54 protein-coding genes and 3 tRNA genes (1 of these 57 only partly in view) are annotated in these 57,142 nt (G+C 63.3%); 16 read left to right on the top strand and 41 right to left on the bottom strand.

The genetic code is table 11. The features are described 5' to 3' along the window. The first annotated feature begins 439 nt into the window (after positions 1-439). A complete protein-coding gene (locus RI103_RS05355; protein WP_310814344.1) occupies positions 440-2,275 on the top strand; it encodes an ABC transporter ATP-binding protein in 1,836 nt (611 codons plus the stop codon). Between the two features lie 96 nt (positions 2,276-2,371). Here the strand turns inward: RI103_RS05355 and otsA are convergent, their stop codons facing one another. Further along, positions 2,372-3,832: an alpha,alpha-trehalose-phosphate synthase (UDP-forming) gene (gene otsA, locus RI103_RS05350; RefSeq protein WP_310814343.1), complete on the bottom strand. Its 1,461-nt coding sequence runs from the start codon at positions 3,830-3,832 to the stop codon at positions 2,372-2,374. 55 nt (positions 3,833-3,887) lie between these two features. Continuing rightward, on the bottom strand, positions 3,888-4,637 hold the full coding sequence (gene otsB, locus RI103_RS05345; RefSeq protein ID WP_310814342.1) for a trehalose-phosphatase: 750 nt from the start codon (positions 4,635-4,637) through the stop codon (positions 3,888-3,890). A gap of 372 nt (positions 4,638-5,009) precedes the next feature. On the opposite strand from otsB, the gene RI103_RS05340 reads away from it, so the two are divergent. Genes RI103_RS05340 through RI103_RS05330 form a run of 3 tightly spaced genes read left to right on the top strand, consistent with a single transcriptional unit; the run spans position 5,010 to position 7,051 of the window. Continuing rightward, entirely contained in the window at positions 5,010-5,669 is a 660-nt protein-coding gene (locus tag RI103_RS05340) for an SCO family protein (protein ID WP_409076964.1), read from the top strand. Positions 5,670-5,687: 18 nt separating this feature from the next. Then, positions 5,688-6,149: a copper chaperone PCu(A)C gene (locus RI103_RS05335; RefSeq protein ID WP_310814341.1), complete on the top strand. Its 462-nt coding sequence runs from the start codon at positions 5,688-5,690 to the stop codon at positions 6,147-6,149. A 17-nt stretch (positions 6,150-6,166) separates the two neighbouring features. After that, the gene (locus RI103_RS05330; protein ID WP_310814340.1) at positions 6,167-7,051 is read left to right on the top strand and encodes a cytochrome c oxidase assembly protein; all 885 of its coding nucleotides are present in this window, start codon (positions 6,167-6,169) and stop codon (positions 7,049-7,051) included. A 61-nt stretch (positions 7,052-7,112) separates the two neighbouring features. Here RI103_RS05330 and RI103_RS05325 read toward each other — a convergent pair whose 3' ends face one another. The 8 genes from RI103_RS05325 to uvrC all read right to left on the bottom strand — a co-directional run bounded on the left by RI103_RS05325 (position 7,113) and on the right by uvrC (position 13,480). After that, on the bottom strand, positions 7,113-7,607 hold the full coding sequence (locus RI103_RS05325) for a GNAT family N-acetyltransferase (protein ID WP_310814339.1): 495 nt from the start codon (positions 7,605-7,607) through the stop codon (positions 7,113-7,115). A 71-nt stretch (positions 7,608-7,678) separates the two neighbouring features. After that, positions 7,679-8,674, bottom strand: coding sequence for a sensor domain-containing diguanylate cyclase (locus RI103_RS05320; RefSeq protein WP_310814338.1), 996 nt, complete (start codon positions 8,672-8,674; stop codon positions 7,679-7,681). Between the two features lie 179 nt (positions 8,675-8,853). After that, the gene (locus RI103_RS05315) at positions 8,854-9,612 is read right to left on the bottom strand and encodes a TraB/GumN family protein (protein ID WP_310814337.1); all 759 of its coding nucleotides are present in this window, start codon (positions 9,610-9,612) and stop codon (positions 8,854-8,856) included. A gap of 309 nt (positions 9,613-9,921) precedes the next feature. Next, positions 9,922-9,995: transfer RNA gene (locus RI103_RS05310), tRNA-Cys, on the bottom strand. Positions 9,996-10,100: 105 nt separating this feature from the next. Then, positions 10,101-10,176 (bottom strand) — tRNA-Gly (locus RI103_RS05305). Positions 10,177-10,255: 79 nt separating this feature from the next. After that, positions 10,256-10,331 (bottom strand) — tRNA-Gly (locus RI103_RS05300). 215 nt (positions 10,332-10,546) lie between these two features. Then, positions 10,547-11,140 carry a CDP-diacylglycerol--glycerol-3-phosphate 3-phosphatidyltransferase gene (gene pgsA / locus RI103_RS05295; RefSeq protein ID WP_310814336.1) on the bottom strand — a complete coding sequence of 198 codons (594 nt, stop codon included), beginning with the start codon at positions 11,138-11,140 and terminating at the stop codon, positions 10,547-10,549. Between the two features lie 144 nt (positions 11,141-11,284). Next, positions 11,285-13,480: an excinuclease ABC subunit UvrC gene (gene uvrC / locus RI103_RS05290; protein WP_310814335.1), complete on the bottom strand. Its 2,196-nt coding sequence runs from the start codon at positions 13,478-13,480 to the stop codon at positions 11,285-11,287. 268 nt (positions 13,481-13,748) lie between these two features. Here uvrC and earP point away from each other — a divergent pair, with 268 nt between their 5' ends. The 4 genes from earP to RI103_RS05270 all read left to right on the top strand — a co-directional run bounded on the left by earP (position 13,749) and on the right by RI103_RS05270 (position 18,104). Continuing rightward, a complete protein-coding gene (earP, locus tag RI103_RS05285) occupies positions 13,749-14,942 on the top strand; it encodes an elongation factor P maturation arginine rhamnosyltransferase EarP (protein WP_310814334.1) in 1,194 nt (397 codons plus the stop codon). A 410-nt stretch (positions 14,943-15,352) separates the two neighbouring features. Continuing rightward, entirely contained in the window at positions 15,353-15,910 is a 558-nt protein-coding gene (gene efp, locus RI103_RS05280; protein ID WP_012433870.1) for an elongation factor P, read from the top strand. 283 nt (positions 15,911-16,193) lie between these two features. Continuing rightward, positions 16,194-16,400, top strand: coding sequence for a CsbD family protein (locus tag RI103_RS05275; protein ID WP_310814333.1), 207 nt, complete (start codon positions 16,194-16,196; stop codon positions 16,398-16,400). Positions 16,401-16,721: 321 nt separating this feature from the next. Further along, complete coding sequence (locus RI103_RS05270) at positions 16,722-18,104, top strand: sigma-54 dependent transcriptional regulator (protein ID WP_310814332.1); 1,383 nt, start codon at positions 16,722-16,724, stop codon at positions 18,102-18,104. Positions 18,105-18,206: 102 nt separating this feature from the next. On the opposite strand, the gene nagZ is transcribed toward RI103_RS05270, so the two are convergent. From nagZ to RI103_RS05160, 22 genes are all read right to left on the bottom strand, one after another. Next, the gene (gene nagZ, locus RI103_RS05265) at positions 18,207-19,235 is read right to left on the bottom strand and encodes a beta-N-acetylhexosaminidase (protein ID WP_310814331.1); all 1,029 of its coding nucleotides are present in this window, start codon (positions 19,233-19,235) and stop codon (positions 18,207-18,209) included. Positions 19,236-19,303: 68 nt separating this feature from the next. Further along, complete coding sequence (gene acpS, locus RI103_RS05260; protein WP_310815179.1) at positions 19,304-19,729, bottom strand: holo-ACP synthase; 426 nt, start codon at positions 19,727-19,729, stop codon at positions 19,304-19,306. A 26-nt stretch (positions 19,730-19,755) separates the two neighbouring features. Next, positions 19,756-20,520: a pyridoxine 5'-phosphate synthase gene (pdxJ, locus tag RI103_RS05255; RefSeq protein WP_168794802.1), complete on the bottom strand. Its 765-nt coding sequence runs from the start codon at positions 20,518-20,520 to the stop codon at positions 19,756-19,758. After that, positions 20,517-21,425, bottom strand: coding sequence for a DNA repair protein RecO (gene recO, locus RI103_RS05250; protein ID WP_310814330.1), 909 nt, complete (start codon positions 21,423-21,425; stop codon positions 20,517-20,519). The genes pdxJ and recO overlap by 4 nt, the downstream gene beginning before the upstream one ends. Next, positions 21,412-22,311: a GTPase Era gene (era, locus tag RI103_RS05245; protein WP_011489383.1), complete on the bottom strand. Its 900-nt coding sequence runs from the start codon at positions 22,309-22,311 to the stop codon at positions 21,412-21,414. Before era ends, recO begins: the two co-directional genes overlap by 14 nt. A 55-nt stretch (positions 22,312-22,366) precedes the next feature. Beyond that, entirely contained in the window at positions 22,367-23,611 is a 1,245-nt protein-coding gene (gene rnc / locus RI103_RS05240; RefSeq protein ID WP_310814329.1) for a ribonuclease III, read from the bottom strand. A gap of 174 nt (positions 23,612-23,785) precedes the next feature. Continuing rightward, complete coding sequence (gene lepB, locus RI103_RS05235; protein WP_310814328.1) at positions 23,786-24,679, bottom strand: signal peptidase I; 894 nt, start codon at positions 24,677-24,679, stop codon at positions 23,786-23,788. An 18-nt stretch (positions 24,680-24,697) separates the two neighbouring features. Beyond that, positions 24,698-26,491 carry a translation elongation factor 4 gene (lepA, locus tag RI103_RS05230; protein ID WP_310814326.1) on the bottom strand — a complete coding sequence of 598 codons (1,794 nt, stop codon included), beginning with the start codon at positions 26,489-26,491 and terminating at the stop codon, positions 24,698-24,700. A gap of 205 nt (positions 26,492-26,696) precedes the next feature. Beyond that, a complete protein-coding gene (locus RI103_RS05225) occupies positions 26,697-26,960 on the bottom strand; it encodes a glutaredoxin family protein (protein ID WP_310814324.1) in 264 nt (87 codons plus the stop codon). Further along, on the bottom strand, positions 26,957-28,465 hold the full coding sequence (locus tag RI103_RS05220) for a DegQ family serine endoprotease (protein WP_310814323.1): 1,509 nt from the start codon (positions 28,463-28,465) through the stop codon (positions 26,957-26,959). Before RI103_RS05220 ends, RI103_RS05225 begins: the two co-directional genes overlap by 4 nt. Positions 28,466-28,500: 35 nt before the next feature. Continuing rightward, complete coding sequence (locus RI103_RS05215; protein ID WP_310815178.1) at positions 28,501-29,544, bottom strand: MucB/RseB C-terminal domain-containing protein; 1,044 nt, start codon at positions 29,542-29,544, stop codon at positions 28,501-28,503. A gap of 4 nt (positions 29,545-29,548) precedes the next feature. Continuing rightward, entirely contained in the window at positions 29,549-30,178 is a 630-nt protein-coding gene (locus RI103_RS05210; RefSeq protein ID WP_310814322.1) for an RseA family anti-sigma factor, read from the bottom strand. An 83-nt stretch (positions 30,179-30,261) separates the two neighbouring features. Further along, positions 30,262-30,861 carry an RNA polymerase sigma factor RpoE gene (rpoE, locus tag RI103_RS05205; protein ID WP_006051939.1) on the bottom strand — a complete coding sequence of 200 codons (600 nt, stop codon included), beginning with the start codon at positions 30,859-30,861 and terminating at the stop codon, positions 30,262-30,264. Between the two features lie 101 nt (positions 30,862-30,962). Then, positions 30,963-31,448, bottom strand: a complete 486-nt coding sequence (locus RI103_RS05200; protein WP_310814321.1) for a protein YgfX — start codon at positions 31,446-31,448, stop codon at positions 30,963-30,965. Positions 31,449-31,462: 14 nt separating this feature from the next. Then, positions 31,463-32,701, bottom strand: coding sequence for a beta-ketoacyl-ACP synthase II (gene fabF / locus RI103_RS05195; protein ID WP_132373574.1), 1,239 nt, complete (start codon positions 32,699-32,701; stop codon positions 31,463-31,465). Positions 32,702-33,001: 300 nt separating this feature from the next. Continuing rightward, the gene (gene acpP / locus RI103_RS05190; protein WP_004197638.1) at positions 33,002-33,241 is read right to left on the bottom strand and encodes an acyl carrier protein; all 240 of its coding nucleotides are present in this window, start codon (positions 33,239-33,241) and stop codon (positions 33,002-33,004) included. 151 nt (positions 33,242-33,392) lie between these two features. Beyond that, on the bottom strand, positions 33,393-34,142 hold the full coding sequence (gene fabG / locus RI103_RS05185; RefSeq protein ID WP_310814320.1) for a 3-oxoacyl-ACP reductase FabG: 750 nt from the start codon (positions 34,140-34,142) through the stop codon (positions 33,393-33,395). 99 nt (positions 34,143-34,241) lie between these two features. Continuing rightward, complete coding sequence (fabD, locus tag RI103_RS05180; protein ID WP_310814319.1) at positions 34,242-35,177, bottom strand: ACP S-malonyltransferase; 936 nt, start codon at positions 35,175-35,177, stop codon at positions 34,242-34,244. A 111-nt stretch (positions 35,178-35,288) separates the two neighbouring features. Continuing rightward, positions 35,289-36,278, bottom strand: a complete 990-nt coding sequence (locus RI103_RS05175) for a beta-ketoacyl-ACP synthase III (protein ID WP_310814318.1) — start codon at positions 36,276-36,278, stop codon at positions 35,289-35,291. Next, on the bottom strand, positions 36,278-37,384 hold the full coding sequence (gene plsX / locus RI103_RS05170; protein WP_310814317.1) for a phosphate acyltransferase PlsX: 1,107 nt from the start codon (positions 37,382-37,384) through the stop codon (positions 36,278-36,280). The genes RI103_RS05175 and plsX overlap by 1 nt, the downstream gene beginning before the upstream one ends. 172 nt (positions 37,385-37,556) lie before the next feature. Further along, the gene (rpmF, locus tag RI103_RS05165; RefSeq protein WP_006051932.1) at positions 37,557-37,736 is read right to left on the bottom strand and encodes a 50S ribosomal protein L32; all 180 of its coding nucleotides are present in this window, start codon (positions 37,734-37,736) and stop codon (positions 37,557-37,559) included. A 101-nt stretch (positions 37,737-37,837) separates the two neighbouring features. Beyond that, entirely contained in the window at positions 37,838-38,482 is a 645-nt protein-coding gene (locus RI103_RS05160) for a DUF177 domain-containing protein (RefSeq protein ID WP_310814316.1), read from the bottom strand. 243 nt (positions 38,483-38,725) lie between these two features. Between RI103_RS05160 and RI103_RS05155 the strand changes: the two genes are divergently transcribed. Further along, positions 38,726-39,343: a Maf-like protein gene (locus RI103_RS05155; protein WP_310814315.1), complete on the top strand. Its 618-nt coding sequence runs from the start codon at positions 38,726-38,728 to the stop codon at positions 39,341-39,343. Beyond that, positions 39,340-40,059: an SAM-dependent methyltransferase gene (locus RI103_RS05150; RefSeq protein ID WP_310814314.1), complete on the top strand. Its 720-nt coding sequence runs from the start codon at positions 39,340-39,342 to the stop codon at positions 40,057-40,059. Before RI103_RS05155 ends, RI103_RS05150 begins: the two co-directional genes overlap by 4 nt. Positions 40,060-40,153: 94 nt before the next feature. Here RI103_RS05150 and RI103_RS05145 read toward each other — a convergent pair whose 3' ends face one another. From RI103_RS05145 to RI103_RS05130, 4 genes are read right to left on the bottom strand one after another with little or no spacing between them, the layout of a single operon-like run. Next, positions 40,154-41,158 (bottom strand): S49 family peptidase, encoded by a 1,005-nt coding sequence (locus tag RI103_RS05145; protein ID WP_310814313.1) that lies wholly within the window; start codon positions 41,156-41,158, stop codon positions 40,154-40,156. Between the two features lie 32 nt (positions 41,159-41,190). After that, positions 41,191-41,595: a Rieske 2Fe-2S domain-containing protein gene (locus tag RI103_RS05140; protein ID WP_132373564.1), complete on the bottom strand. Its 405-nt coding sequence runs from the start codon at positions 41,593-41,595 to the stop codon at positions 41,191-41,193. Further along, a complete protein-coding gene (locus RI103_RS05135) occupies positions 41,592-42,251 on the bottom strand; it encodes an HAD-IA family hydrolase (RefSeq protein ID WP_106309894.1) in 660 nt (219 codons plus the stop codon). Before RI103_RS05135 ends, RI103_RS05140 begins: the two co-directional genes overlap by 4 nt. Beyond that, the gene (locus RI103_RS05130; protein WP_310815177.1) at positions 42,244-43,269 is read right to left on the bottom strand and encodes an RluA family pseudouridine synthase; all 1,026 of its coding nucleotides are present in this window, start codon (positions 43,267-43,269) and stop codon (positions 42,244-42,246) included. Before RI103_RS05130 ends, RI103_RS05135 begins: the two co-directional genes overlap by 8 nt. A gap of 731 nt (positions 43,270-44,000) precedes the next feature. Between RI103_RS05130 and RI103_RS05125 the strand changes: the two genes are divergently transcribed. The 6 genes from RI103_RS05125 (at position 44,001) to RI103_RS05100 (ending at position 51,440) form a co-directional block, all read left to right on the top strand. After that, positions 44,001-47,285, top strand: a complete 3,285-nt coding sequence (locus RI103_RS05125) for an Rne/Rng family ribonuclease (RefSeq protein ID WP_310814312.1) — start codon at positions 44,001-44,003, stop codon at positions 47,283-47,285. Between the two features lie 198 nt (positions 47,286-47,483). Further along, positions 47,484-48,593 (top strand): GTP 3',8-cyclase MoaA, encoded by a 1,110-nt coding sequence (gene moaA, locus RI103_RS05120; RefSeq protein ID WP_310814311.1) that lies wholly within the window; start codon positions 47,484-47,486, stop codon positions 48,591-48,593. Between the two features lie 9 nt (positions 48,594-48,602). Continuing rightward, positions 48,603-49,217: a molybdenum cofactor guanylyltransferase MobA gene (gene mobA, locus RI103_RS05115; RefSeq protein ID WP_310814310.1), complete on the top strand. Its 615-nt coding sequence runs from the start codon at positions 48,603-48,605 to the stop codon at positions 49,215-49,217. Between the two features lie 74 nt (positions 49,218-49,291). Beyond that, the gene (gene glp / locus RI103_RS05110) at positions 49,292-50,593 is read left to right on the top strand and encodes a gephyrin-like molybdotransferase Glp (RefSeq protein ID WP_310815176.1); all 1,302 of its coding nucleotides are present in this window, start codon (positions 49,292-49,294) and stop codon (positions 50,591-50,593) included. Positions 50,594-50,679: 86 nt separating this feature from the next. Next, positions 50,680-50,955 (top strand): hypothetical protein, encoded by a 276-nt coding sequence (locus RI103_RS05105; RefSeq protein WP_054036190.1) that lies wholly within the window; start codon positions 50,680-50,682, stop codon positions 50,953-50,955. Next, complete coding sequence (locus tag RI103_RS05100) at positions 50,955-51,440, top strand: GNAT family N-acetyltransferase (RefSeq protein ID WP_310814309.1); 486 nt, start codon at positions 50,955-50,957, stop codon at positions 51,438-51,440. The genes RI103_RS05105 and RI103_RS05100 overlap by 1 nt, the downstream gene beginning before the upstream one ends. A 31-nt stretch (positions 51,441-51,471) precedes the next feature. Here the strand turns inward: RI103_RS05100 and RI103_RS05095 are convergent, their stop codons facing one another. From RI103_RS05095 to pncB, 5 genes are all read right to left on the bottom strand, one after another. Further along, positions 51,472-52,920, bottom strand: a complete 1,449-nt coding sequence (locus tag RI103_RS05095; protein WP_310814308.1) for a DNA recombination protein RmuC — start codon at positions 52,918-52,920, stop codon at positions 51,472-51,474. Beyond that, positions 52,917-53,906 (bottom strand): D-glycerate dehydrogenase, encoded by a 990-nt coding sequence (locus RI103_RS05090; protein WP_310814307.1) that lies wholly within the window; start codon positions 53,904-53,906, stop codon positions 52,917-52,919. Before RI103_RS05090 ends, RI103_RS05095 begins: the two co-directional genes overlap by 4 nt. A gap of 42 nt (positions 53,907-53,948) precedes the next feature. Then, the gene (locus RI103_RS05085; RefSeq protein WP_310814306.1) at positions 53,949-55,379 is read right to left on the bottom strand and encodes a sodium:proton antiporter; all 1,431 of its coding nucleotides are present in this window, start codon (positions 55,377-55,379) and stop codon (positions 53,949-53,951) included. Between the two features lie 74 nt (positions 55,380-55,453). Beyond that, positions 55,454-56,116: a lactate utilization protein C gene (locus tag RI103_RS05080; protein WP_310814305.1), complete on the bottom strand. Its 663-nt coding sequence runs from the start codon at positions 56,114-56,116 to the stop codon at positions 55,454-55,456. Positions 56,117-56,265: 149 nt separating this feature from the next. Further along, positions 56,266-57,142 carry the 3' portion of a nicotinate phosphoribosyltransferase gene (gene pncB / locus RI103_RS05075; RefSeq protein WP_310814304.1) on the bottom strand. 320 nt of this gene lie beyond the right edge of the window, so 877 of the gene's 1,197 nt are visible here — the last part of the coding sequence; its start codon lies beyond the right edge, outside the window; it ends in the stop codon at positions 56,266-56,268.

Here is a 57,142-nt window from a genome sequence, read left to right as displayed (position 1 = left end):
ATGCCGGGATTCTCGTTGCACCACAACATTTCAAAGTCTTTACGTTGTTACAAGGGCGAAACACTTTGCAAACCCTTGTTTTCTAAGACAGTTCTACAGTGGCAACTGGCTTGCGGCACGGACCGCCGAGGCGGCCTCGTAAGCTCTTGCGTCAACTTTGCCGGCAAGCGTTGAAGAAATGCCGCAGCGCGGTTGAATGCAATTTGTAATTATATCCCGAAATGTCCCACTGCCCCCGTGAACCCCGCCCCCGTGGAGGGGTTGAGCAGCAGCCGGTCCACGGACGTCTATCGCGAAATCAATCGCGTCAAGGCCCGGATACACAGGGCGCAATCGCTTTTGCATGTTTACAATGCGAAGCATCGGCTTCGCGGCGAACCTTTTCCATGTGGCCTACGCTTTGCATGCACAACCCGAAACACATCGACCTCACGATCAATTGGAACATTTAACCATCGCCCAGCGTAATGCCCAGAACGCAAAGCTCGCGAGCTATGCGCATAGGCCGCTTGCGTTCCTTTTCCGCTTTATCCGCCGCCATCCGCTCGCGCACGCGATCGTCCTGTGCAGCGTGTTTGCGGCCGTGGGCTGTGCGCTCGCTTCGCAATACGCGATTAAACACCTGATCGACGTGCTCGGCGAAGGCCGGCATCATCCCGGTCCGCTGTGGGGCGCGTTCGCCATCCTGGTCGGCCTGATCGCCGCCGACAACATGCTGTGGCGGGTCGGCGGCTGGGTCGCCGCGCATACGTTCGTCGCCGTGACCGGCGACCTGCGGCGCGACCTGTTCCAGTATCTGAGCGGACACTCGCCCACCTACTACTCCGAGAAACAGCCGGGCATGCTCGCGAGCCGGATCACGGCAACCTCTAACGCGGTCTATACGGCTGAGAACACCACCGCATGGAACGTGCTGCCGCCGTGCATCGCGGTGCTCGGCGCGATCGTCATGATCATCGCGGTGAATCCGCTGATGGCCTGCGGCCTGATGCTGTGCTCGGCCATTCTGTCGGTCGTGCTGTACAAACTGGCCGGTCGCGGCTCGGCGCGCCATCACCATTTCGCCACCAAGGCGGCGTCGGTGGACGGCGAGCTGGTCGACGTGATCAGCAACATGGGCCTCGTGCGCGCTTTCGGCATGACGTTTCGCGAGCAACAGCGTTTCGGCGCGACGGTCAAAGCCGAGATGGATGCGCGCCAGCAGAGCCTGCTGTATCTGGAAAAGTTGCGCCTGCTGCACGCGGTGATCACCGCGCTGCTGTCGGCGGGCTTGCTGGGCTGGGCGCTCTGGCTGTGGGATCAAGGCAAGGCGACTTCGGGTGACATCGTGCTCGTCAGTTCGCTCGGCTTCACGATCCTGCACGGCACCCGCGATCTGGCCGTGGCACTCGTCGACGTCACGCAGCACGTGGCGCGCCTCGCTGAAGCCGTACGCACGCTGCTCGAACCACACGGCATGCCGGATCGCGACGGCGCGACCGAACTCGTGCCGCAAGGCGGCCGCATCGATTTCGAAAGCGTGACGTTCGCCTACCCGCGCCGTCGCCCGATTCTCGATCACTTCGACCTGCATATCGAACCCGGCCAGCGCGTCGGACTGATCGGCAAGTCGGGCGCGGGTAAATCGACGGTGCTGGCATTGCTGCAGCGTTTCTACGAAACCCAAGGCGGCGCGATCAGGATCGACGGCCAGGACATCGCCACGATCACGCAAGACAGCCTGCGTCACGCGATCGCGTTGGTGCCGCAGGACATCTCGCTGTTCCATCGCACGGTGTACGAGAACATCGCCTACGGGCGCCCGGAGGCGAGCCGCGAAGAAGTGCTCGCGGCCGCGCGCGAGGCGCGTTGCGCGGACTTCATCGAGGCCATGCCGGAAGGCTATGACACGATCGTCGGCGACCGCGGCGTGAAGCTGTCGGGCGGCCAGCGCCAGCGGATCGCGATTGCACGCGCGATTCTGAAGAACGCGCCGATCCTGCTGCTCGACGAAGCCACCTCGGCGCTCGACAGCGCGTCGGAAGAAGCGATCCAGAAGGCACTCGACCGGCTGATGGTCGGCCGCACGGTGGTCGCGATCGCGCACCGTCTGTCGACGCTGAACAACTTCGACCGGATCATCGTGATGAGCGCCGGCAAGGTCATCGACGACGGCAGCCCGGAAGAGCTGCGCCAGCGTCCGGGCCTGTATCGCGATCTGCTCACCAAGCAGTATGGCAAGGGCCACACGCTGCACATCGGCGGCAAGAAGGTCGACGAACAGCACGTGGTCTGAGCCCGCGAGCTACGAGCCTTCGCCGCCAGAAGAAAGAAAAGCCGCTCTCGAGCGGCTTTTCTTTTTATGCGCGCTGCAAGCAGCCTTGAACGCAGCCTACCCGGCCTGGGTTTCGCGCGTTGCCTTTTTCCCCGGCACTGCGCGCGCCTTCCCGTTCCGGGTGCTCTTTGCACCAGCGACGCCCTGCAAATCGCGCATGAAGTTATCGCGCCATACCGACACATTGTTTTCGCGCAACTGCACCATCATGTCGCGATGACGCGACTGACGCTCCGCGAGCGGCATGTCGAGCGCCCGCGCGAGCGCCTCGGCCATGCCATCGATATCGACCGGATTGACGATCAGCGCGCCGTCCAGTTCCTGCGCGGCGCCGGCAAAACGCGACAGCACGAGCACGCCGGGATTCTCCGGATCCTGTGCCGAGACATACTCCTTGGCGACGAGGTTCATGCCATCACGCAACGGTGTGACATAGCCGACGTGCGCGGTGCGAAACAGCGCGGCCAGCACCGAGCGCTCGTACTGCTTGTGGATGTAGAGAATCGGCGTCCAGTCCAGTTCGGCGAAGCGCCCGTTGATACGTCCCGACTCCCCTTCGAGCTGCAGGCGGATGTCCTGGTACGCGTGCATGTCGGCGCGCGTCGGCGGCGCGATCTGCAGGAACGACACCTTGTTGCGCTGCGCGGTCGCGTGTTCGAGCAGCCGCTCGAAAGCGCGAAAACGCTCGACCAGTCCTTTCGAATAATCGAGCCGGTCCACACTCATGATCAGTTTGCGCGAATGCAGCGTCGCCTTCATCGTGCGGACCGGTTTGCCGCGCTCACCCGCTTTCGCGAGTTCGGCGATCTCGTCCGGATAGACGCCGATCGGATACGCCGCCGCGCGCAGCGTGCGGCCGAACGCCTGGATCGTCAGCGGGCCTTTCGCCGATGCGTCGACCGTGCCGTTCGCCTCATTGATGACGTAATCGGAGAACGCGCGCAGATCCGGTGCCGTTTGAAAGCCAAGCAGATCGAACGAACATAGCGCTTCGACCAGTTCGCGATGCGGCGGCACCGCCAGCAATACTTGCGAAGCCGGAAACGGAATGTGCAGGAAAAAGCCGATGCGATTCTTCACGCCCGCCGCGCGCAGCGCCTGCGCGAACGGAATCAGATGGTAATCGTGGACCCAGATCACGTCGTCTTCGCGCAGCAGCGGCACGAGTTGTTGCGCAAGCCACGCATTCACGCGGCAATAGCCCCCGAAGTCGTGCCGGTCGTATTGCAGCAGGTCGGCGCGATAGTGGAACGCGGGCCACAGCGTAGCGTTCGAGAAGCCACGATAGTACTGATCGTAGTCGCGGCGCATCAGCGCGATGGTCGCGAAGGTCACCGGGCCGCGCTCCTCGACCTTGATTTGCGGCTGACCCGAGCTGAGTACGTCACCGCTCCAGCCGAACCACATGCCGCCGGTTTCCTTCAGCGCGTCGTACACGCCGACCGCCAGACCACCCGCCGCCGGGCCGCCCTCCGAGATCGGCGCAACCCGGTTCGATACGATGATCAGTCGGCTCATGAAGCGCGATTCCCGATGCAGTGCGTTGTTTGCTGAGAGCGGCGCGGCGCGACCATCATGCTGTGCGCGCCGCCGCGACGATCGATGCGAGCCAGTCGAGCAGTCCCGACACCGAGTCGATGCGCGTACGCGCCATCGTCTCGCCCGGACCGACCTTGATCGACACGCCGCCGCGCTCGTTGACGACGGCAAAACCTTTCTCGTCGGTCAGGTCGTCGCCGGCGAAGACCGGCTTGCGCCCGACGAAAGGCGGCTCGTCGAGGAACGCGCGCAGCGCGCGGCCCTTGTCGACATCCTTGGGTTTGATTTCGTAGACCATCTTGCCCGGCTGCAGGACGTAGGAGCCGGCGTAATCGGCCACCAGCCGCTCGGTCGCCGCGCGCGCCACCGGCTCGCGATCCGGCGCGTTCCGGTAGTGCAGCGCCACGGCCGCGCCCTTGATCTCGAGCAGCATGCCGGGGTTTTCGTTGACTACCTGCGCGAGCACCTGCTCCATGCGCAGCAGCCGCTCGTCATGAAAGCCGATGCGCTGCGTGTCGCCGTTCGCATCGCGCCGCTCGGCGCCGTGCAGGCCGGCGATCGGCAGATCGGGCATGCCGAGGAACCCGTCGATGCTGTCGATACCACGGCCCGACACAACCGCGACCGCGCCGTTCGTCAGACTGCGCAGCTCGCTCAGCAAATCGATCACGCGAGGTTGCACCAGCACGCCGTCCGGCGTGAGGGCGAGTTCGACGAGCGTACCGTCGAAATCGAAGAAAAATGCCGTCTCGCTCGGAGACATAACAGCCGGAAGTGCTTGCATCGGTTAGTTTTGCCTTTCAGCCTTCTGCGGCCGGAAAAGTGTGCGCATCTTACCGCGCATCCACCAATTTTTCGAGAAAGTAAGGCTGGGCACAAGCCCAGCCGGGCGCCGCCCGCGCGATTGCGTTCAAAACGACAACAATCCGGCTTCAGCCCGCTTTCAGTCGCCTGCGTCAAATTGCCTCGCAAACCGCGCGCCCGTGGGGGCTGCGCGACGTCATCGGCGAATTTGCGATACAGTCGCAGCCACGCAGATCATGGCCGTTACGACCATACTTACACACTATGAGGGCGCGCGCGCCGCAGGCGAATCGAGCGGCGCCGTCACGGTCACACGTAACGCCGCTATTCAATCGAGTAACCGAACCCTGCTTTGTTCCCGATCCTCTCGTCCCTGCACACGCCAACGCGCCTCGCTTCTTCACGCACGCCGTGGTTGACGCGCCTGTTTGCGCTGACGGTGATGCTGGGCGCGCTGACGGCACTCGCCGGCTGCACGCATCGCACGGAAACGTGGCAGTTGACCAATGTGACCGGCCACCTGCCGGATCTCGATTTCAAGCTGACCGGCGACGATGGCCGCCCCGTCAACGGCGATTCGTTCAAGGGCCGCACCTCGCTGGTCTATTTCGGCTACACGCATTGCCCGGACGTCTGCCCTGAAACGATGGGCCGGCTGATGCAGGTGCTCGGCAAGCTCGGCCCCGACGCGCAGAAAGTGCGCATCCTGTTCATCACCGTCGATCCCGCGCGCGACACGGCGCAGGCCTTGCACGATTACGTCGGCGCCTTCGACTCGAAACACGCCGAAGGGCTGACCGGCACCGACTGGCAGATCGAGTCGCTCGCCAAGCGTTACCGCGTCGCGTATCAGATGGAAAAGCGCGACCCCTCCGGCAACTATGAAGTCACCCATAGTTCCGCCGTCTATGTGTTCGACAGCCAGGGCCGCGCGCGCCTGCTGGCCACCGACCACGACACGCCCGATGCGATCGCACAAGACCTGCGCCGCATCATCGATGACCGTTCCTGACCTTTCCCGAGTTCATTCATGTCGATCAAGATCAAAACGTTCGCTGCACTGAGTTGCGCCCTCGCCCTTTCGTTCGGTGTCGCATCGACCGCGCAGGCGGCCGGCGCCAACGCGATCAGCGTAAAGGACGCGTGGGTCCGCTGGCTGCCCAACAACTTACCCGCCGCCGGCTATGCGACGCTCGTCAATGCGAGCGACAAACCGGTCGACCTGATCGACATCTCCAGCAACGACTACGGCGACGCGATGCTGCATCAGACCGTATCGAACGGCTCGTCGCAGAAGATGGTGATGGTCGACAAGCTGACGGTGCCCGCGCACGGTCAGGTCGCCATCGCGCCCGGCGGCTATCACGTGATGCTCGAAGACGCGAAGCACAAGGTCGCGCCGGGCGACACCGTACATCTCAAGCTGAAGTTCTCCGACGGCGAAACGCTCGACACGCCGTTCGCCGTCAAGTCGCCGGCGCAGACCAAGTAACCCGGTAACGTGCCGCGATGAACCTGCTCTACTGGCTCGATCCGTGGGAGTTTTCGCCGACCGTCGTGATCGCGCTGCTGGTGCCCGCGATCCTGTTCGTGCGCGGCGCGCGTAAAGCGAAGGTGTCGGTCGCGCGGCGTATCTCCTTCTGGTTCGGGCTGGTGGCGTTGTATGTCGCGTTGCATACGCGGCTCGACTATTTCTTCGAGCATGAGTTCTTCATGCATCGCGCGCAGCATCTGGTGCTGCATCACCTCGGGCCGTTCTTCATCGCGCTGTCGTATCCGGGCGCCGCGTTGCGCGCGGGGATTCCGTTCGGCTGGCGGCAGCGTTTCGTGCGGCCCGCACTGGAAACGCCGGTGGTGCGCATGCTGCTCGACGTGGTGATGCATCCCGTGGTCGCCGTCACGTTGTTCGTCGGGTTGATCTACTTCTGGCTGATGTCGCCGATTCATTTCGTGGCGATGCTCGACTGGCGGCTGTATCGCGTGATGAACTGGAGCATGGTGATCGACGGCCTGCTGTTCTGGTGGCTCGTGCTCGATCCGCGTCCCGCGCCGCCCGCGCGTCTGTCGCCGGGCAAGCGCGTGCTGGTGGTGATCGCCGCGATTCCGCCGCAGATCATGCTCGGCGCGTTCATTTTCTTCACGCCGCACGAGTTGTATCCGATCTACTCGATCTGCGGCCGCGCATTCACGTGGTTGAGTCCGATGCGCGATCAGCAGATCGGCGGGCTGTTGCTGTGGATTCCGGGTTCGATGATGAGCGTGATCGGCGCCTTGCTCGCCTTGCGTCACTGGATGCGGCTGTCGGCGCGCGGACGCCTGCGCGGCGAACGGCGTGCGACTGCGAAGCAGGCGTTGGCGCCCACTGCTTCAGCGCCGACGGGCGGTAGCCGCTGATATCCACGATTCGATTCGCAAGGCGGCACGCCCGCGGCGGGCTCAGCTCGATGTAGCCGCTTCAGGCTGAACGCATCCACACATGCGGGATGCCGTCTTCCTCGTGAATCTCCGAAACAGGCGCGAAGCCAAACGCACCATAGAAGCCTTGCAAATGCGCCTGCGCGTGCAAGCGGATCGGCGTGCCTGGCCACTGCGCGCGAATGTGCGTCAGGGACCGTTCGAGCATCGCATTGCCCAGACCGATGCCACGGAAATCCGCGGTCGTGAGCACACGCCCAATGCGGATATCCGTGTCGTCCGCATCGGGCAGCAGCACGCGCAGATAACCCGCGAGCGCCGGCCGTTTTTCGCCAGGGCCATAGACCAGCAGATGCCATGCATCCTTATCGAGTCCGTCGATATCGCCGTACAAGCAGTTCTGCTCGATGACGAACACCGCGCTACGCGCGCCCAGCATCGTATAGACCTCGAGGCCCGTGAGCTCGTCGAAGGATTTCCAGCGCCATTCGAGTTGCGCCAGCCGCGTGGCGGCGGTTTGCTGCGGTTCAGTCATGACAACGTTCTAAAGAAAGAGTCGCACCGCGCGGATAGCGGCGATGTGTGATTATGGCGCGCGTGCCGGCGTCACCGCCGTGCCGCGCTCAGTTGCGACGCGCGGCGCGCCTTCGACGCCTGTTTGTGGCTGTACATCGCGGCGTCGGCGGCCGCCAGCAATTCGGCAACCGATTCGTGGCGGGCAGGATCGTATTGAATCTGCCCGACGCTATAGCGGATGTCATAGCCGCGCCGCGCTTCGGCATTGCGCGTGTCGAGCAACTGCGTGAGACGCTGCGTCACTTCCCGCGTGGCGCCGCTGTCCGAATCGGTGAGCAGCACGACGAACTCGTCGCCGCCGAGCCGCCCGATCACATCGCTTTCGCGCAGTGCGGCGCGCAAGACGTCGGCAAAGGTCTTTAGCGCGCGATCGCCTTCGGCGTGGCCGAGCGTGTCGTTGATCTGCTTGAAATCGTTCAGGTCGAAAAACAGCAGCGACGCCGGCTTGTGCATGCGCTTGCAAACGTTCAGCGCATGTTGCGCGAGGGCCTCGAAACCGCGCCGGTTAGACAGAAGCGTCAGGTCGTCGAGCGTGGCCAACTGCACGGCCGCCAATTCCTGCTCGGCCATGCGCGCCAGATCGCTCAGCAATTCGCGCTCTTCTTCGTCGAGGCCACGCGGCTTGGTGTCGATCAGACAGAGTGTGCCGAGCTTGCTGCCGTCGGGCACCGTCAGCGGACAGCCGGCGTAGAAACGGATACTCGGGTTGTCCGTGACGAGCGGGTTGTCGTGAAACCGCTCGTCCGCGAGGGTGTCGGGCACCATCAGGATTTCGTCGCCGAGAATCGCGTGCGCGCAGAACGACACATCGCGCGAGGTCTCGCTCGCCTCCATGCCGACACACGACTTGAACCATTGACGGTCCGCATCGACCAGGCTCACGAGCGCGATGGGCACACTGAAGAGTCGCTTCGCGAGCCGGGTCAGGCGGTCGAAGCGCTCTTCCGGCAATGTATCGAGAATATGCAGCGCACGCAGGGTGTCGAGACGGGCGCTTTCGTTACTGGGCGTCGGTGGCACATGCATGTTGTATTCCCTAATGCGACCGGGGCGGCCGGAATGATAGGCCGGTAGTGTATAGCGGCATTGCTTTTCCTTGGGACAAAACACGACGCGAGAGTGCCACCGACCGCGTGCGCGTCGGATCCGTATTCAAACCGATGCAGGCTGCATCGGGCTGATACGGACACAGGGCCATGGTTTTTCTACAGGTTGGCAAAGACCGGCTCGACCGGCCGCGCGAGACAGTCGACCAGGTTGCCGGGGCCGCACAGATGCAGCGCGCCGACGACCACCAACGTGCGCTCCGGCCGCGTGAGCAACTCCGCCAGGCGCGCCGCCCATGCGCGATTGCGCGCGTCGAGAATTGCATGCCGGATGCCCGGCAGGTTGAACATCGGCGATTCGATGGCGATCCGGTGCAAGGCGAGCAGATTGCCATCGAGCCAGGCCGCATGCATACGCTCGAGCGTGCGCTGCGGTTCGTCGAGATCGGCCATCAGCAGGCCGAGCGCCGCGCCGACGGCATCGAGCGGAATCGATTCGAGCGCCGCCGCCACCTCCTGCGCGGTCTCGAGATACCGATAGGGTTTAGCCTGCGTGATCGCCGAGCGCAGCATGCGCGGCTCGACACCTTCGACGACCTGCTGGAACAGCGTCGGCGCGACGATCAGCGCGGCCCACGGACGCAGATTGGCAAGCGGCGCCAGTGGTCCTTCAACGGGCCATGCCGCGTGAAGTTGCCGCCATGCGTCGGCGGATAGCAAGGGCTGCAGTTGCTCCGCGCCGCCTTGCTGGTCGGCCTTCAGAAACGGCAGGATAGTCGGCGGATCGGACTCGAAGACGAGCGCTTCTGCCCAGTCATACGCTTCGGCGATCCACGGCGGCGTTCGGCGGCTCGTCGCCGGAAAGAGATGCATCGAGCCGAGCAGGCGAACGTGAGTGCCGGTGAGTTGTAGGTACATGCAGCCTCGTGTGGACAAACCAAGATGCAAAGAAACAGGCACGCCGTTCAATCGATCACGTGCCGCGCCGCGCTGCCGGCTCGTGGGCGCTCGCCGGGCCGTACACAGAGTGAACGTGACCAACAGCAGAAAAACGATCTGCGAGATGCAGGTCCATCGGGATCGGCTGATGCAGCGCGAACCATGAATTGTGCGCCACTCGCGAAGAGAACTTTCGCCGCGCCAGCATCCGTATCAATCCTGCCGGAGAAAACGACGCAGAAAAAAGAAAAGCCCCGACAAGTCGGGGCTTTTCTTTACATCAACTACTGGAGGCGCGAGCCGGAGTCGAACCGGCCTAAACGGCTTTGCAGGCCGCTGCATAACCGCTTTGCTATCGCGCCGCAAGCGGACTGGAACCTAGCAACAGATTCGCAGATTTTGTTTAGCGGACAACCGGCAGGACCGGGCCACCAAACAAAAAGGGAAGCGTTGCTTCCCCTTATGTATGGAGCGGGAGACGAGGCTCGAACTCGCGACCTCAACCTTGGCAAGGTTGCGCTCTACCAACTGAGCTACTCCCGCATTGAACTGCTTCACAACGCCTTGCGTCTGTGACTTTGCCAAACTGCGCTTCGCCAAACAACGCGCTGCTTCGAAAATCTGGAGCGGGAGACGAGGCTCGAACTCGCGACCTCAACCTTGGCAAGGTTGCGCTCTACCAACTGAGCTACTCCCGCATTGTGCTGCTTTTGCCGTGCTATCTGCTGCCTAGTTACTGCAACTGCTCTCTTACTGCCGCCGATGTTTCGAACCGCGTGCATCGGAGAAACGAGATTATGGAGAAACGACTGAAACGTGTCAACCCCTTTTGCGAATCTCTTTTACTGAACAGATTTCACTCATGCGTCAGCGAAGTTCGGACACACTCCAGGCGCTCTCGACCACTGCAAAGTCAGGCCACGCCACCCCGCTCGCGAATCTGCGGCCACGCGAGCTTCATGTAGTAGAGCATCGACCAGATCGTCAGGAACGCGGCCAGATAGATGAGCCACAGGCCCCACACGCGTGTGTCGACCACCACGCCGCCGCCCAACGGCAGCGGGCCGTAAAACAGCAGCATGGGAATCGCCACCATCTGGCAAACGGTCTTGAACTTGCCGAGCGAATTCACGGCGACGCTCTTCGACGCGCCGATCTGCGCCATCCACTCGCGCAGCGCCGAGATTGCGATTTCGCGCCCGACGATCACGAGCGCAATCGCCGAATCGATTCGCGCGAGTTGCACGAGCACCAGCAACGCGGCGGTCACCATCAGCTTGTCGGCGACCGGATCGAGGAACGCGCCGAATGCCGAAGTCTGATTCCACTTGCGCGCCAGATAGCCGTCGAACCAGTCGGTCAGCGCCGCCAGAATGAAGATGGTCGCGGCCGCCAGATTGCGGTGCGCGGGGCTCATCATCATGTCGGGCAAGTAGAACACACCGACGACGAGCGGGATCAGGACGATCCGCAGCCAAGTCAGGAAAATCGGGAAATTAAACGGCATGGGCAGGCGCAGCGTCTGGCGAGGGAGATGCAATTGTGCCGTGTCACAAGGCCTGCCACAAGCAAAGCGGCGCGCGGGGCATGCCGCGCGCGCCGCGGCAGTGCCGCTCAAAGGTGGCTGAGCGGACAGCCGAAGCCGCCGCAATCAGTGCAATTGCCGGTAAATCTGCTCCGCGAGCGCCTGCGAAATGCCTTCGACGCTCGCCAGATCCTCGACACTGGCCGCCACCACGCCGCGCAGTCCGCCAAAGCGCGCGAGCAGCCGTTGACGCCGCTTCGCGCCCACGCCTTCGAGCTCTTCGAGCCGCGAGGTCTGGCGCGTCTTGCCGCGCTTCGCGCGCATGCCAGTGATGGCGAAGCGGTGCGCTTCGTCGCGTATCTGCGCGACCAGCATGAGCGCCGCGCTTTCCTTGCCGAGTTCGAGCGGCGCGCGGCCGTCGGCGAAGATCAGCGTTTCGAGGCCGACCTTGCGCCCCTCGCCCTTTGCGACGCCGACCAGCATGCCGGTATCGAGACCCAGTTCCGTGAACACCTGGCGCGCGATTTCGACCTGACCCTTGCCGCCGTCGATCAGCACGATAGTCGGCAGGATACCGCCGGCTGCGGCCGGCTCGGCGGCGTCCGGCGCCAGCGTCGCAGCAGCGGCCGCGTCGCTTTGCAACTCGGCGGCCTGATCGGCGGCATTCGCGGCGGCTTGCTCGACCATCTTCTCGTAGCGGCGCGTGAGCACCTGGCGCATCGCGGCATAGTCGTCGCCGGGCGTGATGCCGGTGATGTTGTAGCGGCGGTATTCCGACGACTGCATCTTGTGATGGTGATACACCACGCACGACGCCTGGGTCGCCTCGCCCATCGTATGGCTGATGTCGAAGCATTCGATGCGCAGATGCGCGAGATCGTCGCACTCCATGCCGAGCGTGTCGGTGAGCGCGCGCGTGCGGGCCTGCTGCGAGCCCTGTTCCGAGAGCAGGCGCGCGAGCGCGAGCCGCGCGTTCTGCTCGGCCATGGCGAGCCAGGCGCGCCGTTGGCCTTGCGGTTGGCGCAGCACGGTGACCTTGTGGCCGGCCTGCTCGATCAGCACGTCGACCAGTTCGCGGTTGGCGGGCGCGTGACTGACCACCAGCACCGGCGGCACGCGATTGCCCAGGTAATGCTGGGCGATGAAGGCTTCGAGGACTTCGGCTTCGATCCCGCCGGTTGCAGCACGGCCCTTACGTGCTTTCGCGGGTTCGAAGCCGGCATCTTCGGGTGCGTCGTCCTCTTCTGATGCGTCGCCTTCCTCATCCTCTGCGTCTTCCGATGGCATCTCTTGCGCGATCGCGAGAGCATCAGCGGTATCGGTCGACGCCGTCGTTTCATCATCAATGACGCTGTCTTGCGCGAGCGGGCTCGACGCGAGCGCGACTTCGGCCAACGCCGCTTCGCCTTCTTCCAGTCCGCCCTCGTCGGCCGTCAACGCGCTCTCCACATGCGCCGGGAAATATGCCTTGTCGCCCAGATGCCGTCCGCCGCGCACCATCGCCAGATTCACGCACACGCGGCCGCCCAGCGCGACCACCGCGAGAATATCGACGTCGCTGTCGCTGCCGACTTCGATCGCCTGCTGGTGCAGCACCGTCGAGAGCGAACTCATCTGATTGCGTACCGCCGCGGCCTGCTCGAACTTCAGCTCGCTTGCGAAGGCGTGCATCTTCTGCTCGAGCTCTTTCATGACCTCGCCTTGGCGGCCGAGCAGAAAGCGCGACGCGTTGGCGACGTCGCGCGCGTAATCTTCTTCGTTGATCGCCGCGACGCATGGCGCCGTGCAGCGGCCGATCTGATGCAGCAGGCAAGGCCGCGTGCGATTGTTGAACACGGAGTCTTCGCAGGTGCGCAACTGGAACACGCGCTGCAGGATCTGGATGCTCTCGCGCACCGCCCACGCACTGGGAAACGGCCCGAAGTACTGATTCTTGCGATCCACCGCGCCACGGTAATACGCCATGCGCGGAAACTTGTGGCCGGTCAGCTTGAGGTAGGGGTACGACTTGTCGTCGCGAAACAGAATGTTGTAGCGCGGCGCGAGCGCCTTGATCAGGTTGTTTTCGAGCAGCAGCGCTTCGGCCTCGGAGCGCGTGACGGTCGTCTCGACGCGCGCAATGCGTGTCACCATCATCGCGATGCGCGGCGACAGCAGCGTCTTGGTGAAGTAGCTCGAGACACGCTTCTTCAGGTCGCGCGCCTTGCCGACATAAAGCACCGCGCCATGCGTATCGTAATAGCGATAGACGCCGGGCAGATGCGGCAATTGGGCGAGCACTTTTTTCGGCTCGAAAGCGTCGGTTGCTTCGGGTTCGGTCATGCAGAATCGGTTGGGTGGGACGGTCTCGCGAAGCCTCGCTCCGCGTGCCGCGCGCCTGGACGAACCGGAGTACGCCGCGCACGCGCAATCGTGAACGAGTGCTTTAGAATCGCCAGTTTAGAACATTCCGCGGGCGTCCGAACGCTGTCGCCTTGAATCGGGTGACGCGTCGGCGGCAGTAAAGCGGCGCGCCACGCCGCGCGGCGCCGAGGCACTGCTCGCGCCGCCTTACTCCTTCCATCCGTTCGAATCCGCGAACCAGGCCATCATGTCTTCCGCTACGCCCCATTCCGAGCAAGCCACTGACGCGTCCACGGCCATCGCCTGCGATATCTTCTGCGCGGTGATCGACAATTTCGGCGACATCGGCGTGTGCTGGCGCCTCGCGCGCCAGCTCGCGAGCGAACACGGCTGGCAGGTGCGCGTGTTCGTCGACGACCTGCATGCGTTCCAGAAGCTGTGCCCATCGTTGACGCTGGAGCACGCCCGCCAGACGGTGGGCGGCATTGTGGTCGAGCACTGGCACGAACCGGCCCATGCGGGCGATACGCTCGCAGTCGCCGACGTCGTGATCGAGGCGTTCGGCTGCGAACTACCGCCCATCTATGTCGCCGCGATGGCGGCACGCGAACGCACGCCGATGTGGTTCAACCTTGAATACCTGAGCGCCGAGGACTGGGTCGCGGATTTTCATCTGCGGCCGTCACCTCATCCGCGCTATCCGCTGACCAAGACGTTCTTTTTCCCCGGACTCGGCCCCGGCACCGGCGGCGTGCTGAAGGAACGGCATCTCGACGGCGCGCGCGCGGCTTTCGAAGCATCGCCCGCCACGCGCGAAGCGTGGTGGCGGCAAACCACCGGCCACGCGCCGCCGCCCGCCACGGCCACCGTCGTCTCTTTGTTCGCCTACGAAAACCCCGCCGTCGACAGCCTGCTCGAACAGTGGCGCGACAGCGCCGAGCCGGTCGTCCTGCTAGTGCCCGAAGGCCGCATTTCAGGCGCGGTCGCGCGCTTTTTCGGGCTGCCCGCGTTCGCCGCCGGCTCGCACGCGGTGCGCGCAAACCTCAGCGCGCACGCACTTGCCTTTACCGACCAGCCCGGCTACGACACGCTGCTGTGGGCGAGCGACATCAATTTCGTACGTGGCGAGGATTCGTTCGTGCGCGCCCAATGGGCCGCCAAACCCTTCGTCTGGCACATCTACCCGCAAGCCGACGACGCGCATCTGCCAAAGCTCGATGCCGCGCTCGCGCACTACGCGCGCACCCTGCCCGCCGACGCGCGCGACGCCCTTGCGCGCTTCTGGCACGCGTGGAACAGCGCGGGCCGGCCTGACTGGGCGGAATTCCAGCGTCACGTCCCCGCACTCAAGCAACGCGCAGCGGAGTGGGCCGGCGAACTGGCTCAAGTGGGCGACCTCGCCGGAAATCTGGCCTTGTTCGCAAAAACTCAGTTAAAATAAGCGGTTATCCAACGGCCGACGACGCAAGCGCGGCCCGATCGCAGCGGCGGAATCCGGCCAATTCGCTTGAGCGGCCCGCCAATCCCTGTTTCGAAAGAGGCGAGACATTTCCTAAGTCACAGCTCGATGGTGGAAATGTCAAAAAAGGGACGTATGTTGCGAAATCGGCGCCACTCGTGTACACGCCCGCACAGGGTAAAAAGCAGGTAACGGATTGCTGGGAATGGCAGAAACCCGCAGGTATGCGGCCCTTCCGTCGGTCCCAGCGGCAAGCCGGCCACGCTTGACTCGCTCGCGACCCGCCGAGCCGCTTCGGCGGCGCGGCGCACAGTGAGCGAAGCGCCGAAGCCGCTTGCGCCGTATGCCGTTGAGCACAAGTTGAAGCTACTTATTTCGTACAGGACAGTTTTATGAAGACCGCACAGGAACTCCGCACCGGTAACGTCGTGATGATCGGCGCAGACGCAATGGTTGTGCAAAAGGCCGAATACAACAAATCGGGCCGCAACTCCGCCGTCGTCAAGATGAAGTTCAAGAACCTGCTGACCGGCGCAGGCATGGAAAGCGTGTACAAGGCAGACGACAAGTTCGACGTCGTCGTGCTGGAACGCAAGGAAGTCACGTACTCGTACTTCGCTGACCCGATGTACGTGTTCATGGACGCCGACTACAACCAGTTCGAAGTCGAAGGCGAAATGATGGGCGACGCCCTCCATTACCTCGAAGACGGCATGGCTTGCGAAGTCGTGTTCTACAACGAGAAAGCCATCTCGGTCGAACTGCCGACCACGCTGGTCCGCGAGATCATCTACACGGAACCGGCTGTCAAGGGTGACACGTCGTCGGGCAAGGTGTTGAAGAACGCCAAGCTGAACACCGGCTTCGAACTGCAAGTGCCGCTCTTCTGCAACATCGGTGACAAGATCGAAATCGACACGCGTACGCACGAGTACCGCAGCCGCGCGTAAGCACCCTGCTTGCCGGAATCCGGCGCCGCAACACGGGCGCTGCGAAAAAATGGCAAAAAAAAAGCGCCCAGTTTGGGCGCTTTTTCTTTTTTGCGCTGCCGTGTATTGTTGAGGAAAACATTACCGGCGACCTTCTCGAAATTGCCGCACCCAGACCTCAAATTTCCCGCACGTCGCCCGACAAACGATTGATAAGTTTAAGTAAATTATCGTGGCACAGTCCATGCTTCTCTCCGGATAAAGGCCAGTACGGCTCTATTTTCTACAACTCCGGAGATGCGACATGAATAACGACATTGCTGAAGGCAAGTGGAAGCAGATGATTGGCAAGGCTAAGACCGCGTGGGGCGAGCTGACGGACGACGAATTGACCAAGGCTGAAGGCCGCGCCGACAAGCTCACCGGGCTGATCCAGGAACGTTACGGCAAGACGCGTCAAGAAGCGGAACTCGAAGTACGCCGTTTCTTCGACAGCAACCGGGATTTCTGACAGCACGAGTGAAGGAAATACAGGTGCCCGTCCACCCTTACAAAAAGTCAGGACGGGCTGCCAAGTGCAATGACCAAAAGGACCTGAACGACTTGAGTCGAAGCGCCGCCGTTGCGTCCGGTGGTCCGGTGCAGTACGCGCCGGACGGCCTGCCCACATCGGCTGGCGGCTCTCGCGCCGCACAGGCCGAGCATGCCTGCGCACCGCTGAATTCGGCTCTGATTCGACCGACAGTACCGGCCAGCATCGCCCCCGTTGCCGCGCGCCATCGTATCGGCGCAGTCCACCGGGCATTCCATCCATCTAACAATTGCGCTCGCCATGCCACACGCCCTGATTGTTGAAGACGATCCTAATAGCCTGTCAGGCCTGTCCGCCATCCTCGCCGCCGACGGTTTCTCCGTCGACACCGCGACGACGATCGCCGAGGCCCGGGCCGCCCTGACACGCTTCATTCCCGACGTCGTGCTGGTCGACCTGAACCTGCCGGACGGCAGCGGGCTCGATCTGTTGCAACATTTGCCCGCGCAGCCGCCCGGCGGCGCCCTGCCCGTGATCGTGATGACCGGCAATGCGACGGTCGAAAGCGCGATCGAAGGTTTGCGGCACGGCATCTGGGACTATCTGCTCAAGCCGGTCAACATTCCGCGTTTGCGCAGTCTGCTGGCGCGCATTCCGCGGCCGTACGAACTGACCGAAGAAGTGCAGACGCTGCGCGCGTCGCTGCGCCAACTCGGCCGTTTCGGCTCGATGCTCGGCCGCAGCGGCGCGATGCAGCATGTCTACGACACGATCGAACACATCGCGCCGACTGAAGCCGCCGTGCTGATTTCCGGCGAAGCCGGCACCGGCAAGCAGATCGCGGCGCGCACCATGCACGACATGAGCCGACGCCGCAAAGGCCCGCTCATCACGTTCGATTGCCGAAGCGCGAACAGCGCAGCCGTGCCACGTTCGCTCGACAGCCTGCTGTTCGGTCACGAACGCGGTGCGTTCAGCGGCGCCGAACAGCGCGAACCGGGCCTGTTCGAGCAGGCGAGCGGCGGCACGCTGTTCATCGACGAAATCGCCGAGTTGCCGCGCGTCCAGCAGGAGGCGTTGCTGCGCGCGCTCGATTCGCAGACCTTCATGCGGGTCGGCGGCACGAATCGGGTGGTGACGGACTTCCGGCTGATCGCATCGACGCGGAAGGCGCCGCGCGCCGCGGTCGCCGACGGCAGCCTGCACGAAGATCTCGCACTACGCCTCGAAGCGGCTGCGGTGACGCTGCCGCCGCTGCGCGAACGCGGCGAAGATCCGGCGTTGATCGCCCAGGCGCTCGTCGACGAGTTGAATCAGGAAGGGCTCACGCGCGGCACGTTGGAGACCGCCAAACAGGTCGGACCCAACTTCCTGCGCGAGTGTCTCGCGTATGAATGGCCGGGCAACGTGCGCGAGTTGCAGGACCGCGTGCGGCGCGCGTATCAGGCATCGGGCGACGTGCTGGAGTCGCTGCGCGCCGACGAAGCGGGCTCGGCGAACGGCCGCGATCTGAACGGCAGCCGCGTGCAGGTCACCGTGGGGACGCCCCTTGCGGACGTCGAGGAAATGCTGATTCGTGCCACGCTCGATGCAGTCGGCGGTACGCGTCACCGGGCGGCGTCGCTGCTGGGCATCAGTCCGAAGACGCTGTACAACAAGCTGCAACGCATGCGTTTGAACTGAGTACTGCTGCGGCGGCTTGTGGCTCGCCCGCGGTTGAAAAAAACGGCGCCTCGATGATGAAGGCGCCGTTTTTCATACTTGCTTGCCGACTGACCGAGCGGCTTATGCAAACGCGCTACGCAGCAGCGCCTGCGCTTGAAGATACTGCGGATCGGCAACCAGCTTGCTCCACTTCAACGCTTTGCCGCGCGGCCGCATGCGCTCGAGCCGCCGTCGCGATTCTTTCGACGGCGTGAAGCACAGCGCATCCAGCACCTTTTCCGCTTCATCCGGCTGATTGCAGATCAGAACCATGTCGCAGCCGGCCTGCAGCGCGGCGCTGGCGCCTTCGGTCAGCGTGCCGCCCTGGCGCGCGGCTTCCATCGAAAGATCGTCGCTGAAAATCGCGCCTTCGAAGCGCAGCTTGTTGCGCAGAATGTCCTGCAGCCAGACGCGCGAAAAACCCGCCGGCTTCGAATCGACCTGCGGATAGATCACATGCGCGGGAATCACCGACCCCAGCGACAAGCCGAGCCAGTCGTACGGCGCCACGTCGTCGCGCAGAATCTCATCGAGCGAACGGTCGTCGACCGGCATGGCGACGTGCGAATCCGCGTGGGCGAAACCGTGCCCAGGGAAATGCTTGCCGCAATTGCTCATGCCGGCCAACGCGAGACCATGGTTGAGGCTCTTGGCGAGCAAGGTCACCACGCGCGGATCGCGGTGAAACGAGCGGTCGCCGATCACCTGCGATTGGCCGTAATTCAGATCGAGAACCGGCGTGAAGCTCATATCGATCCCGCAAGCGCGCAGCTCCGCCGCGAGGATATAGCCGACGGCCGTTGTCACTTTGGTGGCATGCAGTACATCGCTGTCCCACAACGTGCCGAGCTTGCCCATCGCCGGCAGCACGGTGAAGCCGTCAGTGCGAAAGCGCTGCACGCGGCCGCCTTCGTGATCGACTGCGATCAGCAGATCCTCGCGGACCGCGCGGATCGAATCGGTCAGCGCGATCAGTTGCGCGCGGCTCTCGTAGTGGCGCGCGAACAGGATCACGCCGCCGGTCATCGGATGGGCGAGGCGGCGCTTGTCGTCGTCGTTCAGCGTTTTGCCGACCACGTCGAGCATCACGGGTCCGGGAATGGTTTTCATCGATTTCCGCTGGAATAAAGCCTGGAGCAAGGAAAGACGCGGCAGACTGTCGCCGCGTTCAAAGTATTTTATTTGGCGACTTCGCCGGGCGTGCCCGTTTGCGCAGTTTCCGCAATCACGAACGACACGGCGTAATCACGCTCGTCGCTGATCGTGACGCGTGCCGTGATGCCACGCGCGTCGAGCCATTCGGCCAGTTCTCCTGATGCGACCACCATGGGTTCGCCGCTCGGCTTGTTGAGCGTTTGCAGCGCGCGCCAGGTCATCGGCCAGTGCATGCCTAGGCCGATCGCTTTCGAAAACGCTTCTTTCGCCGAGAACCGTGTGGCGAGAAACGCGAGACCGCGCGCCGCCGAACGCGCCTGACGCGCGTGATAGACGCGCAGCTCGTCCGGACCCAGCACCTTCTCGGCGAAACGGCCGTTGGTGCGCGTCATGACCGCGGCCACGCGGCTGACCTGAACGATGTCCGTGCCGATGCCGTAGATCGCCATGCGCGAGGCCGCCGCCTCAGCTGGCATCAGGCGCGCGCGCCGAGACGCGCGGCGACCATGATCGCCTTCATCTCGCGCACCGCGTTGTCCCAGCCGGCAAAGATCGCGTGCGCGACGATCGCGTGGCCAATATTCAGTTCGTCGATGCCCTCGATCGCGGCGATCTGCTGCACGTTCGTGTAGTGCAGGCCGTGGCCCGCATTGACCTTGATGCCGAGCGTCGCGCCGAATTCGACGGCGCGCACCACGCGCTCGAATTCGCGCTGCTGTTCGGCGGGATCGTGGGCCTCGGCGTAACGGCCGGTGTGCAGTTCGATCACCGGCGCGCCGGCTTCATGCGCGGCGCGAATCTGCGTTTCGTCCGGATCGATGAAGAGCGACACACGCGAGTTCGCGTCGGCAAGCTGCTTGCACGCGGCGCGCACCGCTTCGAACTGGCCGGCCACATCGAGGCCGCCTTCCGTAGTCAGCTCCTGACGCTTTTCCGGCACGAGGCACACGTCGTGAGGCTGCACTTCGCAGGCAATGTCGAGCATCTCCTGCGTGACCGCGCACTCCAGATTCATGCGCGTCTTCAGGAGCGGGCGCAGCTTGCGCACGTCGGCGTCGACGATATGACGGCGGTCTTCACGCAGATGCAGCGTGATGACGTCGGCGCCGGCCTCTTCGGCCATCAGCGCGGCGCGGATCGGATCGGGATAGGACGTGCCGCGCGCGTTGCGCAGCGTGGCGACGTGATCGATGTTCACGCCCAGGTCAATCACATTCGGCGACGTAAGAAAGAAGCTCATAAGTTCTGCAAGTCGATCAGGATCTGGCGCGTCGCGAGCGGCGTGCCGCCAAGGTAAGTGTTGAGCAGAAAGCGCATCAGCGTTTTGCTTTGCGCCACGGTCTGCGCTCGATGGTAATCGTCCTGTTCCATGTCGAGCAAGGTTTGCCCCGCAATCACCGGCCATTGCGCGGGCAGATCGTCGGCGGCTTCGCGCACGCCGCGCTCGGGGTCGAACACGTAGCGGCCTTCGGCCAGCACCGCTTTGCGCGCGACGGTGCGATCCAGCGCCATCGCGTAACCGGTTTCGCGCAACAGCACGCGTTCGAACGAGCGCAGCACCTGCACGGGCGGCTCGTCGTGCGCGAGACGCGTCATCGTGACGACATAGTGGTGGAACAGTTGCGGGTGCGGATCTTCGCGCGCGCAGAACTTGACCAGCAGCTCGTTGACGTAGAAGCCGCACAGCAGCGCGTCGCCGGCCAGCGGCAACATGCCGCCGACCCACTCCGCGCCGGTCAGCGTGCGTACTTCGGATTTGCCCGACCACGACAGCGCGAGCGGCTGGAACGTCTGCAACACGCCGCGCAGCGCGGAGTGCGGGCGCTTCGCGCCCTTCGCGACGAGCGCGAGACGGCCGTGATCGCGCGAGAGCACGTCGATGATCAGACTGGTCTCGCGATACGGATAGCTATGGAGAACGAAGGCGGGCTGCTCCGCAATCCGGTAGTCGGACGCGGAGGTGCGCGGCGCGCGCCGGGCCGGCGCTTTGCGCGCTTCGCCTTCGGCGCCCTGCGCGCTTTTGGTCGATGAAGATTTTCTGGTGCCACGCGCGGGTTTGGACGGCTCGCGAGCCGGCGCGGCCGGCTCCGAGTCGCCCGGGTCAGCGTCGGAATTCAGCGTCATCCACGCGTCATTCGTACCCATACGCACGGAGCCCGGCTTCGTTGTCGGCCCAGCCGCTCTTCACCTTGATGAAGGTTTCCAGGTACACCGGACCGTCGAACAGCTTTTCCATATCGAGGCGCGCTTCGGTGCTGATCTGTTTCAGCTTGGCGCCCTTCTGGCCGATGATCATCGCCTTGTGCGTATCGCGGTCGACCATGATGGTCGCGAAAATGCGGCGCAGACGCCCTTCGGTTTCGAACTTGTCGATCAGCACGGTGCTCGTGTACGGCAGTTCGTCGCCGGTCCAGCGGAACACTTTCTCGCGCAGGATTTCCGCGGCGAGGAAACGCTCGCTGCGATCCGTCAGGTCGTCTTCGCCGTAGATCGGCGCACCTTCCGGCAGGAACGGCTTGACGGTCGCCATCAGACGTTTGATGTCGTCGGGATGTTTCGCCGACAGCGGCACGATCTCGGCGAACTTGTGCAGCGCGCTCACCTGCTGCATGAACGGAAACAGCGAATCCTTATCCGACACGCGATCCAGCTTGTTCGCGATCAGCAGCGTGGGCACCGACGGCGGAATCAAATCGAGCACTTTCTGATCGTCCGGGCCGAAACGGCCGGCTTCGATCACGAACAGGATCGCATCGACCGAAGTCAGCGTGGACGTGACCGCGCGATTGAGCGAACGGTTCAGCGCGCCGCTGTGCTTGGTCTGAAAACCCGGCGTGTCGACGAAAATGTATTGCGCGTCTTCGAGCGTGTGAATGCCCGTGATGCGATGGCGCGTGGTCTGCGCCTTGCGCGAGGTGATACTGACTTTCTGGCCGACCAGCGCGTTCATCAGCGTGGATTTGCCGACGTTGGGGCGGCCGACGATCGCGACCATGCCGCAGCGAAAACCAGTGGGAGTGGGAGCGTTCATATTCGGGCTACGGCAAGTTTCAGATCGACGCGCGGGAATGGCGCGCCGATGGCAATCAATGGCCTGCGTCGGCGACGCGCGTTTGCACCGCGTCGGCTACACCGGGTTCGTGTTCGGTCGATGCCGCTGCGCTCGGCGCGGGCACGGCGGGACCGGTTGTGGCTTCGCGGCTGCGGTGTTTGTCGACGCCGCGGACGGGAGCGGCTTCCAGTTTGGCTTCGGCAGATTTCGCGTCCGTGGGCCTCGCGTCTGCGGGATTGGTGTCGAGCTTTTCGGCGGCTTTTTCCACCGCGGCTTTGTCAGCGGACTTGTCGCTCGCGTGAGCGGCCGACTTCTCGCCCTTCTCAGCGCGCTCGCCTTTGTCCTGTCCGCTGTACTCCACGTGCGCGGCGCGAATGACCGCCAACGGCGCGGCGCTGACTGTCTGCGCGGCACGTTCGGCTACGGGTTCCGTCGCGGCGGCCGCTGCCCGGGGCTCACCGCGCCCCGCTCCGCGTTCGTTCTTGCGATCCGGGCTGCGCAGATCCAGCGCGGCTTGCACGCCCGTCACGCCGGGGACGATCTCCGGCTCGGCGTTCTTCGCCGCGCGGGCGCCTTTCGAGCGCTTCGGTTTGGCGACCACGGCAGGCGCCGCGGCCATGACCTCGTCGAGCGCCTTCTTGGCCGCCGCCTGCTCTGCCGCACGACGGCTCGCGCCGGAACCGGACACTTTCACGTCCAGTTTCGGCACCGTGCATTCGACTTCGAATTGCTGATTGTGCGCCGCACCATGCGTAGCGACGACCGTGTAGGTCGGCAGCGCGATCTTGTGACCCTGCAGATACTCCTGCAGCAGCGTCTTGGCGTCCTTGCCGAGCGTGCGCGGATCGATGTGATCCAGAATGGGCACGTAAAGGCGTTTGATGACCGTCTGGGCGGCGTCGAAGCCGCCGTCGAGGAACACTGCGCCCAGCACCGCTTCGAGCGTGTCAGCGAGGATCGACGGGCGGCGGAAGCCGCCGCTGCGCAACTCGCCTTCCCCCAGCCGCAAGCCTTCGGAAATATTGAGAGCCTGAGCGATTTCGTAAAGTGACTGCTGTTTGACCAGATTGGCGCGGACGCGCGACAGGTCGCCCTCGTCCAATTTGCCGAAACGTTGGAACAAAAGCGCAGCCACCGCGCAATTTAGAACGGAATCGCCGAGAAACTCGAGCCGTTCGTTATGCGTGGAACTATGACTGCGGTGCGTTAAAGCCTGGCGCAGCAATTCCGCATTGCGAAATTCGTAGCGCAGACGGCTTTCCAACGGAGATAGGGGCATGGGCAGAGTATAACGCGGGCGCCAGACCCGGCGAAAACGCGGGGCGGCCAGCGGAAAAAGCGTGGTGAAGCGACGTTACCGCGGGATCTTAAAGTAGCGTGCTAACACGCCGCGGCTTACGTGACCCGATGAAGGTCAACCGCGCGGCGTGTCGTGCAATCGACGTAAACGAACTCAGTTGAATGAGCCGATGCGTTTCAGATTGCTGAAGTTCATCCAGATAAAAAACGCGCGGCCGACGATATTCTTGTCCGGCGCGAAACCCCAGTAACGGCTATCCGCGCTGTTATCGCGGTTGTCGCCCATCATGAAGTAGTTGCCCGGCGGCACTTTGCAGATCACGCCGCGTGCGTTGTACGTGCAGTTGTCGCGATACGGATAATCTTCGGCGCCGACGATGAACGGCGGCACGGCGGGATTATTCAGAATCGCGTTCTTGCGGCCGTCGAGATCTTCTTCGAACTGCTTCGCGTAGCCCATGCGTTCGTCGTCGAGGTAATCGGGCAGCGGCGTTTCCGGCACCGGCTTGCCGTTGATCGTGAGCTGCTTGTCCTGATACGCGACGGTGTCGCCCGGCAGGCCGATCACGCGCTTGATGTAGTCGACCGATTCGTCTTTCGGGTAACGGAACACCACCACGTCGCCGCGCTGGAGCGGACGGCCTTCGGTGATCTTCGTGTTGGTGATCGGCAGACGGATGCCGTAGTCGAATTTGTTCACGAGAATGAAATCGCCCACCAGCAGCGTCGGCACCATCGAACCCGAAGGAATCTTGAACGGCTCGACCACGAACGAGCGCACCACGAACACCACCAGAATCACCGGAAAAAAGCTCGCCGAATATTCGAGCCACCAAGGCTGGCGCAGCTTGTCGTCACGCAGACGCGCGCGCGTTTGCGCCGCGTTTTCGTCGGCGAAACGCTCGCCGATGCGTGCCTGCTGACGGTCGAACTCGGCGACCGCGGCTTCCGCCGCGCGGCGCCGTTGCGGCATGAAAACGAGTTTGTCTGCGACCCATGCGACGCCCGTCAAAATGACGAGCACAAAAAGAATCAGCGCAAAATTCATAGTGTTCCGTTGTTCGTCTTATTTGTCTTCGACACGCAAAATCGCGAGGAAAGCCTCTTGCGGAATCTCGACCGACCCCACCTGCTTCATTCGCTTCTTGCCTGCCTTTTGCTTTTCCAGCAGCTTCTTCTTACGTGAGATATCGCCGCCGTAGCATTTTGCCAGCACGTTCTTACGCAACGCTTTAATGTTCTCGCGCGCAATAATGTTCGCGCCGATGGTGGCCTGAATCGCCACGTCATACATTTGACGCGGGATCAGTTCACGCATTTTCGACGCCACTTCGCGGCCGCGATACTGGCTTTGCGAACGGTGCACGATGACCGACAGCGCATCGACCTTGTCGCCGTTGATCAGCATGTCGACCTTCACGACGTCGGCCGCGCGGTATTCCTTGAACTCGTAATCCATCGACGCATAGCCGCGCGAAATCGACTTCAGACGATCGAAGAAATCGAGCACGACTTCGCCCATTGGGATTTCGTACGTGAGTTGCACCTGACGGCCGTGGTACTGCATGTTGATCTGCGTGCCGCGCTTTTGCGTGCACAGCGTGATCACCGAGCCGACGTAATCTTGCGGCATATACAGGTTCACGGTGACGATCGGCTCGCGCACTTCTTCGATCTTCGACGGTTCCGGCATCTTGGCCGGATTCTCGACCATGAGGGTCGTGCCGTCGCGCTGCAGGACTTCGTACACCACGGTCGGCGCCGTGGTGATCAGGTCCATGTCGAACTCGCGTTCGAGACGTTCCTGCACGATCTCCATATGCAGCAGACCGAGGAAGCCACAGCGGAAACCGAAACCGAGCGCCTGCGACACTTCCGGCTCGTACATCAGCGAGGCGTCGTTCAGTTTCAGCTTTTCCAGCGAATCGCGCAGCGCGTCGTACTGGTTTGCTTCGACAGGATAGAGGCCGGCGAACACCTGCGGCTTCACTTCCTTGAAGCCGGGCAGCGGCTCCGGTGCCGGACGGTTCACCAGCGTGACGGTGTCACCCACCTTCGCCGCGGCCAATTCCTTGATGCCGGCGATGATGAAGCCCACCTGCCCGGCCGACAGCGATTCGAGATTCTTCGACTTCGGCGTGAACACACCGATGTGCTCGACCGGATATTGCGCTTCGGTCGCCATCATGCGGATCTTGTCCTTGGGACGCAGCGTACCGTTGACGATACGCACCAGCATCACGACACCGACGTAGTTGTCGAACCACGAGTCGATGATCAGCGCCTGCAGCGGCGCGTCCGGGTCGCCCTTGGGCGGCGGCACTTTGGCGATCAGCGCTTCGAGCACGTCTTCGACGCCGAGGCCGGTCTTCGCGCTGCAATGCGTGGCGTCGGTTGCGTCGATGCCGATCACGTCTTCGATTTCGGCGATCGCGTTTTCAGGGTTCGCGGCCGGCAGATCGATCTTGTTGAGCACCGGAATCACGTCGACGCCGAGTTCGATCGCCGTGTAGCAGTTGGCGACGGTTTGCGCTTCCACGCCCTGGCTCGCGTCGACGACCAGCAGCGCACCTTCGCATGCGGACAGCGAGCGGCTGACTTCGTACGAGAAGTCGACGTGGCCCGGCGTGTCGATCATGTTCAGGTTGTAGATTTGCCCGTCACGGGCCTTGTACGTCAGCGCGGCGGTTTGTGCCTTGATGGTGATGCCGCGCTCGCGTTCGAGATCCATCGAATCGAGCACTTGAGATTCCATCTCGCGGTCGGACAGGCCACCGCAGATCTGGATGATGCGATCGGCGAGCGTCGACTTGCCATGGTCGATGTGCGCAATGATCGAGAAGTTACGAATATGATCCATTCAGTACCGATCAAGCGAAAAAGGCGCGCTCGGACAATAGCGGAGCACGCCTTGTAAGTAGGTGAAAAACCTATCTATTTTAGCCGAAAAGGCTATCGCCCGGCGCATCTTGCGAAGCTCGGGCGGAAAAGACGGCTCAGGAGAAGCGTGAAACGGGGAGTGAACGGCGCGGCGTTGAGGCTGTGCCCGAACGCCTGAGCCAAGCTCAGGATGCCGCCGCGACCCGTGTGGCAAGCGCTGCACGAACCCGCGCTTCGTCGAGATGATAGTGACACAGTTCGACGCCGTCGCAGACCAGAACCGGCACCAGTTCGTTGTAACGGGCCTCCAGCATGGGATCGGTGTCGACGTCGAACACCTCGACCTGCGCGCCGAATTCGGCCAGCAAGGGCTCGAGCGCGGCACGCATGTCGTCGCAAAGGTGGCACCACGCACGCGCGTAGAGCGTGAGCGGCGCCGCCTTGGTCATTTCTGGACGCTGCGCGGGCGGATCGGCACGAACTGCGTGTTGTCGCCACGGCGAACCAGCAGCGCGACCATCTTCTGCGAATCGAGGTGCGAACTCATCTCGTCGAACTGCTTGGCGCTCGTGATGTCTGTATCGCCCACTCGCAGAATGATGTCGCCCTTTTGCAGGCCGACGCGCGCCGCGGGACCGTCCACAGCGTCGATCTGCACACCGTTGCGCAGCTTCAGCGCCTTCAACTGATCAGCAGGAATATCGCTGACGGCCACACCCAGCGCGTTCGTGGCGCGCTGCTTCGGCGGCTGCGGCTTCTTCTGATCCGCCTTGGCCGTCTTGTCCGGCTGCATCTCGGCGATCGTCACCGGCAGATCGCGCGTCTGGCCCTTGCGCCAGATCGTGATCGTCGACTTGGTGCCCGGCTTGGTGTCGCCGACCATGCGCGGCAGGTCGGTGGCCGTGTCGACCGAATGGCCGTTGAACTTCAGGATGATGTCGCCCGGCTGCACACCGGCCTTGTCCGCCGGGCCGCCCGGCTCGACGCTGCTGACCAGCGCGCCCTGCGCCTTCGGCAGGCCGAGCGAGTCGGCCACGTCTTTGGTCACTTCGCCGATCGCCACCGCAATCCGGCCGCGCACCACCTTGCCCGACGCCTTCAACTGATCGGCCACGCGCATCGCCTCGTCGATCGGAATCGCGAACGAGATGCCCATGAAACCGCCGGTGCGGCTGTAGATCTGCGAGTTGATGCCGATCACCTCGCCCTGCATGTTGATCAGCGGGCCGCCCGAATTGCCCGGATTGACGGCCACGTCGGTCTGGATGAACGGCAGATAGTCGCCCGTATCGCGCCCCTTGGCGCTGACGATACCGGCCGTCACCGTGTTCTCCAGACCGAACGGCGAGCCGATCGCGACCACCCACTCGCCCACGCGAACCTTGTTCGAGTCGCCGATCGTGATAGTCGGCAGATTGGCGGCGCTGATCTTCACGACCGCAACGTCGGTCCGATCGTCCACGCCGATCAGCTTCGCCTTGAATTCGCGCTTGTCGGTGAGCGTGACGTAAATGGTGTCCGCGTCGTCGATGACGTGCGCGTTGGTCATCACATAGCCATCCGCCGACAGGATAAAGCCCGAGCCGACGCCGCTGTTCTGTTCCGCATCGCTGTTGTCCGGCGAGTCCTGGCTGCCGCCACTGCCGCCGTTGTCGCCGCCGCGCGGCGTACCGGGCGATTGCGGCGACTGCGGCATTGGAATGCCGAAGAAGCGGCGGAAAAACTCCGACATGTCGCCGTCGTCCATGCCCGGCGGCAGGCCGCCGCGAGCACCGCTGTTCGACACGCGTGTGGTCGTGCGAATGTTGACGACCGCCGGGCCAACCTTGTCGACCAGGTCAGTGAAATCGGGCAGATTGGCGGCGGGAGCCGCCGACGCCATGTGCGGCACGAGCGGCAAACACGCCGCTACCACCGCGGCCGCGAGGAATTTGCGCACCGAGAAAGTCGTCATATCGTAGCAAGCCGAGGGATTCAGGATTCGGAGGATTACTTCGGAGCTTTGTATTCTATGGCAGACGCAAATTGCTGCAATGTGGTCTGGGGCACTTCACCAAGCAGAGTAATCCAGAAGTCGCCGCGACGCTTGACGAGCACGTGCGTCGCGCCGCTGCTGCCCGCGCCTTCCTTGCGCGTGTTGTTCTCGACTGGTTCGACGAACACCGAAATGGCCGCGAGGCCATCGGAAAACACCGCCTGGTCGACCGGAATGGTCGGCTGACCCGGATCGCGTGCGGCCATTGGACGGCGCAGTTCACGAATCTTGCGGAAGCCCGGCACCGTCGGCGTGATCTGCCAGCCTTGCGCGGCCATGTCGACCGGCTCGACCGGCGGACGCACCACGGTCCAACCCGCCATATTATGAATGCCGCTGACAATGCCGGCCTTGTCGACCGGAACGCCGATGCGAATCTGAGAAAACGACAGTTGCTCGAGCACCTGGCCATTTGGATCGAGCGTCTGCGCACGCAGCAGGAGGCCGGTCTTCTTGTCGGCCCACAGCTTGTAGGCGAAGCGATACGCGTCTTTCGGATCGAGTTCGACCACCTGGCTGTCGACGCCCGCGACGCGGTCGTCGCCGAGCAGCTTGGGCTCGTAAACCGACAGGACCTGCTCCCCGCTCACGGCCAGCAGCGCGGGGAACGAATCTTTATTCTGACGCTTTTCGACGACGCACAGATGCCGCTCCGGCACGAACGTGTAGAGCTCCTCGTTATGACGCAGCATTTTGCGCGGCTTGCCGTCGAGGCTTTCGAGCTGCTCGAATTCGCCGTCCGAGCGGGTCGCATAGTGCGCGATTCGCGACGTCTGAACGAAATTACCGCGCTGGTAGACGAACGCGCCCTCGTAGTTTTGCTGCTGCGCGGCCTGATGGATCCGGTCGAGCAGATCCGCGGCCGTGCGACGGGCGACGAGCGGATCGTCGGTTTGGGCAAAGACCCGCGGTGTAGCGGACAGCAATACGGCTGCGCAGAACAGAAATGCCGGCAGCCGCCCCCAGATAGTCGTTTTATTCAACCGCGGAGTCTGCATCAAACTATTGGCCTTGCGTAGAAACGGCGGCAGCGCGAATCAGCGGCATCGAGCCCGGCATGACCGGTTGTTGCGCGAATTGCTGGTGAGCTTCCAGATACTGGTCGAGACTGGCGTCACGAATGATGTTGGCGTCTTGCGCGACCGGCTGCACCGTCGCCACCGGCACCGAAGCCATGGCCACACGTTGCAGTGCGTCGCCGTGCTGGACCGACGCAAGTTGCGCCGTGCCCGGACCGCCCGGCACGCCTTGCAGTTGCGGCACGACGATCCACGTCAACGTAGCGGCGGCGGCTGCGACGGCAAATGCCGGTACGACACGGCGGCGCAGCGCCAGCAAGCGACGCGCGACCGGCAACGCAGCAGGTGCCAGCACGTGTGGCTCGTTGTCCAGGCGTGCAGCAAAACCGCTCAGGAACGCGCTGCTCGCCGCCGGGCTGACCGCCAGATCGTCGGAACGCAACGCGTCGCCGATCAGGTGGTAGCTGGACCAGGCGGCGCGATCCTCGCCATTCAGCCCGGAAATATACGTGTCCAGATTCAGATGCTCTTCGCCGAACAGCTCACCGTCGACAAAAGCGGACAGACGCTCGCCGCGCGAGCTGGCTTGCGATTGCACCGAGACCGACCCCATGATGCTCCCCATCTTACGAATACCCCGTAGTGACACCACTAATCCAGATATTGCACCCGCGCCCCGTCGAGCCGGCTGGTGGTTTACCAGCGCTTGCCTTCAGGTGTGTCAAGCAACGGACGCAATTTTGCCGCAATGGCTTCGCGAGCGCGGAAAATTCGTGATCTGACTGTGCCAATTGGGCAACCCATCATCTCAGCGATTTCCTCGTAGCTCAAACCTTCAATTTCACGAAGAGTAATGGCGGTGCGCAACTCTTCCGGTAAAACCGCCATCGCAGCATTGACCGTCTCAGCGATCTGCTTGCTCATCAACATCGACTCAGGCGTGTTGATATCCCTTAGTTGGTCCGCGTCGGAGAAAGTTTCAGCTTCTTCAGCATCTGCTTCGGTGGAGGTCGGCGCGCGCCGACCTTGGGTCGCAAGGTAGTTCTTTGCCGTGTTGACCGCAATCCGGTACAACCACGTATAAAAGGCCGATTCCCCGCGAAACTGCGGCAACGCCCGGTACGCCTTGATAAAGGCGTCCTGAGCGACGTCTTCCACTTCGGCGGGGTCCCGCACGAGGCGCGAGATCAGCCGGAGAATCTTGCGGTGGTATTTGGAGACCAGAAGCTCGAACGCGGCCTTGTCGCCCTTCTGGACGCGCTCGACCAGCACCTGATCAATTTCTTTTTCGCTCACCTGATAAATCCGTTAACTATAGGGCGCATGACGGGGCACCATTGTAGCGTTCCCGTCATCTGGGCACGTTACGCCGGTAACAGCGGTTACAGTCGTTACAGTCAGGCGCCGGCGCCACGCCGGCCCAGCACGGCCAGCTCCCGGAAAACAGGGGCCGGGAGTGCGTCGGCGGCAAGCAGCAAAGTGCGCCGGCGCCCCTGCTCCGGCATCAGCGCCAGAATCAGCAAGCGGCCGCTCCACTGCGAACAACCGGCGATGCGGCCTTGCGCCAGCAACGCGCCAGTGCGCCCCCAGACGGACAAGCCGTCCGGCCCGATTTTCAGCGCGACAGGCTGCGCGCGCTCATACCGGCGCGCGCAAAGCGCCAGCCACGCCCACACGGCGAGCGTCAACGGAACCGCCTGCCACGCACCCAGATGCGAAGCGAGGCAAGCAAAGACGGCCGACGTCGCCGTCAGAACGAAAACCCCCAAAGCAGCCCAGATGGCGACGGAGCGCCGCAGCGCGATCCGCTGCGGCGCTCCGCCGGGCGTAGCCGATTCAGGGGATAGCGCCGGCCGAGCCGGCGCCGTCAACTGGCGCGTCACCAACTAGCGTGCGATCAGGCGCGCTTGAAGACCAGCGTGCCGTTCGTGCCGCCGAACCCGAACGAGTTCTTCAGCGCGACGTCGATCTTCATTTCCCGCGCGGTGTTGGCGCAGTAGTCCAGGTCACACTCGGGATCCTGGTTGAAGATGTTGATCGTCGGCGGCGACACCTGATGATGCACGGCCAGCACGGTGAACACCGACTCCAAACCGCCGGCGCCGCCCAGCAGATGACCCGTCATCGACTTGGTCGAGTTCACGACCATGTCTTTGGCGTGGTCGCCGAACGCGCGCTTGATGCCGGTGGTTTCAGCCAGGTCGCCGAGCGGTGTGGACGTGCCGTGCGCGTTCAGGTAATTCACCTGATCCGTGTTGATGCCCGCGTTCTTCAACGCGGCCAGCATGCAGCGGCGAGCGCCGTCGCCGTCTTCCAGCGGCGCGGTCATGTGATAGGCGTCGCCGCTCATCCCATAGCCGCTCACTTCGGCGTAAATCTTCGCGCCACGTGCCTTTGCGTGTTCGTACTCTTCGAGCACCATCACGCCGGCGCCCTCGCCCAGCACGAAACCGTCGCGATCCTTGTCCCACGGACGGCTCGCCGTTGCCGGATCGTCATTGCGTTGCGACAGCGCGCGCGCCGCCGCAAAGCCGCCGATACCGAGCGGCGACACGGTCGACTCGGCACCGCCCGCGATCATCACATCGGCGTCGCCGTACTCGATCAGGCGCGAAGCCTCGCCGATACAGTGCAGGCCCGTGGTACAGGCCGTGACGATCGCCAGATTCGGACCCTTGATGCCGAACTTGATCGACAGATGGCCGGAGATCATGTTGATGATCGACGCCGGCACGAAGAACGGCGAGATACGGCGCGGGCCGCGATTGAGCAGTTCGGTTTGCGTCACTTCGATCATCGGCAAACCGCCGATGCCCGAACCGACCACTACGCCGATACGCTCCGAATTCTCGTCAGTGACTTCGAGGCCGCTGTCCTGCATCGCCTGGATGCCCGCAGCCACGCCGTAATGGATGAACGTATCCATGTGGCGCGCTTCCTTACCGGGGATGTAGTCCTCGATATTGAAGCCCTTCACCTCGCCGGCGAAACGAGTCGAAAAGTTCGACGCATCGAACTTCGTGATATTGGCAATACCCGACTTGCCGGCGACCAGATTGGCCCAGCCGTCGGCAACATTATTGCCAACAGGCGAAATCAGCCCCAGGCCTGTAACAACAACACGACGGCGGCTCACGGTAACCCCTTTTTCATAGATGACAAAAGCAAAAGCCACAGCGGCCACAGGAACCTGCCCTGTCTGCCCTGTGGCTGTTAACCGCCCCCGAATCTGGCGCTTCGCACCAGCCCCCCGAGGGGGGCGCAAGAAAACTTGGGGCGGCCCTGCGTTTTCTTGAAATCCGGCAATCGCGCGAAAACTTGCGCTGTCAACATCGCTGGCTCCTGCACGGCAAAAAGCGCCAACCCTGCTGGCGTCGGCAACCGACACGGCAGGGCGTCATACGCCGCCAACGCAGAAACGCGGGCGCGAATGACCTTAGGCCTTGACGTTCGCGCGAGCGTAGTCGATCGCTTGCTGAACGGTGGTGATCTTCTCGGCTTCTTCATCCGGAATTTCCATGCCGAATTCGTCTTCGAGGGCCATCACGAGTTCAACGGTGTCGAGCGAGTCGGCGCCGAGGTCGTTCACGAACGAAGCTTCGTTCTTGATCTCAGCTTCTGCAACGCCCAGTTGTTCTGCGACGATCTTCTTGACGCGCTGTTCGATATTGTCCATTACCCCTCCAAGGGAAAAGAAGTTCAAAAATACAGGTGCGCGCATTTTATCAGGTTTGACCCCGCAAAAAAGCGGCGCATCGGGTTACTGTCAAGGCATGCGCCTTACGCATTTACAAAAGCATCAAGGCGCGGATAGTAACCGAATTTGGTTACGCCATGTACATTCCGCCGTTCACATGCAATGTCGTGCCGGTGATATATCCGGCTTGCGGCGACGCCAGAAACGCGACGGCGTGCGCGATATCTTCCGGGCTGCCCAGACGGCCCAGCGGAATTTGCGTTTTCAGCGCCGTTTGCTGCTCTTCCGGCAAAGTCTTGGTCATATCGGTATCGATGAAGCCCGGCGCGACGCAATTCACCGTGATGCCGCGGCTGCCGATCTCGCGTGCGAGCGCGCGCGTCATGCCCGCCACGCCCGCTTTCGCAGCCGCGTAATTGATCTGCCCAGGGTTGCCGGCCGAGCCGACCACCGACGTGATGTTGATGATGCGGCCACCCTTCGCCTTCATCATCGGACGCAGCACCGCGCGCGAGAGACGGAACACGGACTTGAGGTTCGTGTCGACCACCGCGTCCCAATCGTCGTCCTTCATGCGCATGGCGAGCTGATCCTGCGTGATGCCGGCGTTATTCACGAGCACGTGCAGCGCGCCGAATTCCTTTACCGTGCCGTCGATCAGCGCTTCCGCCGCGGCCGCGTCGTTCACGTTGAGCACCACACCGCGACCGTTCACGCCGGCTGCGTTAAACGCTTCGCTGATGGCGGCCGCACCGCTTTCGCTGGTCGCCGTGCCGATCACCGTCGCACCCTGGCGCGCCAGTTCCATGGCGATCGCACGGCCAATGCCGCGCGAAGCGCCGGTGACGATTGCAATCTGCTTGTCGAGAGTCTTTTCCATCTGTCAGTCCAGATGCCCTTCGGAGGGCTGATTGATTCTTGATGCGCAGTCCTGATGCTGTCGCGCAGCGCCCCTGTCAGTGGTCGCGCGACGTTGCGTTCAGCCTGCCTTCACGAGTTTGAGCGTTTCTTCGAGCGAAGCCGGATCGAAAATCGAAGCACCAGTCAGGTTGGCGTCGATACGCTTGGTCAGACCCGCAAGGACCTTGCCCGGACCACATTCGATCACGTGCGTGACGCCTTGAGCCGACATGGCCTGAACGCTCTCGACCCAACGTACCGCGCCGGCCGCCTGACGCACCAGTGCGTCCTTGATCCTGGCCGGTTCATTCACCACGGCGACGTCGACGTTGTTGATAACCGGAATCGCCGGCACCTGCACGTCGACACTCGCCAAATACTCGCGCAACTGGTCCGACGCCGGCTTGAGCAGCGACGAGTGGAACGGCGCCGAGACCGGCAGCGGCAACGCGCGCTTGGCACCCTTCGCTTTGGCGACTTCGCAAGCCTTTTCGACCGCTGCCTTATGGCCCGCGATCACGACCTGCGCCGGCGCGTTGAAATTGACCGCTTCGACGATGCCCGCGACCGACGCTTCTGCGCACACCGCGCGCACCGTGTCGTCGTCGAGACCGAGAATCGCGGCCATGCCGCCTTCACCGACCGGCACCGCCGTTTGCATGGCTTGCGCGCGAAAACGCACGAGCGGCACGGCATCGCGAAACGCGATTGCGCCCGCCGCGACCAGCGCCGTGTATTCGCCGAGACTGTGGCCCGCGACGATCGCCGGCTTCGGGCCGCCAGCCTGCAGCCACGCGCGATACATCGCGTAAGCGGCGGTCAGCATGACCGGCTGAGTGTTGGTGGTGAGATTCAGATCTTCGGCGGGGCCTTCGGCGATCAGCTTGCCGAGGTCCTGATTGAGCGCATCGGAGGCTTCCTGAACCGTTTCACGCACGACCGCGTGATCGGCGAATGCGTTGAGCATGCCGACCGACTGCGATCCTTGCCCAGGAAAAACGAACGCAAATTTCATATCGTCCCCAAAATCGATTTAGTCAGATGTGGGTGGCGCGCCCAGTTGACGGCGAACGCGCTCAAGCGTAGCCGAGCGCCGTGAAGCGCGCTCGCCATAACGTCGCCGCTATCAGTAGCGGATAACCGACGCGCCCCACGTGAAGCCGCCGCCGACACCTTCGATCAGCACGTTCTGGCCGCGCTTGATGCGGCCGTCGCGCACCGCGACGTCGAATGCGAGCGGAATGGACGCAGCCGACGTGTTGCCGTGCTCGCCCACTGTGACGACCATGCGTTCCTGCGGCAAGCCGAGCTTGCGGCAAGTGCTTTGCATGATGCGGATATTCGCCTGATGCGGAATCAGCCAGTCGATCTGTTCAGCCGACAGATTGGCTTTCTCGAGTGCTTCGACCGCGACCTTTTCCAGCACGTTGACGGCGAGCTTGAACACGGCTTGCCCGTCCATATGCAGGAACGCGCTGCCGGCGACCACGCCGCCATTCACGTTGCCTGGCGTGCACAGAATGTTCGAATGGCTGCCGTCGGCATGCAACGCGTTCGCCAGCACGCCGGGTTCTTCGGACGCCTGCAGGATCACCGCGCCCGCGCCGTCGCCAAACAACACGCAAGTGGTGCGGTCGTTGAAGTCGAGAATGCGTGAGAAGGTTTCCGCGCCAATCACGAGCGCCGTGCGATGCTGGCCGCTGCGAATGAAGCTGTCCGCCGTAGCCACCGCGTAGGCAAAACCGGAACAGACGGCCTGCACATCGAATGCAGCGCCGTGGTTCTTGATGCCGAGCTTGTTCTGCAACAGGCACGCCGTACTCGGAAACACGAAGTCCGGCGTGGAAGTGGCGACGATGATCAGATCGATGGATTGCGGGTCGATATCCGCGGCTTCGATCGCGCGTTGCGAAGCGATGAGCGCGAGATCGCTGGTCGTGACATCGGAGTCGGCGAAGTGACGCGCATGAATGCCCGTGCGGGCGACGATCCATTCGTCGCTCGTCTCGACGCCCTGCTTTGCGAGACGTTCGGCCAGATCCTGATTGGTGACGCGGTTGGGCGGCAGATAGCTGCCGGTGCCCAGCACGCGGGAATAAATTGTCGATTGAGCCATTATGCCTTCGAGGATTGCGCAGCGTAGGGCTCGGCTGGCTGGCCTGCGATGGGGCTTGCCTGACCCGCACCGCTCGCGTCGCGCGCCGCCTGTTCGAGAGAACCCGCGTTCTCTTCCATCGCTCGCGCAAGGCGTTCCAGCACGCCGTTTTTGACGGCATCATACCCGCGTTTGATAGCCCACTCAAACCCGTAAGCATCCGCCGAACCGTGACTTTTGATCACCAGCCCGCGCAGGCCGAGCAACGCGGCACCATTGTATTGCCGATGATCGACGCGTTTCTTGAAACGCATCAATACCGGCAAGGCAAGCACCGCCATCACCTTGGTCAGCCACGAACGGCCGAACTCTTCCTTGATGATGTTGGACAGCATCTGCGCGAGGCCTTCCGACGTCTTCAGCGCGACATTGCCGACAAAACCGTCGCAGACGATCACGTCGACCGTGCCCTTGAAGATATCGTTGCCTTCAACGTTACCGTGAAAGTTAAGTGTACTCGCGCGCAGCAGTTCGCCGGCACGTTTGATGGTGTCGTTGCCCTTGATGACTTCTTCGCCGATGTTGAGCAGGCCGATGGTGGGCCGCTCCTTGCCCTCGAGCGCGGACACGAGCGCGTGCCCCATCTCCGCGAACTGCAGCAGATGCTGCGGCTCGCAGTCGACGTTGGCGCCCAGGTCGAGCATCATCGTGTAGCCATTGGGATTGGGCAGTGCCGACGCGATGGCCGGGCGTTCGATGCCCGACAGCGTTTTCAGCACATAGCGCGAGACCGCCATCAGCGCGCCGGTGTTGCCGGCGGAAATGCAGGCTTGCGCCTCGCCTTCCTTGACGCGGTTTAGCGCCACGCGCATGGACGAATCTTTTTTCTTGCGCAGCGCGACTTCGACCGGATCGTCCATGGCGACGATCTCGGAAGCGGGCACGACGGTCAGCGCCGGCAGGCCCTGAGCCTTCAACTTCTTCAGCTGCGCACGAATCGCACTTTCAATGCCGACGAGCAGCAGCTCAGCATCGGGATGCGATCGAACGAAGTTGACGGCAGCGGGAACGGTCACGGACGGGCCGTGGTCGCCTCCCATGCAATCTATCGTGAGCTTTACTGTCATGGAGTGCGACGAATTTCAGGCGCCCTGCATGGAACCGCAATGAGCGCTAAAGCGCCAACTGCGATCGACACAAAAAAGCGGCAATTGAATGCCGCCTTTTTGCCGAGCCGGGAAAATGTCAAGCGAGCCGATCGCCACGCGAAACGCCACAGGGCGCAACGCAGTGAAACGATTAGTCGTTCTTCGTCTTGACGACTTTCTTGCCGCGATAGTAGCCGTTCGGGCTAACGTGGTGACGCAGATGCACTTCGCCCGTGCTCGGCTCGACGGCCAGCGGCGCCGCCGTCAGGAAATCGTGCGAACGGTGCATGCCGCGCTTCGACGGCGACTTCTTATTTTGTTGAACTGCCATGACTTACTCCTAAAAATTTTCCGAATTCTAACACAGCCCGATCCGGTCTCCGCCATTGGCCGAATGGCCAATGCGCCCGCATCGCGCTCCCATGCAACTGTTCAGTGCTTCTTGTCGTCCGGCTCATCGCGCTTCAGACTCCGGAGCGCCGCAAACGGATTGGGCCGTTCGGGCTCGCCGCCCTCACACGCTTCGTCCAGTGCACCCTCGTCGCCCTCGCCTTCAGCACCGGCTACACCAGAGACGAGACTCTCGTGCACTTCGGGGCAAACCTCGTGCTTGGGCACGAGCGGCAAGGAAAGCAGCAACTCTTCTTCGATCAAGTCGATGAGATCGAAATGGTTCGAACCCACGATCACTTCGACTTCATCCTCGTCGAGCGGAAACTCTTCGGCTTCCGCCTCAGTGTTGACGATCCGGTAAGTTGCGTCGACGTTGAATGCCTGCAAGTACGGTGTCATGCACCGCTGACATTCGAGCCAGGCAGAGCCGTGAATCGCCATCCTCAAATAAGGCTGGGGACCCTCGCTGCCGTCGTCCTGCAATTCCGGCTGCGTCGCCCCTTCGGCTTGCCACGTGAACGTGGTATCGCGGTCTGGCGCTTCTGCCGGGACTTCGTTTAACATGCGCGGCAGTTGCGAGACGCGCACGACACCCGCGGCCTGACGCCCACTCCGCGCAAATTCGAACAGATCGATATCATGCGGGTCGGACAGACCTGCAGGGTTGCCAGGATGTTGAGTCATGTGCGCTCCTGCGTCGGCAAGGATTTCGCCGGATGTAACCGATTTGCGAGACAGCCAGTCGGCTCAAGTGTTTGTCGCAGTTGGCACTGCAATTGACCCACACCGAGACCCGCTTAGCGCAAGCATACCGATGAAAAGCCCGAAATCATATCCGTTTTGTCTTTTCGAGTCAAACACTTAAGCCCGTACACTCGCGAGCTTCGCGTAGCCCCGTACGCCCCGCCTCTCTTGCCGTTCATACCCATGCCAGATTCCTCCAATCGCCCGCCACGCCTGATTCTGGCGTCGAGTTCGCCGTATCGTCGCAAACTGCTCGAACGTCTGCGCGTGCCGTTCGATGTCGTCGTGCCCGCGATCGACGAGATGCCGCTCGCCGGTGAAACGCCCGAAGTCACCGCGCTGCGGCTCGCGCAGGCCAAGGCTCGCGCGGCCGCCGACGGACTCGGTAGCGGTGAAGCCGCGCTCGTGATCGGCTCCGACCAGGTCGCCACCTACGACGGTCTGCAGATCGGCAAGCCGGGCACGCACGACAAAGCGCTTGCGCAATTGCAGGCGATGCGCGGCCGCGAAGTGCTGTTTCATAGTGCGCTGTGCCTGTTCGACAGCCGTTCAGGAAATGCGCAAGCCATCGACGTGATTACGCGCGTGCAATTCCGCAATCTGCCGGACGCTGCGCTGGAGGCCTATCTGCTGGCGGAAACGCCTTACGACGTCGCGGGCAGCGCCAAATCCGAAGGGCTCGGCATCGCCTTGCTCGAGGCCATCCATTCCGACGACCCCACCGCGCTCATCGGCCTGCCGTTGATCGCACTGTCGCGCATGCTGCTCGCAGTCGGCTATCCACTATTGGGGGCTCAATGAGCGGCACGCTCTATCTGATTCCGAACACACTGGGCGAAGGCGACGCCGAGGCGCTCGACGCCGTCCTGCCCGCACCGGTGCGTGCGCGCGCGGCTTCCCTTCACTATTACATAGGCGAAAACGCGAAAACCACGCGCGCTTTTCTGAAAAAAGTCGGCACCGAACGGCCGATCCAGGAAATCGAGATTCGTGAACTGAATGTCAACACACCGGCTGGCGAAATCGACAAGCTGCTCGCGCCGCTTCTCGCGGGTACCGACGCGGGCCTCGTGTCCGAAGCAGGCTGTCCCGCAGTCGCCGACCCCGGCGCCCTGCTGGTGCGCCGTGCGCATGAACGCGGCGTGAAGGTTGTGCCGTTCGTCGGCCCGAGCTCGATCCTGCTGGCTTTGATGGCTTCAGGGCTCAACGGCCAGAGCTTTGCGTTCCATGGGTACTTGCCGGTCGACGCCGCGGAGCGGGCCAAGCGTCTGCGCGATCTGGAGCAGCAGTCGCGCAAAGGCAAACAGACGCAAATCTTTATCGAGACGCCCTACCGGAATCGCGCGTTGCTCGACACGCTGCTGGCGACGTGCGCGCCATCCACGCTGGTTTGCGTTGCGGTCGATCTGACGCTGGAAACGGAAACCATCGCCAGCCGCACCGTGGCCGACTGGAAGAAAAAACCGGTGATCGATCTGCACAAGCGACCGGCTATTTTTCTAATCCTTGCCGTTTGACCCAAGCCGGATAGAAAAAGAAGCGAAAAACAAGAAGCCCCGCGCGATCATCGAATCCGGATCGCGCGGGGCTTTTTCAGTTAATGAGAACAGATCAACGCAGATTCATCTTCCCGCCGAGCGCCATGGCGTGAACCGCGCCGCTACCAACCGCCGCGCCGAATCTGCGCGCAACACGGTCCGTAATACTCTCCTTAACGGTGTAGTCGACGATATCCGGCGCCTTGAAGAGGTCACGCGCCACGTAGTCCGCGTCGCCGAAACCGTCGGCAAGGCCGAGTTCAACACTCTTCTGGCCGGTCCAGAAAAGGCCGGAGAACATATCCGGCGTTTCATGCAGACGCTTGCCGCGGCCCTGGCGTACCGCGTCGATGAACTGCGCGTGGATCTGATCGAGCATATCCTGCGCATGTTCGTCCATCTTCGGCGTTTCCGGCGAGAACGGATCGAAGAAACCCTTGTTCTCACCCGATGTGTGCAGACGCCGCTGAATCCCCAGCTTATCCATCAAGCCGGTAAAACCGAAGCTGTCCATCAACACCCCGATCGAACCGACGATGCTCGCCTTATCCACGTAAATCTTGTCGGCCGCCGCGGCTGCATAGTAGCCGCCCGACGCACACATGTCGCCCACGACGACATACAGCGGAATCGACGGATATTTGGCGCGCAAGCGGCGAATTTCGCCGTAGATGATGCCCGCCTGCACCGGACTGCCGCCCGGGCTATTGCAGCGCAGAATCACGCCCGCGGTACCCGCGTCGTCGAATGCGCTTTGCAGCGCCGTGTCGACATCTTCCGCGTTTGCGTTCGTATCCGCCGATATCTCGCCGTCAAGCGTCACCATGGCGGTGTGACGGCCGGTGGCGGCGACCTTGTCGCCGGAGAAGTCGATGGCAGCCCATATCGCCAGCAGCACTACGATGAGGAAAACGAAACGGAAAAAGATCCTCCAGCGCCGTGCCGCGCGCTGCTCGTTGATCGCCGCGAGCGCGATTCGCTCGAGCGCGGCGCGTTCCCAGCCCGGTTCATCGGCAGACGTGCGGGGGTGGCCTGTCAGGGACGGTTCCTTCGGCTCGGGAGTCAAATTGTCGGACATGCGGTGCAGTGGAAAGGTCTAGGGGAGAAAAATCAGAGTGTGGCCGGGCGGAGTTCGCCGTCCGGCAGCCAGAATACGGCACGGCCTTCCGGCGTATCGCGTTCGTCCACCTGAACCGGCCGCAATCTGCCGCCACGGCACGGTCCACCGACGCATTTGCCCGTATCCGGCGCGTAAATCGCGCCATGTGTAGCGCACATCAAGTATAAACCGGACGATTCGAAGAACTGCCCCTCGGCCCAATCCAGCTCCATCGGCACGTGGGCACAGCGGTTCAGGTAGCCGTATGCGCGGCCGTCATAGCGAACAAAAAATACGACGACGTCACCGCCGCCGAGTTTCGCCGCGTGGCGCACACCCGCACCGCCGTCAACCAGTTCGTCCGACGCGCAGACGCGAACCGCCTCCGCCGGCGCTTGCGTGGCAGCGGTGCTCATGCGTTCTCTCGCAGCCAGCCGGACAGCACACTGACGCTCGACGCAACGAATTTCGGCGACAACGCGCTCAACGAATCCGCAGGATGCGCCCCGTACGTGACACCAATGCCCGCAACGCCCGCGTTGATCGCCATTTGCAGATCGTGCGTCGTGTCACCGACCATCACCGTGCGTGCGTTGTCCTGCCCCAATTCGCGCGTCAATTCGTGCAACATCGCCGGGTGCGGCTTCGAGAAGGTCTCGTCGGCGCAGCGGGTGCCGTCGAACAGGCTCGTCAGGCGCGACTGATCCAGGGCTCGATTCAGACCGACGCGGCTCTTGCCCGTCGCCACGGCCAGCAGATAACCCTGATCGCGCAATTCCTGCAGCATCTCGCGCACACCGACGAACAGCTCGGTCGTCTGATCCTTCACCAGATAATGGAAGCGATAGCGCTCGGCCAGCCGCGGATAGTCGGACGGATCCAGCGTGGGCGCGGCGATTTGCAGCGCGTCGCGCAAACCGAGGCCGATGACATAACTGGCCGCCTCGTCGGCGGGAACCGGCAAACCGAGATCGCGGCACGCCGACTGGATGCTGCGCGTAATGTGCGCGGTCGAATCCATCAGCGTCCCGTCCCAGTCGAAGACGATCAGATCAAATTGCTCTCTAGCCATGCGGTGTCGTCTCCGGGTGTGACCCATTTCGTAATTCGTTGAGCTGTGCGATGAAGCTGCGGCATTCGGCCGGCAACGGCGCCTCGAACTGCAGCGGCGCGCCGGTTGCCGGGTGCGTGAGCTTCAACCGGTAAGCGTGCAGGAACATGCGTTTCAGGCCGGGCTTGGCGTTGGCGCGTGCCAGCGCCTTGTTCAGCGCGAAGTCGCCGTATTTGGCGTCGCCGACGATCGGCAGTTCCAGATGCTGCAAGTGGACGCGAATCTGATGCGTGCGGCCGGTCTTCAGTTCCGCCTCGATCAGCGCGTATCCCGGCCAGCGGTCGATCAGATTGAAGACCGTATGCGACGCCAGACCGTCCGGCTGCACGCGCACGCGGCGCTCGCCGTCGGCCGTCAAATACTTGTGCAGCGGCTCCTTGACTGCGCGGCGGCGGCCCCAGTCGCTCGCCCAGTCGCCGTGAACGCAAGCATAGTAGCGCTTATCCATTCTGTTCTCGCGAATCTGCTCGTGCAGATTGACGAGCGCCGAGCGCTTCTTGGCGAGCATCAAGATACCGGACGTCTCCCGATCCAGCCGATGCACCAATTCGAGGAATTTCGCCTGCGGACGCGCCTCGCGCATCTGCTCGATCACGCCGAACGCGACGCCGCTGCCGCCGTGCACCGCCACGCCGGCCGGTTTGTCGATCACGAGCAGGTGATCATCTTCAAAAATAATCTTGAAATGGGCGGCCGGCACCGGCGCCTGGACGGCCGCTTCGTTCTGTTGAGCGACGCGAATGGGCGGCACGCGCACCAGATCGCCGAGCTCGAGACGGTATTGCGCGTCTATCCGGCCCTTATTCACGCGCACTTCCCCGCTGCGCAGGATGCGATAAATATGGCTTTTCGGCACGCCTTTACAGACGCGTAACAAGAAGTTGTCGATGCGCTGTCCGGCCGCACTGTCGTCGATCTCGATCATCGAGACCTGGTCGCTTGCGACCGATTTCTGGGATATTTTGCCTAACTCTTTCATTCTGAATATAATTTGCCCAGCAGTCTGCGGCGGCCGGCGCAGTGTCCGGAATTCGGGCGGATTGCGCAGGTGCAAGCGATAAACCGTTATTTTACTTGCGCCGGGGTCTGGTTGCTCACCCTGAAAATGAGATGCAACAAGTTGCACGCACGAAGTCAGTGCCCGGCAGGGACGGCGCCCACAGGCGCGTTCGGTCAAGGTCGGCTTCGACGGTAACGGAATTTTGGTAAAAAAGAATTTAACTTTCAGCTTCGGTATCGGGCGGTCTGACGCCCTGCTGTACGAAGCTGCAGGTTGCGAAAATACGGCGTGCGCCCGAGGCGTCTTGTAGAAAGTACAAGACATGGCGACGTCAAAATGAGGCGAGACACCCCCAGCAGGAAAAGACGCGCCGACTGCGCGAACTTCCCGCTGCGGCACGACCGCAGCCTTCGACCCTCCGGTCACGCGCCCAGTTGGCGCACCGGCGCGAGTGGACGGAGGCTTACGAAGGTCGGCCGGCAGAACCCGCGGCGTGTCGGGTCGTTATTTGAAGCCGTGTTCGCATGTGCCCTGCGGCACCGTCCCCATTTTCTAATGGGCCGGGCCCTCTCAGGCAATTCTCCCACCAGCTTTCCCGCTCCAGCGTGCTTGTGAAAACACAATAAGGCGCGGCATGCCGCTGCCCGCTTCGCTCTCGCGACTGACAACCGCGCAGCGAAGGGCTGGCTAAGCCGCTCTGGAGCCGTTCAATGAAACGCATGTTGTTCAATGCGACGCAGCAGGAAGAACTGCGCGTCGCCATCGTCGATGGGCAAAAACTCATCGATATCGACATCGAAACCGCCGGGCGCGAACAGCGCAAAGGCAATATTTACAAGGGCATCATTACTCGCATCGAGCCGTCGCTCGAAGCCTGTTTCGTCAACTACGGCGAAGACCGTCACGGCTTCCTGCCGTTCAAGGAAGTCGCCCGCCAGTATTTCCGCGACGGCGTCGACATGCGCTCCGCACGCATCCAGGACGCCTTGCGTGAAGGCCAGGAACTGATCGTTCAGGTCGAAAAAGAAGAACGCGGCAACAAGGGCGCGGCCCTCACCACGTTCATCTCGCTCGCCGGCCGCTATCTGGTCCTGATGCCGAACAACCCGCGCGGCGGCGGCGTGTCGCGCCGCATCGAAGGCGACGACCGTCAGGAACTGCGCGAAACCATGGCGCAGCTGCAATTGCCGGAAGGCATGAGCATCATCGCGCGCACGGCCGGCATTGGCCGCAGCGCCGAAGAACTGCAGTGGGACCTGAACTACCTGATGCAGCTGTGGCGCGCCATCGAAGCCGCGTCGCAAAGCGGTTCGAGCGGCCAGCCCATGCTGATCTATCTCGAATCGAGCCTCGTGATCCGTGCGATTCGCGACTATTTCCAGCCGGATATCGGCGAAATCCTGATCGACACCACCGAAATCCATGACCAGGCACGCGCCTTCATGGATATCGTGATGCCGGACAATGTCAGCAAGGTGAAGCGGTATCACGACGACGTGCCGCTCTTCTCGCGCTTCCAGATCGAACACCAGATCGAAACGGCGTACTCGCGCACGGTGCCGTTGCCTTCGGGCGGCGCGATCGTGATCGACCACACCGAAGCGCTGGTCGCGATCGACGTGAACTCGGCCCGTGCCACCAAGGGCGCCGACATCGAGGAAACGGCCGCGCGCACCAACCTCGAAGCCGCCGACGAAGTCGCCCGCCAGCTGCGTCTGCGCGATCTGGGCGGCCTGATCGTGATCGATTTCATCGACATGGAATCGGCCAAGAGCCAGCGCGAAGTCGAGCAGCGCCTGAAAGACGCGCTCAAGCACGACCGGGCGCGCGTCCAGATGGGCAAGATCTCGCGTTTCGGCCTGATGGAACTGTCGCGTCAGCGTCTGCGTCCGGCCTTGTCGGAAGGCAGCCACGTGACCTGCCCGCGCTGCAACGGCACGGGTCACATCCGCGACACCGAATCGTCCGCGCTGCAAGTGCTGCGGATCATTCAGGAAGAAGCGATGAAGGAAAACACCGCGGCAATTCATTGCCAGGTGCCTGTCGAAGTGACCGCCTTCCTGCTGAACGAAAAGCGCGCCGAGATCAACAAGATCGAATCGCGTTTCAAGGTCAATGTCGTTCTGATCCCGAACAAGCATCTCGACACGCCGCACTACAAGCTCGAGCGTCTGCGTCACGACGACGCGCGTCTCGACGAACCGCGTGCCTCGTGGAAGATGGCCGAAGAAGCGGCCCGCGAACTGGAATCGGAAACCGGTTACAGCAAGCGCGCCGAAGAAGTGAAGCCGAAGCAGGAAGCGGCCGTCAAGGGCATCACGCCTGAAAAGCCGGCGCCGAGCGCGCCGGTTCGCCCGGCCGCCACCCCGGCGCCGGTCGCGGTTACGCCGGCGAGCGGCGGCTTCATCGGCTGGTTGAAGAATCTGTTCGGCATGCAGCCGGCCGCTCCGGCGCCTGCCGTGCCGGCGACGACCGAAAAGCAGACGCGTCCGCAACGCGGCGAGCGCACGGAGCGCGGTGAGCGCACCGGCGAACGCGCTGGCGATCGCAACCGTAATCGTCGTAGCGGCACGGGCACTCGCGATGCGGCGGCCCGTGGCGAAGGCGTGACCGGTGGCCGTCAAGGCCAAGGCCAGCAGCCGTCGCAGCGCCGCGATGAACGCGAGCCGCGTGAAGGCCGTGAACCGCGCGAAGCACGCGAAGGTCGCGAGCCGCGTGAAGCGCGCGAACCGCGTGGCAATCGTGAGCCGCGTGAGGCCCGCGAAGGCCGTGAACCGCGCGAGGCTCGTGAGCCGCGCGAGGGTCGCGAAACCCGTGACCGCGACAATCGCGGCGCCGAGCGTGCGGAAACGGCGGAGGCCGCACCGCGTGGCGAACGTCAGGAACGCGGTGAGCGCCGTGAACGTGGCGATCGTTCGGAACGTGGCGAACGCCGCAAGCCGCAGACAGAAACCGCGGATGCCCTGACGCAAAACGAGGCGCAAACGGCGGAAGAACTGGCGCAAAACCAGACAGCCTTGGGCGAAAACGGCGCGCCGGTCGATCAGGAAGCGGTGGCGCGTGAAGGTGAAGAGCGTCGCCGCCGCCGTCGCGGCCGTCGTGGTGGCCGCCGTGAGCGTGAAGAGGACGTGAACGGCAATCTGGCCGCGGACGTCGCCGAAGCTGAAGGCGACAACGTGAGCGCAACCGACGAAGCACCGGTGCGCACCGCGCATCAGCCGGTCGAACGCAAGCCGGAAGTCACCGAGGCGAAAGACATGACGCCGGTGGAAGTGGTGGTCGCTGCTGTCGCGACCGAAACCGCCGTGGTGACCGAACTGCACACTGCAACCGAAACGCCGGCTCTGGCAGTCGAAAAGGCTGCGAAGACGGAAACGGTCGTACCGGTCGCGCAAGCGCCGGTGGCGCCGGCAGCCGTCGAGCCGGTCGCCGAAACGCCGGTGGCGCAAGCCGCCGCAGAGCCGGTCGAAGCAGCGCAAGCTGCGCCGGCAGCCAGCGAAACGGTTTCGCTGGTTGAACCGGTCGCGCGTGTCGAAGCTCCGGCTCAAGCGCACGTCGAAGCACCGGCAGTCGCGCCTGTTGTCGAAACGCAAGCCGCTGCTCCGGCGCCCGTCGAAACCGCGGCTCCGGTGGTGGTCGAAGCACCGGCCGCTCAGCCTGCACCGCAGGCTGAGATCGTCGAACCGCAGCCGGTCGTTGCGGCGGTTGCACCAGAAGTCGAACCGGCAGCGGTCGAGCCGGCGCCAGTCGCTGTTGCATCGCAAGCACCGCAGCAAGCGCCCCATCATGGCGCCGTATCGGCGGAAGCGCTGAAGCCGGTGCTGGAACAAGCCGGTCTCGTCTGGGTGAACACCGACGCCGACAAGCTGCGCGCGGCTCAGGAAGCCGCCGCGCAGACCGTCAAGCCGGCTCGCGTGGTGCGCGAACGCAAACCGCTGCCGGCGCTCGACAGCGCGCCGATGCAACAGGTGGAAACAGGCCGGCACCCGCAGTAAGCTACCCGGCCGCACTCGAAAAGCCCGCCTCTCCGGCGGGCTTTTTTTTGGGGGCCTGCCGTGGATCGGGCGCGCCGCGGCAGCCCCCCGTATACCCCGACACAGCCAGGGGTGCCCCTGCCGCGGGAAGCATTTCCGATAGAATGAATATCTAGCTTTAATTTCAAGCACTAGCCGAAGCAATCAGAGAAGCAATTCATGTCCCGACGCATCATCCCTGTTGCCGATTTGAGCGCCGTGCCGGTCATCGCCGGCCCGGTGCAGACGCCCAGCGGCGCCCTGCACGACACGCTCGCGCGCCCGTTGCGCGACCTGCGCATTTCGGTCACGGATCGCTGCAATTTCCGGTGCGTCTACTGCATGCCTCGCGCGGTGTTCGACAAGGACTACTCGTTCTTGCCGCACAGCGCCTTGCTGAGCTTCGAGGAAATCGAACGGCTGGCGCGGCTGTTCGTTGCACATGGCGTCGAAAAAATCCGGCTGACGGGCGGCGAACCACTGTTGCGTAAAAATCTGGAATTTCTGATCGAACGGCTCGCGCAACTGACCACCCCGGCGGGCCGCCCGCTCGATCTGACGCTGACCACCAACGGCTCGCTGCTGGAACGCAAGGCGCGCAGCCTGAAAGACGCCGGTTTGACCCGCGTCACGGTGAGTCTCGACGCGCTCGACGACACGCTGTTTCGCCGTATGAACGATGCCGACTTCGCCGTCGGCGACGTGCTGGACGGCATCGCCGCGGCGCATGCGGTGGGCCTCGCGCCGGTCAAGGTCAACATGGTCGTCAAGCGCGGCACCAACGACAGCGAAATCGTGCCGATGGCGCGTCATTTCAAAGGCTCGGGCGCGGTGCTGCGCTTTATCGAATACATGGACGTCGGCACATCGAACGGCTGGAACATGACTGAAGTGCTGCCGTCCGCCGACGTCGTCACGCGCATCGCCGAGCACTTCCCGCTCGCGCCCCTCGAAGCGCACAGCGCCGCCGAAACGGCGCAACGCTGGGGTTACGCGGACGGCGGCGGCGAGATCGGCGTGATTTCGAGCGTGACACGCGCGTTTTGCGGCAGTTGCACGCGAGCGCGGCTGTCGACCGAAGGCAAGCTGTATCTGTGCCTGTTCGCGTCGTCGGGGCACGATCTGCGCGCTCTGGTACGCAATGGCGCGAGCGACGCCGCCATCGCCACCGCCATCGCCGAAATCTGGCAGGACCGCGGCGACCGCTATTCGCAATTGCGCGGCAGCGCCTCGGCCGACTCACACGCGCGGGACGGCCGCCGCGTGGAAATGTCGTACATCGGCGGCTGAGCGGCGGCGATGAAGCCGACGCGCGAACACATCACCGGACTGTTGCTCGCGGGCGGCCGCGGCATGCGCATGGGCGGTGCCGACAAAGGGCTGCAAATGCTGCACGGAGAGCCGCTCGCTGCCCACGTGCTCAAGCGCCTCGCACCGCAAACCGGTGCTCTGCTGATCAGCGCCAATCGTCACCCTGAGGCTTACAGCGCGCTCGGCGCGCCGTTCCGGGCCACGGTGGTGGCGGATACCTTGGCGGGTTTTCCGGGCCCGCTGGCAGGCTTGCTCGCCGGCTTGCGCGCAGCCGGCACCGCCTATGCGCTCAGTGCACCCTGCGACTCGCCGTGGCTGCCCGCCGATCTGGCCGAGCGCCTCGCGCACGCGCTGGACTCGAACGGAGCCGATATCGCCACGGTCACCACCACCGACGCGCACGGCCAAACGTCCTTGCATCCCGTCTTCGCGCTGTTGCGCACGGGCCTCGCGGACGATCTTTCCGCTTTTCTGGAAGCCGGCGAACGTAAAGTTCGCGCGTGGTACGCGCGCCACAAGACGGTGGAAGTCGTCTTTACCGACGAGCGCGCGTTTTACAATATCAATTCGCTACAAGAACTCGCCGACCTCCAGCGTGATTGAGGCCCCGGTTGAAATCCCGCTCCGGCCGCACGGCAATCGCCGCTCCCGCCCCCGGTCGCGACGCTCAGCTCTTCATGACCACGCATAACGAATTTTCCCGCTGCGTCGCGCAGTACGATCCTCACGCGCTACCTGTCCCGGCCGCTCAGGCGATTGTTCGTCAGTGGGCCGCGCCCGTCACGGCCGTTGAACGCGTGGCCTTGCGCGACGCGCTCGACCGCGTGCTCGCGGCCGATATCGTGTCGCCGATCGACGTCCCTTCGCACGACAATTCCGCCATGGACGGCTACGCGTTCAACCGCGCCGCGCTCGCCACGGGCGCGGCCACCGTTGAGTTGGCAATCGTCGGCAAGGCGCTGGCGGGGCATCCGTTCGCGGGCCGCGTCGAGGCCACGCAATGCGTGCGTGTCATGACCGGCGCCTGCATGCCGGCCGACTGTGACACCGTCGTGCCGCAGGAACTCGTCGAGCGCGACGCCGATTCCGTTTCGATCCGCTTCGCGGGCGGCGCCGTGGCGGGCGGCGCAAACCGGCGCCGCGCCGGCGAAGACCTCGCGCGCGGCCACGCCGCGCTGCGGGCGGGCCGCGTCATGCGCGCGTCGGATCTCGGTTTGCTGGCCTCGCTTGGCATCGGCGAAGTCAATGTCAGGCGGCGTTTGCGCGTCGCCTTCTTCTCGACCGGCGACGAATTGCGCTCGCTTGGCGAGCCGCTCGACCCGGGCTGCGTGTACGACAGCAATCGCTACACGCTGTTTGCCATGCTGCGGCGCATGAACATCGACACGCTCGACCTCGGCGTGGTGCGCGACGAGCCGGCCGCGATGGAAGCCGCCTTGCGCAGCGCCGCGGCGAACGCCGACGTGGTGCTGACCTCGGGCGGCGTCTCGGTCGGCGAGGCGGATTTCACCAGGCAACTGCTGCAAACTTTCGGCGACGTCGCCTTCTGGAGTCTCGCCATGCGCCCGGGCCGCCCGCTAGCATTCGGCCGCGTCTGGTCCGGCGAACGGCCGGGTGTCGGGCTTCCCGCGTTATTCTTCGGTTTGCCGGGCAACCCGGTCGCCGTGATGGTGGCGTTCTATCAGATCGTGCGCGAGGTGCTGCTGCTGATGTCGGGCGCCACACCGCAACCGCTGCCGCTCATCCACGCCATGAGCCGGCGAGCCATCCGCAAACGCGCCGGGCGCACCGAATTCCAGCGCGGCGTAGCCCAGCAGGACGCGCACGGACAGTGGCACGTCATGCCGACCGGTTCGCAAAGCTCCGGCGTGCTGAGTTCGATGAGCGAAGCCAATTGCTTCATCGTGCTCGGGCACGATGAAGGCGAGATCGCCGAGGGAGAACGCGTCGCTATCATGCTGTTCGACGGTCTCATCTGACGGCAGACGCGCGGCTGAGGCAACGCACCCGCCAGCGTTCATTGCAGCTTTACCCATTACCACTACGACACACGGGTTTGACTTACATGAAAAAACAGATCTCGTTCATTGCACCGGGACAGACGGCCAAAGCACTGATCCTCGTGTACCTGACGTTTTCGGTGCCGATCGTGCTGCTGGGCGTACTGGTCGCGTTCATACGCTATGGTTCGGTGGAACTGAGCACCGTGTTCAGCGCGCTGCTGCTGAACGCGATTCTCGGTTTCATCCTGCTGTGGATCGCATGTCACGCGTACAACTGGGTGGCGTCGCGCTTCGGCGGCATTGAAATCCAATTGACCGACGCGCCGGAAGAGGCGTAATGCCCGCGACGATCCGCGCCGCCACGCCCGCGGACACCGGCGCCATCTTCGCGCTGACGTACGAACTCGCGCAATTCGAAAGCCTCACGCATGTTTTCGTCGCGACCGAAAACGGCTTGCGCGACGCACTGTTCGGCGCACGGCCTTCGATCGAGGCACTGGTAGCGGAGAACGAAGGACGCATCGTCGGCTATGCGCTGTTCTTCCACAATTACTCGAGTTTCGTCGGCAAGCGCGGACTGTATCTCGAAGACGTCTATGTGCAACCCTCGCAACGCGGCAGCGGACTCGGCACCGCGCTATTGCAGCGGCTTGCCGCGCTGGCGGTGGAACGGCAATGCGGGCGGTTCGAATGGACCGTGCTGGATTGGAACCAGCAGGCCATCAGCTTTTATGAAAAGATGGGCGCGACCGTTATGCCGGACTGGCGCGTGGTGCGCCTGACGGGCGAGGCGCTTGAACAGCTGGCGGCGGCAAGCGCCTGAGTCGGCGCTGCTACCAAACCGTTGCCCATCCTCACTGCTCGTCAGTATCCACACCAGACAGCGCATCGCCGAGCAACCCGCTCGCCTCCTCGCCCGGCAATGCCTCGACATCGCGCAATCTGCGGCTCATGACACGCGTGCGTGTTTCCGCCGCTTCGATGGAACGCGTGACGGTTTCCAGTTGCGCCTTTGTCCTGGCCAGCACATCGCCGAATTTGCCGAACTCCGTTTTCACCGCGCCGAGCACCTGCCACACCTCGCTCGAGCGCTTTTCGATGGCGAGCGTGCGGAAACCCATCTGCAAACTATTGAGCAAGGCGGTCAGCGTAGTCGGCCCCGCAATCGTCACGCGATAGTCGCGTTGCAGCAGGTCCGTCAGGCCCGGCCGCCGCAATACTTCGGCGTACAGGCCTTCGGTCGGCAGGAACAGCAGTGCGAAGTCGGTGGTGTGCGGCGGCGACACGTACTTCTCCGCGATCGTGCGTGCCTCCGCGCGAATCCGCGCTTCGAGCGCGCGTGATGCTTCTTCGACCGCTACCGGATCAGCGCGCTCCTGTGCTTCGATCAGACGCTCGTAGTCCTCGCGCGGAAACTTGGCGTCGATCGGAAGCCAGACAGGCGTAGCCACACCGCCCTGCTCCGCTCGTCCCGGCAGCTTGATCGCAAACTCGACGCGCTCCGCGCTTCTCGGCACCGTCGCGATGTTCTTCGCGTACTGGTCGGCGGTGAGCAGTTGCTCGAGCAACGCTTCGAGCTGCACTTCGCCCCATGTGCCGCGCGTCTTCACGTTGGTGAGCACCTTCTTCAGATCGCCGACGCCGGCCGCCAGCGTCTGCATTTCACCCAGTCCGCGGTGCACCTGTTCGAGCCGGTCGGACACCAGCTTGAACGATTCACCCAGACGCTGTTCGAGCGTGGCATGCAGTTTTTCGTCGACGGTGCGGCGCATTTCCTCGAGCTTGAGCGAGTTGTTCGCCTCGATGTCCTTCAGCCGCTGTTCGATGGTCGCTCGCACTTCGGCGAAGCGGCGGTCGTTCGCCTCGGTGAGTTGCCCCAGTTGCAAGCTCAGCGTATCGCCGAACTGTTTCAGCGAGCGACCCTGCTCGTCGCGCGCCTGCTGGGCTTGCGTCTGCAGGCTGTGGCGCACGGCGTCGAGTTGTTGCGCGAAACCGTCGATCTTGCCGCCCTGCACCGTCGTCATGCTGCTGAACTGCGCGGCCAGCGTTTGCTGGAAATGCGCAAAGCCACCGCTCTGTTCGGTACGCGACACGCGCGCCGTCTCAGTGATGTCGTTGCGCAGTTGCCGCTCAAGCCGCTCGTAAGCATGCGCTTGCGTGTCGGCCGCGGCATCCATGCGTTCGTTGAGCAAGTCGAACTGCTCGCTGTCCTCGGCGCGGCTATGGCCGCGCATCAGCAAGGCCAGCGCGATGACCAAAGTGACCGCCAGCACTGCGACGGCCGCCACCAGAATCATGGTCATGAACGCGCCTTGCCGATCACATCGGGATTGATCGGATTCGGCGGCCGGCCCGCGCGCGGGCCTTCACCCAGGCCCGCGATCAGATTGTCCGCGGCGAGGTTCGCCATGGCGCGGCGCGTGGCTTCGGTCGCGCTGGCAATGTGCGGCGTCAGCACGACATTGGGTACGCTGAGCAGATCCTGATTCAGATTCGGCTCGCCTTCGAACACATCGAGGCCGGCCGCTGCGATCTGCTTCGAGCGCAACGCCTCGACCAGCGCCGCGTCGTCGACGATGCCGCCGCGCGCGATATTGGTGAGCGTCGCGGTCGGCTTCATCAGCGCGAGTTCGGCCGCGCCGATTGTGTGATGGTTCTCCTTCGTGTACGGCAAAACGAGCACGACGTGATCGGCACGCCGCAACAGGTCCGGCTTCGACACGTACTCGGCATTCAACTCGGCCTCGATCTCCGGCGCCACGCGCGACCGATTGTGATAAATCACCTGCATGTTGAAGCCCTTCGCGCGACGTGCCAGCGCCTGGCCGATCCGGCCCATGCCGATCACGCCGAGCGTCGAGCCGTGCAGATCGCTGCCGAGAAACGCGTCATACGCCCACTTCTGCCATTTGCCCGCGCGCAGCCAGTGCTCCGACTCGGTGATGCGGCGCGCCGCCGCCATCATCAGCGCCCAGCCGAAGTCCGCGGTCGATTCGTTCAGCACGTCCGGAGTATTGGTGCCGAGCACGTTGGCCGCGTTGAAAGCAGCCATGTCGAAATTGTTGTAACCCACCGCCATGTTCGCCACCACGCGCAGACGCGGTGCCGCCGCGAGTTCGGCCGCGCCGACCGGGTCGCCCGCGGTCAGCGCGCCGTCCTTGTCCGCGAGGCGGCGCGTCAGTTCGTCAGCGGGCAACACGTCGCCCTGATTCCAGTCGACGTCGAAATACTGCTTGAGCCGTTCGATCACATCGGGAAAGATAGGACGGGCGACGAGGATTTTCTGCATTGCAATTCTCCGAATAGCGCACCGAGTTCGATTGCCTCGGCGTCAAAAAAAGAGCCAGCCGGTGATGAGGAAAAGCGGCAACAACACCGCAGCGGACCAGCCCATATACGCAAAAAAACCCGGCATGCGCACGCCGCGCGATTCCGCGATTGCCTTCACCATGAAGTTCGGCGCATTGCCGATATACGTGTTCGCGCCCATGAACACCGCGCCGGCCGAGATCGCCGCGAGCGTGGTGGCGCCGGCGGTCATGAGCGTGCGCGCGTCGCCGCCGGCCAGGTTGAAGAACACGAGGTAGGTCGGCGCGTTGTCCAGAAACGAAGATAGCAGCCCGGTCGCCCAGAAGTACATCAGGTCGTGCGGCTGGCCCGACGCGTCGTTGACCAGATGGACGATGCCCGCGAACGCACCCGCCTCGCCGGCACGCAGGATCGTGATGACCGGCGCGATCGTCACGAAAATGCCGGCGAACAGTTTGGCCACTTCTTCGATCGGCGCCCAGTTGAAGTCGTTGCCCGCGCGAGCCGCGCGCGGCGTGAGCGCCAACGAGAGCAACGTCACGCCGATCAGCGCGGCATCGCGCACGGCATTTTGTAAAGCGACGTGCGTGCCGAACACGTCGAATGCCACGCCCGGTTTCCACAGCCCGCTCATCAGCACGAGCACGATCACGGCGGCGAGCAACACGAAATTGATCTTGCCGTCGATGCCGAGCAGCGGCGTGTCGGGCGTCGGATCGAGAAAGCGCGAGCGCTCTTCCTCGCGCCGATGAAAGTAGTACGAGTCCAGCGCATAAAAACCGACCAGCAGCACGCCGCAGACGAACAGCATCGGCAGCGCGAGATGCGTGGTGGTCCAGAAGAAACTCACGCCCTGCAGAAAGCCGAGAAAGAGCGGCGGGTCGCCCAGCGGCGACAGCGAACCGCCCGCATTCGCCACCAGAAAGATAAAAAACACGACCACGTGAACAACATGCTTGCGATTGTCGTTGGCGCGCAGCAATGGGCGAATCAGCAGCATGGCCGCGCCGGTCGTGCCCATGATGCTCGCGAGCAAGGTGCCGAGCGCGAGAATCGCCGTGTTCAGGCGCGGCGTGCCGTGCAGATTGCCGCGTACGCAGATGCCGCCCGCCACGGTGTACAGCGCCGTCAGCAAGACGATGAACGGGATGTATTCATCGAGCAACGCATGCACGAGCGCGCCGAATGCGACGCCCGTGCCGTAGCTGAGCGCGAACGGCACGAGAAACACGAGCGCCCACGCCGCCGCGATCTTGCCGAAATGGTGATGCCAGAACGCCGGCGCGATCAACGGAAATACCGCGATAGACAGCAGCACGCCCGCGAACGGCAGCCCCCACAACGCCGACAAAGTCGCACCGTCGAGCGTGGCGGCCGACGCCAGCCGCGACCAGCCGGCCAGCGTCAATGCAGCCGCGAGCGCCATGCCCGTCCAGCCGGCACGTCCTTTCATAGGTTTGAAGTCCTTGTTATTGCTTGCAGCCGCGCGCCAGAGTATGCGTCCTGAAACACAGCCGCGCTGGCCGCTCAGGCGCTCTGCACGACGATCACATGCACCCGGTAAGGCCCATGCGCGCCGAGCACGATGGTCTGTTCGATATCACCGGTGCGCGAAGGCCCGGAGACGAAATTGACCGCACGCGGAAGTTCGCCGCGTTCCTTGCGGATCAGGCCGAACGCCTCTTCATGACCCGAGACGATGCGCGAAGCCGGCACGACGGCAATATGCGTTTCAGGCAGCAGACCAGCCGACGCATAAGTTTCCGGCCCCGACAGCAACACGAGCGTGCCCGTCTCGGCGGTCGCACAGAAGCAGCCGGTGAGACCGACCACGTCGCCGTCTTGCGGCTTGCGAAATTCGACGGCGAGGCCGGCTTCGGCCCAATGCAGATCTTGCAGCGTTTGCCAGGCGATGGCTTGCAGCGGCAACGCATGTTGCGTGAGGTAGCGATGCGCCGCAGCCGGCACGTCGTTCATTGCCTGAACCGAGTCGACCGTGGTGGCCAGTTTCTGTGCTTCCTCGATGAAGCGCGCGACGAGGTCGGCCGGCATCTCCGGACGCGGGCCCGCCGGATGGCGCGCGAGATAGTCCGCGGCGGCCTCGCGCTCGGCGGCGGACGGCTCCGGCTCACGCCCTTGCGCCGCGCGGATGCGCGCCAGGATGTTGCGGCGGGCAAGCGATGTGTCCATGTGCGAAATCCTCGTGTCGACAGCCGTTCGATATGGCGAGGATTATACCGGCCGCCCTGCGCGCAAACACCCTGGCCGAACGGGCTATTGCCGCCTGTCGCACACCCGGGGGCGCAAGCGGCTTACGCTATATCCGGCTACGAGCCACGTTACTTCGCCGCCTCTTCCTCGGGCTGCGCGATGCCGAACACCTGGCGCAGATAAGCGAGGTAAGCCTTGTCTTCGCACATGTTCTTGCCCGGCGAGTCCGACAGCTTCGCCACCGGTTGACCGTTGCAGCGAACCATCTTGATGACGATCTGCAGCGGGTTGTAGCCGAGGTCGTTGGTCAGGTTCGTGCCCACGCCGAACGCCAGCTTGCAGCGGCCACGGAAGCGCTCGTAGAGTTGCAGCACTTTGGGAATGTCGAGCGCATCAGAGAAGACCAGGATCTTGGTACGCGGGTCGCACCGGTTCGCTTCGTAGTGCTTGAGCAGGCGTTCGCCCCAGTCGAACGGATCACCGGAATCGTGGCGCGCGCCGTCGAACAGCTTGCAGAAGTACATGTCGAAATCGCGCAGGAACGCCTCCATGCCGTACACGTCGGAGAGCGCGATACCCAGGTCGCCGCGGTATTCCTTGGCCCACATTTCGAAGCCGAAGATCTGCGAATCGCGCAAGCGCGGCCCGAGCGCCTGGCACGCCTGCAGGTATTCATGCGCCATCGTGCCGAGCGGCGTGAGGCTGTGCTTCATGGCGTAGAAGACGTTGCTGGTGCCGGCGAACTGCTCGCCGAGGCCTTCCTTGAGCTTGAGAATCACTTCCTCGTGCCATTGCTTCGAGAAGCGCCGGCGTGTGCCGTAGTCGGCGATCTTGCAGTCGGCGAATTCCGGACGCGCGCCGAGCAGCTTGATCTTGTCGACGAGGCGGCCGCGCCCTTCGCTGTAGTCCGGCTTTTGCTGGGTGTTGCGGAAGTAGACTTCGTTGACGATCGCGAGCATCGGAATCTCGAACAGGATCGTATGCAGCCACGGTCCCTTGATCTCG

The organism is Paraburkholderia sp. FT54, from assembly GCF_031585635.1.
GTDB lineage: Bacteria > Pseudomonadota > Gammaproteobacteria > Burkholderiales > Burkholderiaceae > Paraburkholderia.
This window is presented reverse-complemented; position numbering and strand designations above follow the sequence as displayed.

Bases quoted from the DNA above. Each gene is read 5' to 3' on its own strand.
- otsA (WP_310814343.1), bottom strand. From the start codon at position 3,832: ATGAGCCGACTGATCATCGTATCGAACCGGGTTGCGCCGATCTCGGAG.
- otsB (WP_310814342.1), bottom strand. From the start codon at position 4,637: ATGCAAGCACTTCCGGCTGTTATGTCTCCGAGCGAGACGGCATTTTTC.
- RI103_RS05335 (WP_310814341.1), top strand. From the start codon at position 5,688: ATGTCGATCAAGATCAAAACGTTCGCTGCACTGAGTTGCGCCCTCGCC.
- RI103_RS05330 (WP_310814340.1), top strand. From the start codon at position 6,167: ATGAACCTGCTCTACTGGCTCGATCCGTGGGAGTTTTCGCCGACCGTC.
- RI103_RS05325 (WP_310814339.1), bottom strand. From the start codon at position 7,607: ATGACTGAACCGCAGCAAACCGCCGCCACGCGGCTGGCGCAACTCGAA.
- RI103_RS05320 (WP_310814338.1), bottom strand. From the start codon at position 8,674: ATGCATGTGCCACCGACGCCCAGTAACGAAAGCGCCCGTCTCGACACC.
- RI103_RS05315 (WP_310814337.1), bottom strand. From the start codon at position 9,612: ATGTACCTACAACTCACCGGCACTCACGTTCGCCTGCTCGGCTCGATG.
- pgsA (WP_310814336.1), bottom strand. From the start codon at position 11,140: ATGCCGTTTAATTTCCCGATTTTCCTGACTTGGCTGCGGATCGTCCTG.
- uvrC (WP_310814335.1), bottom strand. From the start codon at position 13,480: ATGACCGAACCCGAAGCAACCGACGCTTTCGAGCCGAAAAAAGTGCTC.
- earP (WP_310814334.1), top strand. From the start codon at position 13,749: ATGTCTTCCGCTACGCCCCATTCCGAGCAAGCCACTGACGCGTCCACG.
- efp (WP_012433870.1), top strand. From the start codon at position 15,353: ATGAAGACCGCACAGGAACTCCGCACCGGTAACGTCGTGATGATCGGC.
- RI103_RS05275 (WP_310814333.1), top strand. From the start codon at position 16,194: ATGAATAACGACATTGCTGAAGGCAAGTGGAAGCAGATGATTGGCAAG.
- RI103_RS05270 (WP_310814332.1), top strand. From the start codon at position 16,722: ATGCCACACGCCCTGATTGTTGAAGACGATCCTAATAGCCTGTCAGGC.
- nagZ (WP_310814331.1), bottom strand. From the start codon at position 19,235: ATGAAAACCATTCCCGGACCCGTGATGCTCGACGTGGTCGGCAAAACG.
- acpS (WP_310815179.1), bottom strand. From the start codon at position 19,729: ATGGCGATCTACGGCATCGGCACGGACATCGTTCAGGTCAGCCGCGTG.
- pdxJ (WP_168794802.1), bottom strand. From the start codon at position 20,520: ATGAGCTTCTTTCTTACGTCGCCGAATGTGATTGACCTGGGCGTGAAC.
- recO (WP_310814330.1), bottom strand. From the start codon at position 21,425: ATGGGTACGAATGACGCGTGGATGACGCTGAATTCCGACGCTGACCCG.
- era (WP_011489383.1), bottom strand. From the start codon at position 22,311: ATGAACGCTCCCACTCCCACTGGTTTTCGCTGCGGCATGGTCGCGATC.
- rnc (WP_310814329.1), bottom strand. From the start codon at position 23,611: ATGCCCCTATCTCCGTTGGAAAGCCGTCTGCGCTACGAATTTCGCAAT.
- lepB (WP_310814328.1), bottom strand. From the start codon at position 24,679: ATGAATTTTGCGCTGATTCTTTTTGTGCTCGTCATTTTGACGGGCGTC.
- lepA (WP_310814326.1), bottom strand. From the start codon at position 26,491: ATGGATCATATTCGTAACTTCTCGATCATTGCGCACATCGACCATGGC.
- RI103_RS05225 (WP_310814324.1), bottom strand. From the start codon at position 26,960: ATGACCAAGGCGGCGCCGCTCACGCTCTACGCGCGTGCGTGGTGCCAC.
- RI103_RS05220 (WP_310814323.1), bottom strand. From the start codon at position 28,465: ATGACGACTTTCTCGGTGCGCAAATTCCTCGCGGCCGCGGTGGTAGCG.
- RI103_RS05215 (WP_310815178.1), bottom strand. From the start codon at position 29,544: ATGCAGACTCCGCGGTTGAATAAAACGACTATCTGGGGGCGGCTGCCG.
- RI103_RS05210 (WP_310814322.1), bottom strand. From the start codon at position 30,178: ATGGGGTCGGTCTCGGTGCAATCGCAAGCCAGCTCGCGCGGCGAGCGT.
- acpP (WP_004197638.1), bottom strand. From the start codon at position 33,241: ATGGACAATATCGAACAGCGCGTCAAGAAGATCGTCGCAGAACAACTG.
- fabG (WP_310814320.1), bottom strand. From the start codon at position 34,142: ATGGAAAAGACTCTCGACAAGCAGATTGCAATCGTCACCGGCGCTTCG.
- fabD (WP_310814319.1), bottom strand. From the start codon at position 35,177: ATGAAATTTGCGTTCGTTTTTCCTGGGCAAGGATCGCAGTCGGTCGGC.
- RI103_RS05175 (WP_310814318.1), bottom strand. From the start codon at position 36,278: ATGGCTCAATCGACAATTTATTCCCGCGTGCTGGGCACCGGCAGCTAT.
- plsX (WP_310814317.1), bottom strand. From the start codon at position 37,384: ATGACAGTAAAGCTCACGATAGATTGCATGGGAGGCGACCACGGCCCG.
- rpmF (WP_006051932.1), bottom strand. From the start codon at position 37,736: ATGGCAGTTCAACAAAATAAGAAGTCGCCGTCGAAGCGCGGCATGCAC.
- RI103_RS05160 (WP_310814316.1), bottom strand. From the start codon at position 38,482: ATGACTCAACATCCTGGCAACCCTGCAGGTCTGTCCGACCCGCATGAT.
- RI103_RS05155 (WP_310814315.1), top strand. From the start codon at position 38,726: ATGCCAGATTCCTCCAATCGCCCGCCACGCCTGATTCTGGCGTCGAGT.
- RI103_RS05150 (WP_310814314.1), top strand. From the start codon at position 39,340: ATGAGCGGCACGCTCTATCTGATTCCGAACACACTGGGCGAAGGCGAC.
- RI103_RS05145 (WP_310814313.1), bottom strand. From the start codon at position 41,158: ATGTCCGACAATTTGACTCCCGAGCCGAAGGAACCGTCCCTGACAGGC.
- RI103_RS05140 (WP_132373564.1), bottom strand. From the start codon at position 41,595: ATGAGCACCGCTGCCACGCAAGCGCCGGCGGAGGCGGTTCGCGTCTGC.
- RI103_RS05135 (WP_106309894.1), bottom strand. From the start codon at position 42,251: ATGGCTAGAGAGCAATTTGATCTGATCGTCTTCGACTGGGACGGGACG.
- RI103_RS05130 (WP_310815177.1), bottom strand. From the start codon at position 43,269: ATGAAAGAGTTAGGCAAAATATCCCAGAAATCGGTCGCAAGCGACCAG.
- RI103_RS05125 (WP_310814312.1), top strand. From the start codon at position 44,001: ATGAAACGCATGTTGTTCAATGCGACGCAGCAGGAAGAACTGCGCGTC.
- moaA (WP_310814311.1), top strand. From the start codon at position 47,484: ATGTCCCGACGCATCATCCCTGTTGCCGATTTGAGCGCCGTGCCGGTC.
- mobA (WP_310814310.1), top strand. From the start codon at position 48,603: ATGAAGCCGACGCGCGAACACATCACCGGACTGTTGCTCGCGGGCGGC.
- glp (WP_310815176.1), top strand. From the start codon at position 49,292: ATGACCACGCATAACGAATTTTCCCGCTGCGTCGCGCAGTACGATCCT.
- RI103_RS05105 (WP_054036190.1), top strand. From the start codon at position 50,680: ATGAAAAAACAGATCTCGTTCATTGCACCGGGACAGACGGCCAAAGCA.
- RI103_RS05100 (WP_310814309.1), top strand. From the start codon at position 50,955: ATGCCCGCGACGATCCGCGCCGCCACGCCCGCGGACACCGGCGCCATC.
- RI103_RS05095 (WP_310814308.1), bottom strand. From the start codon at position 52,920: ATGACCATGATTCTGGTGGCGGCCGTCGCAGTGCTGGCGGTCACTTTG.
- RI103_RS05090 (WP_310814307.1), bottom strand. From the start codon at position 53,906: ATGCAGAAAATCCTCGTCGCCCGTCCTATCTTTCCCGATGTGATCGAA.
- RI103_RS05085 (WP_310814306.1), bottom strand. From the start codon at position 55,379: ATGAAAGGACGTGCCGGCTGGACGGGCATGGCGCTCGCGGCTGCATTG.
- RI103_RS05080 (WP_310814305.1), bottom strand. From the start codon at position 56,116: ATGGACACATCGCTTGCCCGCCGCAACATCCTGGCGCGCATCCGCGCG.